Genomic DNA, 56673 nt, shown 5'->3' with positions numbered 1-56673 from the left:
CCCCTCAGCCAGCCCAGACGCCATGAAATCGCCGACCACCAGAACGACGCGTGCATCCGGCGCCTTCTCGGCCACTGGGCTTGTCGGCTCGGCCGGCGGCGGCCGGCGAACTGACCGGGGCTTTCTCAGCTTGGGCCTAGGCTTTGTTCTCTGGAATTCTCTCTGGAATTCGGGCGGCGGCTGCTCAAACCGCTCGCTTCTGCGCGGAAACAACAGGTCGCGCAGCGACCAGCCACGACTTTCCGGCTCCTGCGCCATGGCCGAGGTATGAAAGGCACTGGCGGCGCCGACTGCCAGAACAGCGATCGCCAGAACCAGAATCGGCACGCGACGAACGATTAACCGGATGCCCGCAGCCGAAACCAATCACCCTCTCCATCCCGTAACTGGCTCTAGTTCTGCCTGAGCCATTTGAGCACTTCCTTGCTCGGATACCCGTCCTGGGTCAAGCCGGCCTTTGCCTGGAAGGCCATGATGGCGGTTTTCGATCCGTCACCGATCTTGCCGTCGAACTTGCCGTCGTAAAAGCCGTGCTCGGAAAGTCGCTTCTGAAGCTCCTGCCTTTCCTCGAAGGAGAGCTTGGTAAACGGTCGCTTCCAGTCCTGCACAAGCCCGCCATAGCCGGCGATTTCGTCGGCAAGAAGGCCCACGGCGAGCGCATATTTGTCGGCATTGTTGTAACGCTTGATGACCGAGAAATTCGTGATCATCAGGAAAGCCGGCCCACCGCGGCCGCCGGGCAGCTTCAACGTCGCCTTGTCGGCACCGTTCTTGAACGGCTTGCCGTTGGCACGGGTGACGCCCAGCGCCTGCCATTGCGACAGCGACTTCGAGCCTCCGGGCAGCTTCTTGCCGTCCGGAAGGCTGACTTCATAGCCCCAGGTCTTGCCTGCCTGCCAGCCGTTCTTCCGCAGCAAATTGGCGGCTGTCGCCAGTGCGTCGGGAATCGAATTCCAGATGTCGCGCTTGCCGTTGCCGTCCATATCGACCGCATAGGACAGGTAGCTGGTAGGGATGAACTGGGTATGGCCCATCGCGCCGGCCCATGAGCCGCTGAGATGGCTTTCGTCGATGTCGCCGGTCTGCAGGATCTTCAGCGCCGCGATCAGCTGGGTGCGGGCAAATTTCGCTCGCTTGGGGTCCGCATAACCAAGCGTCGCCAGCGAGCGCACGACATTGCGCATGATATCATCGCGCTTGAGGGTTTCGCCGTAGTTCGATTCCATCGACCAGATGGCCAGCAGGATGTAGCGGTCGACGCCGTATCTTGCCTCGATCCTGTCCAGCCAAGGCTTCCATTTCCTTGCCATTTGCTGGCCGACGGCGACCGACTGGTCATGGACGCGGTTGTCGAAATAATCCCAGGCGGGTGCGGTGAATTCGGGCTGAGTACGAGCCTTTTCCAGCACCACCGGGTCAGCATCGTTGATGCCCTTGAATGCCTGGTCGTAGACGGAGCCGGAAACGCCGCTCGCCACGGCGGTAGCACGGAAGCTGGCGACCCATTGGCGGAAGCCGGCATCGGCAAAAGCCGGCCCGCTGGGCATGAGCAAAGCAAGCGAGAGGCTGGCGGCCGTCAGGACGCTGGTGAAGCGCCTTGCGGCGTTGCGAACGGACATCTTTTCCTCCTTCTTCATCTCAGGAAGACTATTCATCGCCGAACCCGGTTAGCATTTGGTTTACCATAGGTGCCGTGCGGGGTGAAAAGATGCGTCAATGCTTTATCAGCTGAGATTTATGACCCGCATCAGCTGAGATTTATGACCCGCCGTTCAGTAATCCTCGATTTCGGCATGAAAATGTCTCGAATCGGGATTGCCGAACAGGCATGCAAATGGATAATTGGCACATGAAGAGAGTTCGCAAGGCAGTGTTCCCGGTTGCCGGTCTCGGCACGCGCTTTCTCCCTGCTACCAAGGCCATTCCCAAGGAAATGCTGACGGTCGTCGACAGGCCGGTCATCCAGTATGTGGTCGATGAGGCGCGCGATGCCGGAATCGAGCATTTCATCTTCGTGACCGGCCGCAACAAGGCGGTCATCGAGGATCACTTCGATGTCCAGTTCGAGCTCTACGACACGCTTGCGCAGCGCGGCAAGGACGACCAGCTCGCCCGCCTGCAGCGGCTGCAGCCGGCGCCGGGGCAGACCAGCTTCACCCGCCAGCAGGTACCGCTCGGCCTTGGTCACGCCGTCTGGTGCGCGCGCGAGCTTGTCGGCGACGAGCCCTTTGCGCTGCTGTTACCCGACATGATCATGCAGTCGGAAAAAAGCTGCATGAAGGATATGGTCGAGCTTTACGCCGAGACCGGCAACAACATCGTCGCCGTGCAGGAATGCGATCCGGCCGAGGCGCACAAATACGGCATTGTCGGCCGCGGCGATGACGCACATCACGGTTTCCGCATCACCGGCATGGTGGAAAAGCCGAAGACCGGCACGGCGCCGTCGAACCTCTACATCAACGGACGCTACATCCTGCAGCCTGAGATATTCAAGATACTCGAAGGCCAGGAAAAAGGCGCCGGCAACGAGATCCAGCTCACCGATGCAATGCTGAAACTGCAGAAACAACAGCCCTTCTACGGCTATCATTATCGCGGGCGCACGTTCGACTGCGGCTCGCCCGAAGGCTTCGTCGAGGCCAACGTTGCCTTCGCGCTGTGGCGCAGCGACATGAATGGAAGCATGGCAGGTGTCATTCGCACACTTCTCGACGAACTCGCGCCGTCAGAGCGCCGCGGCCTAGCCTTATAGTGTCAGCACCGGTTGCCGCGCTGGTCGGCGAAAGCGCGCCGCGTTCGACGGGCCTCATGCGACGCACCTAGGTTCTTGTTTTTATGCAAGTCGTTATCGCAAAACCGCTGCACACTTTTGCGCGATATGCATTTAGCGCTGCAACTTCAAGCCAACGAAGATACTGTTGGCCGTGTAGTCGCGCCCAACCAGGTTGCTGGTCAGTTTTTCAGTCCTGGCGCGGGTGGTGAGCCCGGTGTAGCGGTTCAGCCACCACGTCAGCCCTGCCTCGGCGCTCAGCGTCAAATCATGATCGTCGGAGCCGGTATAGTCGCGCCATTCAAGGCCGAGCGCGGCATTTCCGGTCAGGTTGGCGCGGATCTGCCGCTCGCCCGTGAGGCTGCCGGAATAGAGCATGGAGCCGCTTTCGCCCGCATTCGTCGTGTTCTCGGCGGTCGTCTGTGCGGTGAGCCCGATCGTGGTGCCGCGTTCCGGCGACCATTTGAGATCGGCATTGACCGTCGCGCCCGAAATCGCCGGCAGGGCGTCGTCGTCGATAGCTTCGCGCAGCCAGCCGACCGAGAACTCGCCGGTAAGCTTCTCGCGGAGATCGAGCTCGACGCCGGCCCGTGCGCCAAGCCTTGTCGAGGAGCGCTGGAAGCCGTTTGGATCGACGCGCAAATCATAAGCGCGCCGGCCGATCTCGATTTCGGTGAACGGCGTGATGGCAGGCGAGATCTCGTAACCAGTGCGCAAAATGGCCGTGTAGAGCGTCGAGTCGCGGCCCTTCTGCGACAGTGATCCGCCCGACGAAAGCTTAGCGTCGCCAAAGATGTCGTGCTCGACCGCGCCGGTCAGCGCGAAGCGCATCTTGCCGGCATCCTTCTCGACGGCGAGACTGCCGTTCACTGTCTGGCGCACCGGCTGGCCAACGGCGCCGACGACTGCGTCCGGCGCCGAGGCCGATTCGGGCACGGCCTCATAGCCCAGCTTGGCGATAGCGCGCAGATCATTGTCGAGATCGATGTTGAGTGTGCTGTCGATGTGGCCTTGCGCTTCGTGAATGTCATAGCCGGACAAGGTCTCGCGGAAGATGCCATAGCCCTCAACCGTCGCCGAATTCTCCCGCCAATCGGAGACGGCGTTGAAGCGCAGCGTCGTTTCCGACAGCAGGGCCGGCTTGCCGAGGCTGCTCGAATCAGCGTTTGTCGAAGACGTCAGGCCTTGCTCGAGCGTCGGCCGGATCACGAACGAGCCGAGCTTGATGCCGGTGGCGGCGAACGGGTCGTCCTCATTCTTTTTGCTCTGGCCTTCGATGGCTTCGGTGCGCTCGGCGCCGGGGTCGAGCCTGAGCCTTTCGGCGGAATCGATGGTCACCGCACGGCGGTTGGCCGTATCCTGCTCGTCTATGGCGGCGGTATAGGTGTCCTTGGTCGTCGCTGCAGTCGCGGTTCTCTTGCTCGTATGGCTGTCCGTGGTCTCGGCTTCGGCGTTGGCCGCGTTGGCGGCGCGCGTTGCGCTGGGCCGCCGTCGCGGCGGCGGAGCAGGGTTGTCGGGAAATGGGTCGCCGCTGGCCGCCGGCGGATCGAAAGTGCCGCCGGTTGCGGCCGCTTCGCCCGTGCCGTCGTCAGGCAACGCCCCCTGGCTGGCCGGACGATAGGTAGGCAGCGGCGTATTGTCGTTGGGGATTGCAGCCGCCTGGGCGGCTTGGGTTCCAGCCATGCTCGTTTGCCTGATCTTGTACTGCTGGTCGTCCAGGATTGGCGAATCCGAAACCTCGCCGCGCAGCTCGGTTTCCTGGGCGCAAAGCGGTGTCGGGCGCGACAACGCAAAGACAGTGGTTACCAGCAGCAATGCGCGAACCGCCTTGCCCTTTCGTCCCATTTTGTTTTGAGGCTGAAACCCGGACATCGGCACCACTGCTTGCGCGGCGCACGCGCGCCATACTTACGAAACCGTAAATGGGGATGGTTAACGGAGCGTTGAGGGATGGCCCGCCAGGGCGTCCGGGGCGGCAATTCCGTTGGACAGGCGCGCGCCGAAGCGCTAATCGCATCGTCCATGGACGTGAAATCCCCAGACAGGAAGCGGCACGACGGGCAGGCCGCGATTGCCTCGGCGCTGAGAACGGTGGCGACAGAGCAGGCCGGCGTCGCGGCATTGGCCGACGCGCTCGAAAACGGGCTGGCCGAGCCGTTCGCACGGGCCGTCGACATGGTGTCGCAGATCGATGGCCGCGTCATCGTCACCGGGGTCGGCAAAAGCGGCCATATCGGCTCGAAGATTGCCGCAACGCTCGCCTCGACCGGCACGCCGGCCTTCTTCGTTCACCCTGCCGAAGCCAATCACGGCGACCTCGGCATGATCGCCAGGAACGACGCCATCATCGCGCTGTCGTGGTCGGGGGAAAGCCTCGAGCTCAAGGGCATCATCGCCTATTCGAGGCGCTTCTCGATCCCGCTGGTTGCGGTCACTGCGGGCGAAAAATCGGCACTGGCGCGTGCGGCCGACGTGGTGCTTCTGCTGCCGCGAGCACCGGAAGCCTGCCCGCACGGGCTTGCGCCGACGACCTCGACGCTGCTGCAAATGGTGATGGGCGATGCGCTGGCCATCGCGCTGCTCGAGGCACGCGGCTTCACCCCGGACCATTTCCGCACGTTCCATCCCGGCGGCCAGCTCGGAGCCAACCTGACGCAGATCCGCGAGATCATGCATGTCGGCGACAGGCTGCCGCTGGTGTCGTCCGGCACCGGCATGCGCGAGGCAATCCTCGAATTGTCGCGCAAGGGGTTTGGCTGCGTGGCGGTCACTGCCGCGGACGGCAAGCTGATCGGCATCATCACCGATGGTGACATCAGGCGCCATATCGGCAGCGATCTCTTGGCCATGAGCGTCGATCAGGTGATGACCAGAGAGCCAAAAATGGCCGCGCCCGACACGCTGGTGGCGACGGCGCTGCAGACGATCAACGACTCGGCCATTACCAGCCTGATGGTGGTCGAAGGCAGGCGGCCGATCGGGCTCGTCCATCTGCACGACCTGCTGCGTATCGGTGCTGCCTAGTCTGGCGAGTTTTCTAGACCGCCTCGACCGTCAGTTCCAGATCGGTATCAGCGGCACCCGTCACGCGCACCTGCGTGCCGGCCGGGAGGTCGGGGCCGGAGACACGCCACAAGGTGTCGCCCAGCTTGATGCGGCCGCGCCCGTCCTTGATCGGCTCGGCAAGGGTCGCCGTCCGGCCGACCATCTGTGCGCCGCGGCGGTTGAGCAGGGGCTGGTCGGTCTCATCGTGGCGTCCGCCCACCACCCGCTTGCCGACATAGGCCGAGACCAGCGACAGCACGAGGAAGGCGACGACCTGGACCTGCCAGGTCCAGACACCGGCGTCCCAGATGAGCAGCGAGACGACGCCGATCAACAGCGCGGCAATGCCGATCCACAGCATGAAAATGCCGGGCGCGATGACCTCCATCACCAGCAGGATGAGGCCGAGGACCATCCAGCTCCACGGGCCGAGTTCGGAAACAATGCGGTCGAACATGGCCTCAGGTCTCGCTGGGACGAACCACGGGCGGGCGGGCCTGTCGTGCTGGACCGGCGGTGCCTTCGCCCTTGAAAACTTCCCTGGCGATTTCGCCAATGCCGCCAAGCGTGCCGATCAGTGAGGAAGCCTCTATCGGCATCAGCACAAGTTTACTGTTTGTCGCGGAGCCGATCCTGGTCAGCGCTTCGGTGTATTTCAGCGCGACGAAGTAGTTGAGCGCCTGCACGTCACCCTTGGAAATCGCCTCCGACACCACCTGCGTGGCGCGTGCTTCAGCCTCGGCCGATCGCTCGCGCGCCTCGGCGTCGCGGAAGGCGGCTTCCTTGCGCCCCTCGGCCTCCAGAATCTGCGACTGCTTGAGGCCCTCGGCGGCGAGGATCTGGGCGCGCTTATTGCGCTCGGCCATCATCTGGCGGCCCATCGATTCGACGAGATTGGCCGGCGGGTTGATGTCCTTGATCTCGACACGGGTGATCTTGATGCCCCAGGGATGCGCCGCCTCGTCGACGACGCGCAGCAGGCGCTCGTTGATGGCGTCGCGGTTCGACAACAGCTCGTCGAGGTCCATCGAGCCCATGACGGTGCGGATGTTGGTCATCGTCAAATTGAGGATAGCGTTCTGCAGGCCGGCGACCTGGTAGGCGGCCTGCGCCGCGTTGAGCACCTGATAAAAGGCGACGCCGTCGACGGCAACGGTGGCGTTGTCGCGCGTGATGATCTCCTGCGTCGGGACGTCGAGCACCTGCTCCATCATGTTCATCTTGGCGCCGATACGATCGACGAAGGGCATGATGAGGTTGAGGCCCGGGCTCAATGTCTTGGTGTAACGGCCGAAGCGTTCGACGGTATAATTATAGCCTTGCGGAATTGTCCGGATGCCTTTGAAAAGCACCAGCACGACAAGGGCGACAAGAACAAGAAGCGCGATATCGAAACCACTGAAACCCATTTGGCTCTCCCCTCAAAGGCCGGCCACGCCGGACAGTTCCACGCGGCCGGCTTGATCAAACACTTAAGTGTGTTTCAGCAACGTTACAATCAGGTGATCATGGATTGCCGGTGAATAGACGGGTGATCTGTTCAGGCCCAGCCGGACAGCTCGCGCCGCACCATTGCCTCGATCACCGCCATGCCCTCGGTACTGTCGTTGAGGCAAGGGATGTGTGCGAACTTTTCGCCGCCGGCATGATGGAAGGTCTCGGCCGCTTCCCTGCCGATCTCGTCCAGCGTCTCGATGCAGTCGACGGAAAAGCCGGGGTTGACGATGGCGATCGATTTCACGCCTTCGCGCCCTAGTCTTTCGACCGTCTTGTCGGTGTAGGGCTGCAGCCATTCCTGCGCGCCGAAGCGCGACTGAAAGGTGGTGATCAGCTTGTTTTCATCCCAGCCGAGCTTTTCGCGCAGCAGCCGCGTCGTCTCGAGGCAATGGGCTTGGTAGGGATCGCCCTTGTCGGAATAGGGTTTCGGAATGCCGTGATAGGAAGCGATGACAATTTCCGGTTCGAAGTCGAGGTTCGCCAGATGCTTTTCGATCGAACGGGCGAGCGCCTTGATATAGGCCGGCTCGTTGTAATAGGGCGGCACGCTGCGAATGGCCGGGGCGCGGCGCATCTTCATCAGCGCGCGAAACAGCTGGTCGTTGGCAGTCGCAGTCGTCGTCGCCGAATATTGCGGATAGAGCGGGAAAGACAGGATGCGGTCGCAGCCTTGCTCGACCAGTCTCTCGGCCACGCTCGCGGTCGAAGGGTTGCCGTAGCGCATCGCCCAGTCGACAACGACATTGGGGAGGTCGCCGAGCGCGAGCCCGAGCTTCTCGGCCTGGCCGCGGGTGTAGGTGCGCAGCGGCGACTCGTTGCGCTCCCGGTTCCATATCCTGGCATAGTTGGCGCCCGACTTCCTCGGCCGGGTGGTGAGGACCAGGCCGTAGAGGATCGGATACCAGATCGCCTTGTTTAGCTCGATGACGCGTGGATCGGACAGGAACTCCCGGAGGTAGCGCCACATCGGCTTGAAGCCGGTGCCGTCGGGGGTGCCGAGATTGATCAGCATGACACCGACCTTGCCGGTCCTGACCGAAGGGCGCCCTGCCGACGGCGAGGCGGCGGTCTTCTCGGCTTTGATTTCAGCAGGGTTGGCAAGCGTCATGAGGTTCTCCAACACCGCGAACCAACGGTGCCGCGGCGAAAGTAGCGATGCCGCGCCGGTTTTCAAATGCTGCGTCTGGCCGCACCTTATCCCAGAAATGCAACACCCGCCCGGTCTGCCGGGCGGGTGCATTGCGTTCCTGAGGCCGGATTACTTCGACGCCGCCGGGATCGTCAAGGTCGCGCCGACCGGCAGCCGGCGTGGCTCGTAGGCTTTGTTGGCATCGGAGATTATCTTCCATTTGGTGCCGTCGCCATAGGCCTTCACCGCGAGATCCCAATAGGTATCGCCGGCGACGATTACATGGCTGCTTTCGGCCGGTGCCGGCTCAGCCGGCTCGGCAGGTTTTGCCGGCTCGGTTGGCGCCGGTTCACTTGGGGCCGGCTGATTCGGGGCAGGCGCTGTCTCGGCGGGCTTGGCCGGAGCAGGGGTCGCCGGAGCCGGTGTGACGGGAGCCGCAGGTGCCGCCGGCGCGGTTTCCGCCGGGACGGCCGGCGGCGTCTTGGAAATGTCGCCTGAGCCGGCCGGCATTTCGGGCATTGCCGGTTCAGCAGGCTTTACCGGCGCAGCCTCAGCAGGTTTTGGCGGTTCGGCAGGCTTGGCCGGTTCCGCGGCCGGAGCCACGGTCGCGGCGATCTCGGTGATGCGGCCGTCGAGCTTGGGCGTGTAGGGCCGGTGCGCGCCGAGGTAATCGGCGACGACCTGTTCCAGCCCCGGGCCGTAATCATAGGCGTTCTTGGCCTTCTCGGCGAACACCTTATAGCCGTCGCCGCCCTGGCGGACATAGTTGTTGGTGGCGACGAGGTAATCCTTGTCCGGCTTGATCGGCGTCCAGACGCCGCCTTCCATGACCTCGACCGATTTGACGCGTCCGTTAGGCGGCGCCGATTTGTCGAACGCATATTTCATGCCGGCAACCTGCGGAAAGCGCCCGGCGCCGTCCTCGACCTGGCTGAGGCCGCTTTCGAGGCCGGCAACCAGATCCTTGCCGGAGATCTGGAAGGTCGCCAGCGTGTTCTGAAACGGCAGAACGGTGAGAATCTCACCCATGGTGACGGTGCCCTGGTCGATCGAGGCGCGCAAGCCGCCGCCATTCGAGATGACGATCTCGACACCCTGGCCCTTGACCCGGTCGAGGACGGCGTCGGAGACCAGATTGCCCATCTCGCATTCGCGGGCGCGGCAGTTTTCCCGGCTGCCGTCGATCGCCTTGGTGGTCTCGGCGACTTCCTTGTTCTTCAAAGCCTCGATCGGCGCGCCGAGTTCCTTGATGCGGGCAAGCACGGCGGGGTCGGGCGTGATCGATTTGTCGAGATGGATGGGATCGCCGCTGGCCTCTTTGACAACGCCGTTGTCGTCGAACACGACCTTGAGCTCGCCGAGATATTTCGAATAGGACGCCGCCTGGACGACTGGCACTTTGTAGCCGTCCGGATTGTCGACCATCGTCGGATAAGGGCCTTCCGCCTTGGGGTCGGTGTTGGAGAGCAGCGAATGGCTGTGGCCGCCGACCACCACGTCGACGCCCGGGATCTTGGCGATCACGTCGCGCTCGCGCTTGTAGCCGATATGGGTGACCGCGATGATTTTGTTGACGCCCTCTCCCTTCAGTTTCTCGACCTCGGCGGTGATCGACTTGACGTCGTCTTCGATGGCGATGTTCGGGCCAGGCGAGGCAAGCTCCGGCGTGTCGTTGGTGACCGCGCCGACGATGCCGATCTTCTGGCCGCCGACCTCGACCACGATCGATGGCTTGACGCGGTCGCCGAGCTTGGATTGCGCATTGGCCTTCACGTTGGCGCCGAGCACCGGAAACTGGATCATGTCGAGAAACGGCGCCAGCGCCGACTCGCCATCGTCGAACTCATGGTTGCCGAGAGCCTCGGCATCGAACTTCATCTGGTTGAGGAATTCGCCTTCTGTCTTGCCCTTGTAGGTCGTGTAGAAGAGTGAGCCCTGGAAATTGTCGCCGGCGCTGAGCAGCAGCACGTTCTGGCCTTCCAGCTTCTTGCGCTCCTGCGCGATCGCTGTGACGAGGCGGGCGGCGCCGCCGACGCATTCACCCTTGGTCTCCTCCTCGGCCGAGCAGGTCGATTCGTACTTGTTGTTGCTCTCGATGCGGCTGTGCCAGTCGTTGATGTGCAGGATGTTCAGCGTGTAGTCGGCAAAGGATGCCCCTGCCGACAGGCCAAGCGCCGATGCCGACAGCGCGGCGATGGCAGCGATCTTCTTCATTCTCGTCTCCCGGATGACTCGAGTACAGCGCCGCGCGTCATTTGGGACGCGCAAAGGACGCGGTACCATTGTTATTTTGCGCATGATCCTTTCCGAAAATCGACTCCGATTTTCCGGGTCATGCGCAGACGCGTTTAACGCTCTTGTTTGACTTGGATGTAACAGCCCTCTCGGGCCATGTTCACATCGCGTTTCAGTCGATGCAAGCGGAAATCGGCATCAGCTTTGCCGGCGCAAGAAAACGGCGGCTTGAAGCCGCCGCCTTGTGCAAAGTCAATTCGGAATCGAACTTCAGGTGCGCCTGGTCAGCACAAAATTTTGTCCGCTCGCGCTGGTGCAATTGAGTTGGCTGGTCGAGACCATCAAGCAGTTGAAGCTGATCGGCGTCTGGCGGATCAGCGAAGTGCCATGGATCTCGACCGAGGTGCCGCCGGTCATGGTGTAGCTGCCATCGGCAAGCTTCTGGCCGGTGTCGGTGGCGACGGTCGCGAAGCTGCCGCCCTTGAAGGTGGACAAGCCGGTGCCCTGCGCGTCGATCCAGGAGCCTTCGACCCCTTTGGCGGTGATCACCGGTGGCTCGCCCGGGCCGGTGGTGGTGCAGGCCGCCAACGTGACGGCAGCGGCCGCTGCAATGCCAGCCGAAAGCAGTCTTTGCGCAATCGTCATCATCAAGATCCTCTCCTCTCGCATCGGCTCGAAAATCGATCCGATTTTCGGAAAGCACGATGCGCACATTCAAAGTGCTGGAGCGTACTTTGTGCGTCCAAATGGACGCACGTCGCTCTAGGCCGCCCCTCTTCAATCGCCCGATTTCCGGGCGATTGCAAGCTGGCGGAGTGTCGAGGCAACGCTGCTATCGAACGAGGATGTTGCGGAATTGCCACGGGTCTTTGCTGTCGAGGTCCTCGGGAAACAGACCAGGCCGATTGTCGAGCGGTGTCCAGTCCGTATAATAGCTCCTGACCGGCCCGAGATAGGGGTTCTGCACGTCGAGGCAGCGCTTGTAATCCATCTCGTCGGCTTCGACGATGCCGGCCTCCGGATTTTCCAGCGCCCAGACCATGCCCGCCAGCACCGCCGACGTGACCTGCATGCCGGTGGCGTTCTGATAGGGCGCCAGCTTGCGCGCCTCGGCCAGCGACAGCTGCGAGCCGTACCAGTAGGCGTTCTTGGCGTGGCCGTAGAGCAGCACGCCGAGTTCGTCGATGCCATCGGCCAATTCGTTTTCGTCGAGTACGTGATGCACGGGCTGAGCCTTGCCGGCGGCACCGAACATCTCGTGCAGCGACAGAACGGCGTCGTTGCAGGGATGATAGGCGTAATGGCAGGTCGGCCGGTACTGCACCTTGCCCTTCTTGCCATGCAAGGTGAAGAAATCGGCAATCGAAATCGCCTCATTATGTGTCACCAGGAAGCCGTATTGCGGACCGGCCGTCGGGCACCATGTGCGCACGCGCGTGTTGGCGCCGGGCTGCTCCAGAAAGATAGCGGCCTTCGAGCCGTTCTTGTGCTTTTTGGCGTTCTTCGGCATCCACGCCTCGTGCGTGCCCCAACCGAGCTCGGCCGGCTGCAAGCCTTCCGAAATGAAGCCTTCGACCGACCAGGTGTTCCAGAACACGTTCATCGGCTTGGGTTTCTTGGTGCGCTGGGTGTCGCGCTCGGCGATATGGATGCCCTTGACGCCGGCCTTCTTCATCAGCTTGGCCCAGCCTTCGCGATCGTGCTGCGCGGGTTCCGCGAAGTCGAGGCCAAGATCTGTGGCGAGGTTGACCAGTGCCTGCTTGACGAACCACGAGACCATGCCGGGATTGGCGCCGCAGCATGAGATCGCCGTGGTGCCGCCCGGGTTCTTCGCGATTTCGGTACGCACCGTTTCGCGCAGCGCATAATTGGTGCGTGAGGCGTTGTCGGCCTTTTCGTCGAAATAAAAGCCGAGCCAGGGCTCGACCACGGTGTCGATATAGAGGACGCCAAGCTTGCGGCAGAGCTTCATCAACTCAAGCGAGGAAGTGTCGACCGACAGGTTGACACAGAAGCCCTGGCCGCCGCCATTGGTCAAAAGCGGCGTCAGCAGCTTCTTGTAGTTCTTTTTGGTCACTGCATCCTGCATGAAGGTGATGCCGCGCTCGTCGAGCAATTTGCGGTCGGCGTCGCGCGGGTCGATGACCGTCATGCGCGACTTGTCGAATTTGAAATGGCGCTCGATCAGCGGCAGCGTTCCCCGTCCGATCGAGCCGAAGCCGATCATCACGACAGGGCCGGTGATCTCACCGTAAACGGGCCAGTTTTCATTCGCCATTTATCGATTACTCCCTCAAAAAACGCTTCGGAACAGCGGCTTGGCCGCGGCGCGACAAACCATAGATCATTGTCACAATAAAGCGAAAAGCGGACGGCCGGCCTCACGCCGCGCCATCCCGGCTACGGCTCGACCAGTCTTGCGAATTCAGGCTTGAAGAGGGCACGTGCCTCGGAGACCGGCAGTTCCAGCAGATCGTCGGCGCAGGCCTGGATGGCATGCGGTAGGGTCTGGAGCCCGAACACCAGAACCTGCTTGTCGCCCTCACGCCAGAGGCTGACCGCCAGATATTCGCCGATGAGATCGTCCATGCCGCATTCGGCTTCGTGATCGATGTCGGTCTGATCGGTCGGTTTCTTGCGCCGCTGCTTGACCAAGGAGGCGAGGGAAGGACCTGGCTTGCCATCCACCGTATCCGAGAAAATGTCCTGGAGGCCAAGCAGGACGCCGCGCCGCACATCCATGATGTAGGCGTCCGAATAGTTGGTCGGATGCGCTCCGCCGCAGAAGATGCTGCCGGATTCCCGCCAGCTTATCAGCCGCGGCGTCAGCGAGCTCACTTCGAATGTGCTGTCCGCATAGCCGCCGAGCGTGCCGTCGTTCACACCGTCAATCGGCCCGCCTTCGTTGAAACCGGCATATTGCGCCGCCACGCAGCCCAGTGCGCCGATGTTTGCGCGCCAGTGCCTGTCTTGCAGCAGAGCATTCGCGGCCTCGACCGAAACGTTGCCGGACAGTTCGACGATGCGCGGCGTGGCGAATTTGGTGCGGGGGTCGACGACATAGCGGTAGGTTGCGTCCGGCCAGCCAGTCGCCTTGCCGTTATCGAGCCGAGTGTCCATCCGCAGATAGTCATAGGGGGACGTTTCCATGGTGATCGGCGTGTCATTGCCGAAGAACTTCATGAAGCTGAAATCGTAGAGATCGAGAGGGCTGCCGGGCTCGTTCCCGGTCACCTGCCGACTTGCGACCCGCTCCAATCTGAGCGGCAGCGCCCTCTTTCCGTTCCAACTGCCTTCAAGGGTCTTGCCGTTACTGGACGAGGCCAGGCGCCACACGGCGGCAATCGGCGCGGCCTTTCCGTCATCGCAATTGTCGGCGCCGCATGCCTCCTCCTCGGCTAGTTCGAACCTGCTGCCCTTTTGGGACCGGGCCTGCAGCGGGATGTCGATGCCCTTCGAGCGGTAGAAATAGCGGCCGGCCAGCGGGCTGCCGGGCGCCGCGGGGTCGCCGGTGAATTCGACGACGATATCGCATTTTCCAAGCTTGCCGGCATAAGTCACCGGCTCCGCCTCGGCTGCTGTCGACAGTACCAGGATCGCGGCCACGAACGTGACCGGCCTGCCAAGATGCTGGATCATTCTTCCCCAAGCCACAAGTTACAGTTGTCTGCCGCCGGCAGTCACGGTCGGCTGTCAGGCACTTATAGTCAAGTTGTGCCTCGTTCAGTGCCAGACGCTGCTCAGCGAAAAGACGCTGCGAGCGCCGCCCCTTGGTGCGGATGGCACGTCCGCCCGTTTCAGCGGATTTTTGCCCTCGGCGCGGCTGTGGAGGCTCGAACCACCAGTTCTACCGGCAGAACGACCTGGCGGGGGGCTTCATTGTCAAGAACCATTCGGGCGGCAAGCCTGCCTTTTCCGATCACGTCTTGCGCGACAGTGGTCATCGGAGGCGTGGTGCGTGCGGATTCAGCGGTGCCATCGAAGCCGACGACCGATACGTGGCCCGGCACGTTTATGCCGCGGCGAACCGCCTCGTCCAATATCGTGATTGCCTGCCAGTCCGACATGGTCAGGATCGCGGTTGCTTCAGGCGCCCTGTCGAACACTACTGCTCCGGCAGACGGCTCGCCTGGGATCGTCTCGATGATCGGGACATTATCGATTGACAAATTCGCCTCCGCCAAACCCTGTTTGAAACCGTCGAGCCTTTCATCGTCGAGCGGGAAGCCGACCAGAAGCCGGCGCGTTGCCTGGCTTGGCATGTGGACAATCGGCGGGCCGGGAGTCCGGCGCACCGAAAGGATGGCAAAATGCCGGTGCCCCAGCCCGGTCAAATGCCGGACGGCAGCTACCGCGCCGCTCCGGCCGTCGATCTTTATCGAGTTGATATCGGGACCTGCGTCGCTTTCGAGAATGACGAAGGGCAGACGCCGTCTCTGCGCCGAAATTATGAGACCAATGTCGGCGCTGTGACCAAGGATAAAGCCGTCAACCAGGGCATCGCGGATGCTAGCGAAACGCGTGTCATCGGTGCCGTTTACAAGGCTGAGCGTCGTTCCAGCCTCGTCGCAGGCGAGCGAAACGCCGAGCACCAGCTCGCGGCCGTATGGACTTCTCATCACTTCGGAGATGGCATAGGCGCCAGGCGGCATGAACCCGATGGCATTGAACTTGCCGTCCCGCAGCAATCGTCCTTTCGGATCGGGGCCGCCAAACCCGAGCGCTCGCGCGGCCGCTTCGACGCGCTCGCGCAATTCAGGCCTGACCAGCTCCGGCCGGTTGAAGACGTTGGAGACAGTCCCCCGGGAAACTCCGGCAGCCTTGCCGACATCGGCTAGGGTGGGCATTGGCGATTCACTCGTTTTCCCTGAGGTAGACCATTTTTTGGAGCGCTCCAAGAATTTTATTGACTCAAAATCGGTATTGGCGGATCGTGTCTCTTGGAGCGCTCCAAGAACATTTATTCTGAGGATTTTTGCGACTAGACATTGAAGATCGTCAAATGGCTGGCCGCAGCGGCCATGCCCAAGGAGAGGATGATGGCAGAAACCGATGTTTTTCCAGCCTCGCTCGTCGGCAAGACTTTCGACTGCGTTTTCGGCCCCTTCGTACCGCGGTTGACGTTTCTCTCGCCTCAGGAATTGCATATCCAGGCGTCGATCGGGACCACCGAAATCGATGAGGTGGTCAACGTCGGCCTGATCAGCGTGCGCCCGAATCTCGTGCTCGCGAGCTGGACGGAGCAGAGCGGCAACTTCATTGTGCAGTTGCAGGACCACGAGGAGGGGATCGTTCATAATTATGCGCGGCTGGCCGATGGGCAGCTCTTCTGTGCCCAGGGCGCCATTCAAGTCGTTCCTGCATAAGGGAGGAAAATGCGATGGAACTCGCTTACGACAGTCATCTGCTTGCTCGAATTCTGCTGAGCGTCGCGACCGTGGGCTACGGTGTGGCGACGATCAAAGCCGACTTGAACGCCACCCACGCCACCAATCCGCTCTGGACTCCCCACGCCCGGTTTCACGTCGTCTGGCAGGTGTTGAGCTATACCGGAGTGGCGCTGATTGCGCTCGGACTTATCTGGATCAAGGGGCAACTCGAAGCCGAGCGGCTCTATCTCGCGGGCGGATTGGCCGCGGCCATGTATGGAGCATTCTTCGCGGCCATGCTCTCGCGGCCGATCTACGGCGGCGTGCTGTATGACGAGAACGGCTATCTGCCGTTCCGGCCGCCGTTTGGACCGGCGGGCTGGCGGTGGGATGTCAACGTCACCGTCTTTACCGCGATGTCCGCGATCCTGCTGCTGGGCGTGGCTGCGATTTAGGGAATCCGAGGAAAAGTGTGAAACGGTTTTCCGTCCGGAATTGCGCAAGAACAAGCAAGGACAAAGAGATAGAGCGGTTCGGCGCTTCCGTGAAACGACGAACTGCTCTAGCAACTGTAGTACTAGGACAGCGCCAGCGCCCCGAGCCGCTCGACCAACCTGTCACGGTCGGCGGTCATCCCCTTGTAGTCGAGCTGTGCCTCGTCCAGCGCCAGAAGTTGTTCGGCAAAGGACGCTGCGAGCGCCGCGCGGTCGCGGTGGCGCTCCAGCACGGCGAGCGGGTCGAGATGAATGCGGATGGTGAAGAGTATGTCGCCCGAGACCGGGAGCTTTCTCAGCGTCTGACGCTCGACGCGTATGAAAGCATGAGCGTCGATGTCGCCGTCCGGGAATCTCGACGGGCGATTGCTGGCGCGGTCGATGCGTTCGATGTTGGAGAGCGGATGGTAGAGTGCGTCGCCCGCCTGGATCGACCAGTTGTAGCGCTCGACGGCTTGGCCCTGGAGGCCATCGAACATGCGGTCGATGAGATCGGCCGGGCGTGTGCCTGGACCGAAACCCGGTACCGGCGCGTGGATCTGCTGCAGCGGCTTGCCGAATTTTTCGATCAGCGACCATGACGACGGGAAGCAGAGCGAGCCGGCCGCCAGACGCCAGCCGCTCTCGTCACGGCGCATCAGGATCAAATCCTCCTGGACGAGCAACGAGGCCGCGACAAGCGGCGCATCGCTGAAAGAAGCTGAGGTGCCTGAACCCTCGAGATTGTCGATGCCGTCGATCACCTCGATCGCATTGTCGGTACGCCTGTGGGTCTCAGGAAAGTTCGCCGCCAGATGCACACCGAGCAGATCGAGCACTTCGCGCTGGGCGTCGCGCGTTGCTTGCTCCTCGACAAAAACCTTGTCTGGAATTTCCGTGTAAAGCCGGCGTTTCTCGGCAAGATAGGGCAGCAGATATTCGTCGACCTCGATCCAGCTATCGAGATTGAGCGGCTTCAGCCCGATGGTGAACAGTTTCGACGAGCCGTCATAGGGTGTGTGGGTCGGTGGGCGGAAACTCATGCTTCTTTGTAGACTTCCAGTGCGGCGGCGGCCATTCTCGCCGTGAATTCGGTGATTTCGTAGTCGGCGGCACCTGCCTTGGCGAAGGGATCGTCCGCCAGTCTGGCATCGAGCACTTCGCGTGGACCGCGCGCGATGATGATGCCGCCGGTCCTTGGCCGCTTTGGCCCGGAGGCGACAAAGATACCTTGCGTATAGCAGGCCTTCAGCCACTCGGCATGCGCTTGCTGCAGACGGTCGATCTCGGTCAGCGGCACCTTGTAGTTCAGCGAAACCACGAACATTGTTGTCTCCCGATGCTTCAGCCCAGCCGCGCCGGGATCAATCCGCGCAGCGAGTTGCCGACGAACAGCGCCTTGGCCGATTTCAGTTCGTTCCACGTGTAGACCGCTTCACCGGCGCGGCCTTGATCCAGCAGTTCGCCGCGCAGGACGCCAGCCAGCAGGCCGCAATCGAGCCGCGGCGTGGCCAGCACGCCGCCGCCGAAATCGGCAAAGACGTTGGTGATCGTGCCCTCGCAGATTTCGCCGCGCTCATTGGCGAGCAGCACCTCGTCGGCCCGGCCGGCCAGATATTCGGCGCGGGCGCGCGTATAGGTTTGTCGGCGGCTGGTCTTGTGACGCAGCAGCGTGTCGCTCGAATCAAGCCGCACCCGTGCCAGCTGCAGGGTCCAGACCTTGTCTGCGGCGAGCGGCTCGTAGGGCTGCACCGAAACCGCTGCTTCGCCATTGCGCGACAGGACGAGGCGGGTGCGCAACGCGATGTGCTGGCGGCCGACCGCATTCATCAGCGCTTCGCCGACCCGTTGCGGATCGCAGGCGAAGCCGAGTTCGTTTGCCGAGCCGTAGAGCCGCGCGAGATGGCGGTCTAAACGGAGGAAACCCGAGCCGGGTTCCCAGCGCATTGTTTCGATCAGTTCGAAATCGGCAGTGTTCCCGTCGCGAAACGGGCTTTCAGCAGACACTCCTGGTACTCCTCTTCGGCTGTCGAATCGAAGACGACGCCACCGCCGACATTGTAGACCGCCTCGCCATCGGCAAAGAGCGAGATGGTGCGGATCGCCACCGAAAAGCGCATCCGGCCGCCGGGCGCGATCCAGCCTATGGCGCCGCAGTAGACATCGCGCGGGCCAGCTTCCAGCTCGCGCAGGATCTCCATGGCGCGGATCTTCGGCGCGCCGGTGATCGAACCGCAGGGGAACAGCGCGGCGAAAATCTGGCGGATGGTAAGGCCGGGCAAGAGTTTCGCCCGCACGCGGCTCACCATCTGGTGGACGGTCGGGTAGCTCTCGATGCGGAAAAGCTCCGGCACATCGAGCGTGCCAACCTCGCTGATCAGTGAGATGTCGTTGCGCAGGAGATCGACAATCATCCGGTTCTCGGCCTGGTTCTTCTCGTCGTTGCGCAAGAACGCTTTCAGGCGATCGTCCTCGGCTTTTGTTGCGCCGCGCGGCGCGGTGCCCTTCATCGGATGCGTCTCGATCATGCCTTCCGCGTCGACCTCGAAGAACAGTTCGGGCGAACGCGACAAGACGATCGGATCGCCGAGCGCGACCAGCGCCCCATACTTCACCGGCTGGCGTTCAGTCAGCGCGTTGAAGGCGACCAGTGGATCGCCCGACCATTGTGTGTGGACCGGAAAGGTCAGATTGCCCTGGTAGCAGTCGCCCTTGCGGATATGGTCATGCAGGCTGGCAAAGCGTTTGGCGTAGTCATCCGAAGACCAGGCTGCCTTGGCGTCGAAGATTGGGCCGTTGCTGGCCGGCAGATCGCCTGGCGCGATCGTCTCTTCGGCTGGCGCATCGAACACGCCGAGGCAGAAAAGCGGGGCGCGGCGGCCGGCCGGCAGCAGCGGAACGAGCTTGGGTTCGAGCAGGTAACCGGCCTCATAGGAGAAATAGCCGGCCAGCCATTTGCCGCCGTCATGTGCTGCCTGCGCTGCTTCCAGGGCCGGCAAAAAGTCCGCCTCGCCATGCGCTGCGATTATCTCGGCCGGCCGGTCGAAAACGAGCTGACGCGCGGTCTCGTCGTTCCGGAAAATTGCAAAGGGCAGGGGCATAAGGCTCGAATGCTGCGGTCACCAGCGATCGATCTATATGGGGGCTCGACCGTGTGCAATCGAGGGAGCGGCGTCTCAAGACGCAAAGGCGCGGGGCAAAAACAAATGCGGCGCCAGTGGGCGCCGCCTTGTTCCAAAATGCCACCTCGCGATGGGTCAGGTGTTGCTGGCTTCCCCCGCGGTCGGGAAGCGGCGCGCAAATTCCTTCTCGTCACCGGCGGCAAGCAGTTTCGCCTGCTCGATCCAGCGTTCACGTTCGATGCGGCCGTCGAAATTCAACGTCGCCTCGATCCGCTTGACATCGTCGGGCGTCCAGGCGGCGATCTGGGCATAGGTCGTGACGCCAAGCCCTTTGAGCAGCCGCTCGTTGGTGGGGCCGATGCCGATCAGGCGACGCAGATCGTTGGCTTTGCCTGCCGCGGTGGCTGTTGCCTTGCCGGTCGCGGCTTTCTTTGCAATTGGCGCAGCCTTGCTTGCCGCCGGCGCGGTCCTGGGCGCGGCGCTCGCCTTCGATACAGGCGGTTTCTGCGTTGCCGTTTTCGCGGCACTTGCGCGTGGCGCGGTGGCGGCCTTGGCCGTTGCAGATTTCTTCGGCGCCGGTTTGGCTGGTGCGGATGTCGACATCAGCGTTGACGGCGCCTGCATCGCCGCCTTGGTCGCGCCGGTCTTGGCGGCTGGCGCCTTGGCTGTTGCCGCCTTCGCGGTTGGCGCCTGCTCGCCCAGCCGGCGTTCGAGATCGGCGCGGGCGCGGCCGCATGCATCCAACTCGCCGGTCAGACGGTCGCTATCGGCCCGCAATCTGTCACGTTCGCTGCGCGTGCGGTCTAGATCGCCGCGCAAACTGTCGAGCTCGCCACGCAGGCGTCCCCAAATGAACCAGCCAACCAACACACCTACCAGGAACGCCAGGAGCATGTAGAAAAAAGTGCCCATTGTCTTTCTCTCTCCAGTCCGATCTGTCCGCCCTGGCCTGTAGAGCCATGACCTCGGCGAAGGACCATTCGATGGTGGTTCCGCAATTTGCAGAACAGCCGGCTTCGATCGAGCTGTCGGCGACCGGTTTGCCCCTGGCCAACAGCCATTGTCGCATCCGCCGACACGCCATGACTAGGTCGGGGCTTTCCGACCAGACCCATTTGTGCCCGGCTGAGCTTGAGGGCGGACGCTATCATACAGCTTACGGGAATCTAACGGAAAACTTCCATGGAAAGTTATTTAAGAACAAATAACCAAGACAAGAATAGAACCACCGCCAATATGCATTGCAGCTAAACTGTTCTGGAAACCCGGTCATCCGGTGTTGCGCATCACCCAGTGTTGCGCATCAATTGTCCAGTGCTTCCAGCTCGTCGATCAGTCCGCTGATCACGCCAAGCCCGATTTGCCAGAAGGCAGGGTCGGCCGCGTCGAGGCCGAACGGCGCCAGAAGCTCGGAATGATGCTTGGTGCCGCCGGCGCGCAGCATGGCAAAATATTTCTCCTGAAAGCCGCGCTCGGCGTTCTGGTAGACCGCGTAGAGCGAGTTCACCAGGCAATCGCCGAATGCATAGGCATAGACGTAGAAAGGCGAGTGGATGAAATGCGGAATATAGGTCCAGAAAACCTCGTACCCGTCGCGCAGCTTGATCGCCGGCCCGAGGCTTTCCGCCTGCACTTCCAGCCAGAACTGGCCGAGCTTGTCGGAGGTCAATTCGCCGCTCTTGCGCTCGGCATGCACCTTGCGCTCGAACTCGTAGAAGGCGATCTGGCGCACGACGGTGTTGATCATGTCCTCGACCTTCTGCGCGAGCATGGCCTTGCGTTCGCGCTTGTCGGTGGTCTGCTCGAGCAGCGAGCGGAAGGTCAGCATCTCGCCGAACACCGATGCCGTTTCGGCCAGCGTCAGCGGCGTCGACGCCATCAAGGCGCCCTGGCCGCCGGCCAGCACCTGGTGCACGCCGTGGCCGAGCTCGTGCGCCAGCGTCATCACGTCGCGCGGCTTGCCCATGTAGTTGAGCAGCACATAGGGATGCGCCGAAGGCACGGTCGGATGCGCGAAGGCGCCAGGCGACTTGCCGGGTCTCACCGGTGCATCGATCCAGTTGCGGTCGAAGAAAGTTCTGGCGATCTCCGCCATGTCGGGCGAAAAGCGCTGGTAGGCGGAAAGCACGGTGTTCTTGGCCTCGTCCCAGCCGATGACCGCCTGCGGGGTCTCCGGCAGGGGCGCATTGCGGTCCCAGTGGTTCATCACCTCCATGCCGAGCCAGCGCGCCTTCATCGCATAATAGCGATGCGACAGGCGCGGATAGGCGTCGCGAACCGCGGCGGCGAGTGCATCCACCACGCTGCGTTCGACGCGGTTGGCGAGATGGCGGGAATCGGCAATATCCTCGAAGCCGCGCCAGCGGTCAGAAATCTCCTTGTCCTTGGCCAGCGTGTTGGTGACCAGCGTAAAGACGCGCAAATTCTTGCGGAAGGTCGTGGCCAGCGCCTCGGACGCCCGGCGGCGCACCTCGCTGTCTGCGTCCTGCAGGCGATTGAGCGCCGGCTCCAGCGTCAGCTCCTCGCCGTCGACGTCGAAGCGCAAATCGGTCATCGTCTCGTCGAACAGGCGGTTCCAGGCGCCGCGCCCGGTGATCGATTTTTCATGGAAGAGCTGCTCGATGCGGTCTTCGAGCTGATAGGGCTTGTCCTTGCGCAGATCGAGCACCCAGGGCCGGTAGTGGGCGAAGGCCGGATCGGCGGCGAGTGCGTTTTCGATCGCGCCATCGTCGATGAGGTTCAGCTCGAGCGCGAAAAACAGCAGGTGGGCGCTGGCATCGGTCATCTTTTCCTGGATGTCGCCATAGAGCTTGGCGCGCTGCGGATCCGACGTGTTGCCGGCATAGACAAGCCCGGCATAGGAGACGATGCGGCCGATCAGCTCCTCCAGCGCTTCATAGGCCTGAAGCGCCTCGCCAAGCCTGCCGGCGCTGCCACGCCCGGCCTCGGCGGCGAGCGTGCCTTTCCAACGACTCTCGAAGGCGATGGCATCGGCGGCGGCCTTGGCGATGTCGCGCTTCAACTCGGGCGCTTCCATGCCCGAATAGAGATCGGCCAGATTCCATTCCGGCAGATCGCCAAGCTCCGCCACGCCCTGACCGGGCGCCGCCGCCAGCTTTCGAGCAAAAACCATGCGCATTGCCGATCCTTCCAGACACAAAAATTCGAGGAAACGAGAAGCCGGTCAAATCCTAAGGAATTCGTTCACCGGGTTTTTTGAAAGCTTATTTAGAACCCTGTGCCAAGATGATCCATAGGGCGCATTCTCGGGCGGGCACGGTCGGATCAGTCATGGCAGCTTCCATACTCATAGTCGATGACGATCCCGTGCAGCGCCGGCTGCTCGAGGCGGCGGTGACGAAATTCGGCCACACCGCGATCGTCGCCGATGGCGGCGAGGCGGGTCTCGAGTTTGTCGACGGACCCAATGCGCGCGACGTGTCGGTGGTCATCCTCGACCTTATGATGCCTGGGCTCGACGGCATCGGCGTGCTGAAGGCGATGCGCGAGCGCGGCATCCACATCCCCGTCATCGTGCAGACCGCGCAGGGCGGCATCGAAACCGTCGTTTCGGCAATGCGTCACGGCGCCTTCGACTTCGTCGTCAAGCCGGCCTCCCCCGACAGGCTGCAGGCGTCGATCGGCAACGCCCTCAAGGTCGAAGCGCTCGAAGGCGAAGTGAAGCGCTCGTCCCGACAGCGCGGCGGCCATCTGACGTTCAAGGACATGATCACCCACAGTCCGGCGATGGATCGGGTGATTCGGCTCGGCCGCAAGGCGGCGGCGTCCAACATTCCGATCCTGATCGAAGGTGAATCCGGCGTCGGCAAGGAACTGGTGGCGCGCGCCATCCAGGGCAGCGGCGACCGCCGCTCGAAACCCTTCGTCACCGTCAATTGCGGCGCCATCCCCGACAATCTGGTCGAATCGATTCTGTTCGGGCACGAGAGGGGCTCGTTCACCGGCGCCACCGAAAAACATACCGGCAAGTTCGTCGAAGCGCACACCGGCACGCTGTTCCTTGACGAAATCGGCGACCTGCCGCTCGACGTGCAGGTCAAGCTGTTGCGCGCGGTACAAGACGGCGAGGTCGATCCGGTTGGCGGGCGCTCGACCGTCAGGGTCGACATCAGGCTGATCTCGGCAACCCATCGCAACCTGCTGCAGCAGGTCAAGGACGGCAAGTTCCGCGAGGACCTGTTCTATCGGCTGAACGTCTATCCGATCTTCGTGCCGCCATTGCGCGACCGTCGCGACGACATCCCCTATCTGGTGGAGCACTTCATGGAGAAGGTGGCGCCCGCCAATCCGCGCCACCGTCTGCGAGGCATCTCGGCTGCGGCGCTTGCCATGCTGCAGGCCTATGACTGGCCGGGCAACATAAGGCAGCTCGAAAACGCCGTCTTCCGGGCCTCGGTGCTCGCCGACGGCGACATGCTGACCGAAGAGGAATTCCCGCAGATCCGGGCGCAGGTCGAGGGCACGGTCAATCTCGATTCGGGTATCGCCTTGCCCAATTCAGTGGGGCCAGCTTCAGGGTGGCCAGTTTCCGGGTTGGCTTCGGGAAGCCTGCCGCGTGATAACATATCGGCCGCTGGCGGCATCGCAGCCGCCGACGCCGATGCACCGGCCAAGCCTCGTTTCGGCACGCTGCGGGCGCTCGACGAGCGCGGCAATGTGCGTGCGCTGGCCGACGTCGAACTCGAAATGATCAAGCTCGCCATCGATCACTACAACGGCCAGATGAGCGAAGTCGCCCGCCGCCTCGGCATCGGTCGGTCGACGCTCTACCGCAAGCTCAAGGAATACGGCATCGACCCGGAAACCGGCCGCGTCGAACGGCTCGCTTCGTGAGTTACAGGGCCAAGCCGGTTCGCATCCGGACATCATTCCACGCAACTGCGCCTCGAAATGATGTGTTCGCCACAGTGTTCACGTATTAAGGCGGACGGTAACAGATCGTGTTTCGAGCTGGCGCCAAAACATGATCTAAACCAGCGGTTTACCAAGATATCCGGCGCAATATTTTTGGCGGGATATCGCCACCGTGTTACCGCATTTCGGCTTCAATAAGCGATGATTAACCATTAGGATCGATATTCGGATGCACACACCACGCATCCGTTTGGTCAAATCCGGGGACAAAACGGCAGCCTGCAAGGCCTTTTGATTTGAACAGAATCGAACGACACGAAAACGGGCGGCATTATCACATGAGCGTCTGGCCGAGATGGCTGGCAGCGGTGATTGTTGCCGTCGGGTTCCTTGCAGCGGCGGCAACCGGCGCCAGCGCCGAGACACGTTCGCTGAAGCTCTATCATCTCCACACGCATGAAAAGGCGGAGATCGTCTACAAGCGCAACGGCCGCTACGACCAGGCGGGCTTGCGAAAGATCAACATCATCCTGCGCGACTGGCGTCGCAACGAGCCGACCAAGATGGATCCGCGTCTGCTGGACCTGGTCTGGGAAGCGTACCGGGAGAGCGGCGCCACCGATTACATCCAGGTCGTCTGCGGCTATCGTTCGCCGGCCACGAATTCGATGCTGCGCAGCCGCAGCAGGGGCGTCGCCGAGAAGAGCCAGCACATGCTCGGCAGGGCGATGGATTTCTACATTCCCGGCGTCCCATTGAAGAAGCTGCGTGATATCGGCCTCAGGATGCAGGGCGGCGGCGTCGGCTACTATCCCAGCTCCGGCTCGCCCTTCGTGCATATGGATGTCGGCAATGTGCGCCACTGGCCGGGCATCAGCCGCCAGGAACTGGCGCGCGTGTTCCCCAACGGCAAGACGCTGCATGTGCCGAGCGACGGCAAGCCGCTGCCTGGTTATCAACAGGCGCTCGCCTCCTACAAAGCCCGCAAGGGCGCCGGCGCGCCGGCCATTGAACTGGCCAGCGCAAGCGGCGGCAAAAAATCCCACGGGTTCCTGGCAGCCTTGTTCGGCGGTGGCGAGGACGAGGCGGACGACAGCGCCGATGTGGCGATGGCCGAGCCGGCGCCAAAGCCCCGTAACGTGAAGCCGGCGCCGTCCGCCAAGAGCAGCAACCTGCCTGGTATTGCCATCGTGGCGCCTCAGGATGCCAAGCGCGCCGAGATTCCGGAAGTCGCCGATGCTCCGGCGCCTGAACCGGAGAACGACACGCCGGAGACGATCATCGCGGCATTGCCGGCGCGCAGCATTCCGCTGCCGGATTTTGCTCCGCGTCCGAAGACCGACGTCGGCGCTCAGCCGCCTGAAAACGTTCCGTTCGGCGTGGCGGATGCGGCTGGATCGACTGAACAGGCGGTGGCGACCGCGCAAACGCCGGCAAGCGTGGCGCCGGCAAATGTTCCGTTCGGCATGGCAGACGCGTCTGCTGCGGCCGGCCCGGTGCAGGTCGCGGCAAACAACATTCCCGTGCCGAGCTGGCGGCCCGATCATTCGCTGCCGGCCGACCTGTCGCCGGCGGGTCTTGCGCCGCAGGACAAGCAAGTGTTGCTGGCGCTGGCGAGTGCGACAGAGCGGAGCAACACCGCCACCGACGCATTCTCGGTATTGCCGTCGGCGCGGCCCGACACTTCCCAGCCCGACGAGGTCAAGGCCGTTCTGGAAAGGGTCAGCGCGACCGACGAATACAAGGTCGCGTCGCTTTCCGAGCAAGCATCGGTGTTCGAGGAACCGGCTAGCGACGACCGGGAATCGAACGACGGGGCATCGCCGCGCGAGGCCATCGTTGCCCGCCCGGCCGGCTCCGATCCGGCTGCCGTCATCGGTGCAGGCGTGAAGACCACACGCAAGGAACCCAGGGCAACCGCCCGCGACCTGAAACCCGGCCCCAAGCCGGTGGTGGTCGCCGCCGCGCCGCAGGCCGCCCGATGGGCGCTGCACAGCGGTGAGTATGTAGCAACCGTTTCAGATGCGACAACGGCGCCGCGCTACGCCTACGACTTCGTCCGTACGGCGCCGAGCGAGGTCTATACGGTAGGCTTCCGGCCGGGCAACGAGATGGCCGACGCCAACCGGTTCACCGGCAAGGCCGTCAAGTTCATGTCGGTGGCACGCTTCAAGACCGAGTAGGCCGCACTGGGCACCTCGCGCGGCTGCCTCCACACCGGCACTGGATTCCTTCATCCCGGGATGCTAACCAGCGGTCAGCATTCTCCCGCTTCGTCTAATGGTAGGACAGCGCCCTTTGAAGGCGTGAATCGTGGTTCGAGCCCATGAGCGGGAACCAGCCGGCGAACCAGATCGGCGGCGACTTTGATGCAGATGATGCTAGCGCCCGAGCTTGCTTGCCGCGCGTGCCAAGGCTTCGATCTCGTCCCATTTGCCGGCCTTGACCAGATCGTCCGGCGCCACCCAGGAACCGCCGACGCAGATGACGTTGGGCAGGCTGAGATAGTCGGCGGCGTTCTTGCCGGTGATACCGCCGGTCGGGCAGAATTTCACGTCGGCAAGCGGCGAGGCAAAAGCCTTGAGCGAGGCAATGCCGCCCGACTGTTCGGCCGGGAAGAATTTCAGAAAGCGCAGGCCGGCTTCGCGCGCGGCCATGACCTCTCCCGGCGTGATGGCGCCGGGCAGCAACGGCACGTCGCTGTCCTTGGCTGCCGCGAGAAGCTCGCGGGTGATGCCGGGGCTGACGATGAATTTCGAACCGGCGGCCGCCGCCTCGCCGAACTGGCGGGCGTCCAGGATGGTGCCCGCGCCGACGACGGCGTTTTCAACCTCACCCGCCACCCGGCGGATCGCCTCCAGCGCGTCGGCGGTGCGCAGCGTGATCTCGATCGCCGCCAGGCCGCCGCGGGCCAGCGCCCGGGCCAGCGGCACCGCGTCGGCGGGATTGGCGATCTTCAGCACCGGTATGACCGGCTGGCCGTTGAGGAGCGACAGGAGCTTTTCGGTCGTGCTGGGCATTCGTCTTCATCTCCTCTGTTAATCAAGTCGACCGGTTAGCAGAAGGCGATTTTTCTGTCCACGAAACGCGGCGTGTCGCGATGTCACGCGTGGTGTTCGAAACCTCCGCGGTCAGACCACTCCCGGCTCCGCCTTGATCCGGCTGTCGTGAGCGTTTAGTGGCATGGTGATGACACTGCCCAGCCAAGCCTTCCGGGTTGCCGCGCTTTACCGCTTCGCCCGGCTCGACACGTTCGAGGTGCTGCGCGCGCCGCTTGCTGCCTTCTGCTGCGCGCGGGGCATCAAAGGCACGCTGCTGTTGGCGCGTGAGGGCATCAACGGCACGGTCGCCGGCAGTGAAACGGCAATCGCCGCGCTCATCGATCATCTCGAATCCATCGACGGTCTCGCCGGCCTCGAGATCAAATTCAGCAGCGCCGCAACGATGCCGTTCCACCGCATGAAGGTGCGGTTGAAGCGCGAGATCGTCACCATGGGCGTGGACAATATCGATCCGGCGGCAGGTGCAGGCACCTATGTCGCGCCGGCCGACTGGAACGCACTGATCTCGGATACGGACACCATCGTCATTGACACGCGTAACGCTTACGAGGTGTCGCTCGGCACCTTCAAGGGCGCTGTCGATCCCGCCACCACCAGCTTCCGCGAATTCCCGACCTGGGTCGAGCAGCATCGGCATGAACTCGACGGGCGCAAGGTCGCCATGTTCTGCACCGGCGGCATACGCTGCGAGAAGGCGACGGCCTATGTGAAGTCGCTCGGTTTGGAGCATGTGTTCCACCTCAAGGGCGGCATTCTGAAATATCTCGAGGATGTGCCCGCAGAACAGAGCCTCTGGCAAGGCGAATGCTTCGTCTTCGACGAGCGCGTTTCGGTATCGCACGGGCTGGTCGAAGGCGAGGCCGAACTCTGCCGCGCCTGTCGGCATCCGCTAGCCGCGGAAGACCGGCTGTCGCCGAGATATGCTACCGGCGTTTCATGCCCGCATTGCTTCGATGCCCGCTCGGACGAAGATCGCGCCCGTTACGCCGAGCGCCAGCGCCAGGTCGAGTTGGCGCAAGCACGCGGCGCCCGCCACATCGGAAGTTAGCTCACGTGAAGCAACTTCACGTCAAGCAACAGAGAAGCGATCGATGACCCACAGCCATGTCCCGTCGTTCTGCTGGCGCGCGACCTCGGTGGTGATCGTGCCGTCGGGAAGCCGGGTCGAGGTGAGCGCCAGGTCGCCATTGACGACAGCCGGACGCTGATCTCCGGATTGAAATTTTCGGCCGGTTGCGGTGATCTCCGCGAACAGCGCCCGGATGGCTTCGCGGCCGAACGTCAGCTGTCCGCCACCGCTGTCGATGACTGCATGCGGCTCGAAAAGCGCGGCCATGCCGTCAATGTCTCCGATCCATTGCCGTGAAATCAGCAGGCGCTCCAGTTCCTGGGGGTCGCGTGCCGGCTGGCGGTCTGTCTCATCGGTCATGCCAGGCTCCTTCCAAGCGACATGCCGCGACACTACCCGAAGTCGAGGGCGGTTTCGACACATCCCATGTCCCCAGCGCCGCGTGTTTTTTTGGGCGCGGCAGGAGGCTGCAGCACTTTGAGTTCCGCGTGAAATCCCAGCAGATGTCGGTGCGGGGTCATGCGTGGCAGCGGGTAAAAGGATGCACCCGTCATTGTAATGTCAAACTGCGGGACCTAGGTCTTCGACGTCCAAACCTGCCCGCGCACCTTCGGCCGGGCCAATTCTGGAGGCATAGATGTTCGATCCCAAGAAGCTCCTCGACGATCTGCTCGGCTCGCAAATTCCTGGCACCGGATCGACCGTCCGCGACAAGGCCGGGCAGGCGGTGCAGATGGCCAAGGACAATCCGCTTGCAGCCGGTGCGCTGGCCGCGGTGCTGCTCGGAACCGGCCCAGGCCGTCAGGTCACCGGTGCGGCGGTGAAGCTTGGTGGGTTGGCTGCGATCGGCGGCCTCGCCTACAAGGCCTACCAGAACTACAAGAACGGCAACGCGCCGGCCGAGACGCAAGCTGCAGGCGAACCGGAATTGCTGCCGCCGCCGGCCGATACCGCCTTCCATCCGTCGCAAGCGCCGCAGGGCGAAGACGAATTCACGCTGACCCTGGTCAGGGCGATGATCTCGGCGGCGAAGGCCGACGGCCACGTCGATGACGAAGAGCGGCAGAAGATCGCCGGCAAGCTCAGCCTCGCCGGCGTCGGCGCCGAAGCGGAGAAATTCCTGATGTCGGAACTGGAGGCGCCGCTCGATCTGGATGTGCTGATCGCAGGGGCCAAGACCGATGCGCAAAAGCTGGAACTCTACACCGCCTCGCGTCTTGCCATCGATCCGGACACGCGGGCCGAACGCGGTTATCTCGACCTGCTTGCCGGCCGTCTCGGCCTGCCGGATGCGCTGGTCGACCATGTCGAGGCGACGGTGACGGCGGCGAAGGTGCCGGCAGCGGGCAGCACAGCCAAGCCGGTCGCAGGCTCGCGCTGGTAGCTCGAAGAGGAAGCCTTGGAACTCGGCGCCGTTGGCGTTAGCTTCTCGTTAACCGAGGAAGCGCATGATTTCAGGCAGTCGGATCGGCTTTCCTCCTCCCAGGCCCGGTTCGGATCAGGGGCGGTCGCCAACGGCCGCCCTTTTTGTGAGCACAGGCTTTGGGCCGGCTTGCCATGGTTCCCGTCATTTGCGATGCCTCATCCCTTTCAGGGAGTACAGCCATGACCGACTATAAAACCGCCATCGTCACCGGCGCCGGCACGGGCATCGGCAAGAGCGTCGCCACAGCGCTGCTCAAGGCCGGCTGGAATACGGTCTTCTGCGGTCGCCGCAAGCCGGTGCTGGAGGATGCGATCGCCGCGGCCGGGCCGACGCGGGCCAAGGCATTGGCCTTCGCCTGCGACATCAGCAAGGCCGATCAGGTCGACGATCTGTTCGAGACGGTGGCAGCGGCTTTCGGGCGCGTCGACCTGCTCTTCAACAATGCCGGCACGAGCTACAAATCGACATTGATCGACGACATCCCGGTCGAAGTGTGGAACGACATCGTCGGGGTCAATCTCACCGGCTCGTTCCTGTGTGCTCGCGCCGCGTTCGGCGCCATGCGCAGGCAGCAGCCGATGGGCGGCCGCATCATCAACAACGGCTCGGTATCGGCCTATGCGCCACGGCCGGGCTCGGTGCCCTATACGGCGACCAAGCACGCCATCACCGGGCTGACCAAGACGCTGGCGCTGGACGGCAGGCCCTTCGACATTGCTTGCGGTCAGATCGACATCGGCAACGCGCTGACCGACATGGCGCAAGCGATGACGGTCGGCGTGCCGCAAGCCAACGGCACCATTGCCGCCGAAGCGGTGATGGATGTCGAGCGCGTCGCCGATGCGGTCCTCCATATGGCCAGCCTGCCGCTCGACGCCAACGTGCTGTTCATGACCGTGATGGCGACGAAGATGCCATTTGTCGGGCGAGGCTAAGTTAGTCTCAACCGGTCCTAAATCAGGGCCGGGTGACCGGAAGCGGCACGCCGGGTAAATATAGCGAAATCGGGCGGATTTCGTAGACGGCGGTCGGATTGACGCGGCGAAGGTCGCGCGCAATGTCGATAGCGGCGTCACGGTTGGCACAGTCGACAACATAGAGTCCCAGCAATTGTTCCTTGGTCTCGGCGAAGGGGCCGTCGATAACCATTCCGGGGCCTGGCCCGCGCAAGGTGCAGGCGTCTTGTGTCGCGCCGAGCCGGGCCGCAGGCCCAAGGGTGCCTTGACGGTAGAGCCGATCGTTGATCTGGAGAAGATCGGTCATCAGCGCCGCATCCTGCTCAGCCGTCAGCGCCGTGATCGCTTCTTCCTCGTGATAGGCAAGAATGGCATAGAACATCTGGCGTCTCCTTTCGTCGTCCTCACTTCGCCAGGAACGCCTCGATCCGCTCCAGCGCGCGCAGGATGTTCTCTTCGGAATTCGCGTAGGACAGCCTGACATAGCCTTCGCCGAGAATGCCGAAGTCGGGGCCGCCGATCAGCGCCACGCCGGCATCATCGAGCAGCGCCGAGGCGAGCTTCTTGGCCTTCCAGCCGGTCTTGGAAACATTGGGGAAGGCATAGAAGGCGCCTTTCGGCGTGATGCATGAAACGCCCGGCAAGGCATTCAACCCCTCAACCACGACCTTCCTGCGGCGGTCGAAGGCGCGCATCATCTTGTCGACGTCGTCCTGCGGGCCGTCGATGGCGGCTATGCCGGCATACTGGCTCGGCGCGTTGACGCAGGACCAGCAATTGACCGCCAACTTGCGCACCTTGTCATAGAGATGCGCGCCCTTGTCGCCGTTCGGCCAGATCGACCAGCCCATGCGCCAGCCGGTCATCGCCCAGGTCTTCGACCAGCCGTTGAGGACGATCAGCCGATTACGGATTTCGGGGAAGGTGAGCAGCGAACAGTGCGTCTCGCGGTCATAGGTCATCACGTCGTAGATCTCGTCGGAGAGGATGGCGACGTCCGGGTGTGCTTCCAGGCCCCTGACCAGCTTCTCGATCTCGGCTCGGGGGGTGACGCCGCCGGTCGGGTTGGCGGGCGAGTTGAGGATCAGCAGCCTGGTCTTCGGGGTGATCAGCGCCAGTGTCTCCGCAGCCGAAAAGGCAAAGCCGTTCTCCTCGCGCATCGGCACCGGGATGGGGGCAGCGCCAGTGAACTCGATCATCGAGCGGTAGATCGGAAAGCCGGGATCGGGATAGAGAATTTCGGCGCCCGGCTCGCCGAACATCAGGATCGCCGCGAACATGGTCGGCTTGCCGCCGGGCAGGATCATCACCGCTTCCGGCGAGACTTCGACGCCGGTGGTGGCCAGTGTGCGGCGTACCACCGCTTCGCGCGTCGCCAGCAGGCCGTTGGCCGGCGTATAGCCGTGATGGCCGTCGCGCAGCGCCTTGATCGCCGCCTCGACGATATGCTGCGGCGTCTTGAAGTCGGGCTGGCCGATGCCGAGATTGACGATGTCGCGGCCTTGATGGGCCAATAATGTCGCCCGCGCGAGCACCGCGAACGCATTTTCCTCGCCGAGGCGGTCGAAGGCCGAAATCGTGTGGAGCATTTTTCCCGTCCGTGTGGTTCTTTCAGCGAGCGTGCGTTTTTGTGAGCGTCCGCCCGAAAAAGTCAACGGATCGGAGCTTCGCGTGTCGGAAAATCTCAAGAATTGGCAACCGCGCCCGCGGCCGGAACGCAAGGTGCTGGAGGGACGAACTGTCAGGCTTGAGCCGCTTAACGCTGAAAAGCACGGCGACGGCTTGTTTGAAGCATCTTCGGTGCCCGACATAGATGGCCGCTTCGCCTGGCTGCCCGACTACCCGCCGCAGACCCGTGCCGCCTTCCAGCCCTGGCTGGACAAAGCCGAAGCCAGCGAGGACCCGCTGTTCTTCACAGTCATCGACAAGGCCAGCGGCAAGGTTGCCGGGCGCCAGACGCTGATGCGCATCGACGCCGCCTACGGCGTCATCGAGATCGGCAACATCTATTGGGGCCCGTTGATCTCGCGAAAGCCGGCGGCGACGGAAGCGCAGTTCCTGTTCATGAAGTATGTCTTCGACGAGCTTGGCTATCGCCGCTACGAATGGAAATGCAACAATCGCAACGAGCCGTCGAAGCGCGCGGCGGAACGTTTCGGCTTCAAGTTCGAGGGCATTTTCCGTCAGCATCTTGTGGTCAAGGGCGAAAACCGCGATACCGCGTGGTACTCGATCATCGACAAGGAGTGGCCGGCATTGCGCAGAGCCTATGAGGCATGGCTCGATCCGGCCAATTTCGAGGGCGACGGCCAGCAGAAGCGGCGGCTCGAGGATTTTCGCGCTGAGTTCGGCGCCTGACCATGACCCCGAAAAGTGGACGCCGGTTTTCGGATAAGATCATGGTCAAACATGAAGACAGAGCCTTCCCGAGTCTGCCGGGATGGATCAGGCTCTAGCGGGAGATCAAAGATGGCCCATACCCACGACCATGCTGCGCAGGGCCACGACCACAGCCATGGCGCAGGTCATGTGCACGGCTCGACCGACAAGAAGCGCGTGCTGATCGCTGCTTGCTTGACCGCCGGCTTCATGGTTGCGGAGACGCTGGGCGCCATCTTCACCGGCTCATTGGCGCTGCTGGCGGATGCCGGCCATATGCTTGCCGATTGCGTCGCGCTCGGCCTTGCCTGGTATGCCTTTCATCTTGCGAGCCGGCCGGCGACCGTGCGCCTCACCTACGGTTTCGGCCGGGTCAAGACGCTGGTCGCCTACACCAACGGCATCGCCATCTTCGCCATTGCGCTGTGGATCGTCTACGAGGCTTGGGGCCGCTTGCTAGCGCCGGCTCCGGTGCTCGGCGGGCCGATGCTGGTCGTCGCGATCGCCGGCCTGCTGGTCAATCTCGGCTCGTTCTACGTGCTGCACGGCGGCGACCGCGGCAGCCTGAATATGCGCGGCGCCATTTTGCATGTGCTGGGCGATCTGCTCGGCTCGGCGGCGGCGATCGTCGCGGCGCTGGTGATCCTGGCGACGGGCTGGACACCTATCGATCCGATCCTGTCGGTCCTGGTCTCGCTGCTGATCCTGTCCACGGCCTGGTCGCTGATGCGCGAGGCTGCCCACGTCCTGCTCGAAGGCGTGCCTGCAAGCCTCGACCGCGACCTGATCGCGAGGGACATCGAAGGTTCGATCAAGGGCGTGCGCGAGGTACATCACATGCATGTCTGGTCGCTCGACGGCTCCAGCAACATGGCGACGTTGCATGCCTGCCTCAATGACGGCGTCGACGCGCATATGGCGGTAAGCGCGATCAAGAAGCGGCTTGCGGCGGAACATGGCATAGCCCATGCCACGGTCGAACCGGAATTCGGTCAATGTGCAGACAGACATGAGTATGATGACGAGCACGAGCATGCGCATGACACGGCAGCGCACCGCGGCCATTATCACTGACTTCGGGAGTTCTGGGCATTGGCAACGATCGACATGAACTCTCGCCGCCCTGGTGCCGCGTGATGGACCGCGACACTCGCAATGCGGCGATCGGCGCCGCCTGGGTTTTGCTGCTGTTCGGCATCGCAGCCTATAATCTTCCAACAGTGATGCTGGCGGTCGGCAAGATCTCGACGGTTCTTGCCGGCGTCGTCGCGGCGATCTTCATGGTGGCAATCTTCGTCGTGTTCTGGCTGCGTAGCCGCAGCCAGCGCAAAAAGGGAAAGTGACATGCGCATTCTGATTACCGGCGCGGCAGGCATGGTCGGCCGCAAACTCATCGCCAGGTTGGCCAAGGACGGGGCGCTCGGCGGCCGCAAGATCGCCGCGCTCGATCTTCACGATATCGTGCCGCCGCAAGCACCGGTGCTCGAAGGTGTCAGCATTACCCCCCACACCGGCGACCTTGCCGCGCCGGGCGCGACGACAAATCTGGTCGCGCTGCGCCCCGACGTGATCTTTCATCTCGCCGGCGTGGTGTCGGGCGAGGCGGAGGCCAATTTCGATCTCGGCTACCGCGTCAATCTCGACGGCACAAGGGCGCTGTTCGATGCCATAAGGCTGGCGGGGTTTGCGCCGCGCGTCGTCTTCACCTCGTCGATCGCCGTGTTCGGCGCACCGTTTCCCGACGTCATTCCGGACGAGTTCCACCCGACGCCGCTGACCTCCTACGGCACGCAGAAGCTGATCGGCGAGGCGCTGCTTGCCGACTATACGCGCCGCGGTTTCTTCGACGGCATCGGCATCAGGCTGCCGACCATCTGCGTCAGGCCGGGAAAGCCGAACAAGGCGGCCTCGGGCTTCTTCTCCGGCATCATCCGCGAGCCGCTGAGCGGCCATGAAGCGATCCTGCCGGTGCCGCGCTCGGTCATCCATACACACGCCAGCCCGCGTTCGGCGGTGAATTTCCTGATCCATGCGGCTCAGATCGACGGTGCCGCCGTCGGACCGCGCCGCAACCTGACGATGCCGGGCGTCGCCGTCAGCGTCGGCGAGCAGATCGAAGCGCTGGAGCGTGTCGCCGGCGCCAAGGCGGTGAAACTGATCCGCGAGGAGCCCGACGAGACGATCTGGGCTATCGTCAAGGGCTGGCCGACACGCTTCGAGGCGCAGCGCTCGAGGGACCTTGGCTTTGCCGCCGAGACGAGCTTCGACGAGATCATACGCGTCCATATCGAGGACGAGTTGGGCGGCAATATCCCTAGTTAAAGCGCTCCGATCGGACGCAACGAGGTCAGGCGCCGGTCAGGCTGGCCGAGAGCAGCAGCAGGCCGAACAGGAAGACGAAGGCGGCGCCGCCGATCTCGACGAAGGAATGGATGCGGTTGCCCATGCGGCCGTCGCCGGCGAAATACACCGCCCAGTTCTTGGCGGTCACCGCAAGCGTTGCCAGGGCCGAGACGGTGATTGCGGTGCCGAGGGCCATGGCCAGCACCGACAGGATGCCGCCGAACCATAGCCCGTTCAGCAAGGCGAAGCTCAGCACGATCAGCGCGCCGGAGCAGGGGCGGATGCCGACGGCAGCGACAGCCGACCAGGCCGTGCGCCAATCGAAGCGATCGCCGGAAAGCAGCGCCGGGTCGGGCGCATGCGAGTGGCCGCAGGTCTCGCAGACCTCGCCCGCCGCATGGCTGTGGTGATCGTGCGCAGCATGGGCGTGGTCGTGTGCGCCGTGGTCATGATGGTCGTGCGCATGGTCGTGATCGTCATGCGCATGAAGCGCGTGGGAATGTGCCGCATGGGCATGCGCGGAATGTGAATGGCCGGCATGTGAATGGCCGGCATGGGCAGCCGAGAGGCTGTAGCCGGGGCTTGCGCCGAACAGGCGAAGGATGGCCGGGCCGGCCTTGCGCCAAAGCAGCCAGGCGCCGAACAGGGTGACGAAGACATAGCTCATGATTTCGAGGAACCATGCGGCGTCGGTCATCGATATCGCGGTGCCGCGCAACACGAAATAGGCGAGCAGCATCACCACGATCGCGGTCAGCGCCTGCAGCAGGGCCGAGACGAAGGACAGCATGATGCCGCGCTTGAGCGCCACCTCATTGGCCACCATGTAGGACGAGATCACCGCCTTGCCGTGACCGGGGCCGGCGGCGTGGAAAATGCCATAGGCAAAGGACAGGCCGATGAGCAGCCACAGCCTGCTGCCATCCTGGCGCATCGCCTTCATCGCGCCGGCAAGCGCATGATAGAATTCCTGCTGGCGCAGATTGATCCACATCAGGATGTGGGCGAACGGGCCGGTGGCGGTTGGAGCCATGCCGTCATTGGTGCCGATGCCCAGCGAACTCTGGGCGTGGGCGGAGCCGAGAAAGTGCGTCATCACAAAGGCGGCGGCCAGAAGACCGAATGCCAAACGCAGGGACGGTTTCGCCACTGGATCTATCCTTCCGGCTGACAGGTCAGTTCGAGCTTGGTGGCAAAGATCTTGCTCATGTCGGTACCTGTCGGATCGTTGAAGAAGGCCTCGGTCAGGGTCTTCTGGTTTTCGGCGATCGCCTCGTCCGGGTTGGGGCGGACAACCTTGCTGGTGCAGGCCGGCGGCAAGCCATCGACCTGCAGATTGGCATCCTCGGTGAAATCGATCGCGGTGTAGAAGGTCGGATCGTAGACGCCGATATCGATCTTGCCGCTAAGTTTGATCGGCACCTTCGGTTCGGATTCAAACAGGATGATCAGCTGGTCATTATCGAAATTGGCCATCAGATGCGGCGGCGGGGTCATTGCCACGTCCTTGCCGTCGACGGTGACGAGCTGGAAGTAGTTGAATTCGGCAAGCGAGGCATGGACGGTGTCGGCAACATCCTTCAGCTCCTTGTCGTCGAGCTTCAGGTCGGAATTCTTGTCGAACTCCATCATCACCGTGCTCGAAAACAAATCGTCGAACCGCCAGACATGGCGCAATGCCTTCACAGTTTGGTGATCCGGGCCCAGGACCACTTCGAGGCGGGCTTCGGCGAAGACGTGGGGATGCACCTCAGCCGGTCCGACGGCGGCAAACGTCGCGGTCAAGGCCGAAGCCAGCATGATGGCTTGCTGTTTCAGGTGCATTCTCGGTCGCGATTCAATCGGCTTCGGTGAATTGCCGACAGTTACCAGAAAGGGGGCGAAAATGGGACCGCAAGGCGGCTGAAAGCTCATGCGTTGTCCAGCGCCTTGAACCACTGCACCAGGAAGTCGACGAAAACGCGAACTTTCGCAGGCAGATAGCGCCGGTGCGGATAGACGGCGAAAATGCCGCCACCAGGCAGGATGCGGTCATCCAGCGCAGTCACCAGCTTGCCGCTTTCGATGTCGGGCGCGGCGATGAAATCCGGCAGGATGGAAAACCCCAAGCCCGCCACGGCCGCCGCCCTTGCCGTCATCGGGCTGTTGACCTCCATCGGGCCGGAGACCGAAACGCTCACCGTATCGCCACTGTCGCCCTTGAAAGGCCAGTTGGTCAGCCAGCGGCCATTGGTGTCGATAATGCAAGGCACACGCGCAAGATCCTGCGGCCTGACCGGCATGCCGTGCTTGGCGATCAGCTCGGGAGACGCGCAAAGCCGCACCGAAAACGGCGCCAGGCGCCTGGCGATCAACGAGGAATTTTCCAGCCGCGAAATGCGCACCGCCAGATCGAAGCCCTCCTCGACCAGATCGACGAAACGGTCGTCGAGTTGAACGTCGAGTACGATATCGGGATGCTGCTTGGCGAAGTCGATCAGCGACTGGCCGATCGGCGCGTCGGCGAAAGTGCGCGGCGCCGATAGCTTGATCCTGCCGCGCACGTCGCCGGAGGATTCGCGCACCGCATCGGCAAGGCTGTCGACCTCGCGCACGATCTCCGAGGCGCGCCGGTAATAGGTGTGGCCCGCCTCGGTCAGGGAGAACTGCCTGGTGGTCCGGTTGAGCAGCAGCGCGCCGAGTTCGTCCTCCAGTTCGCGCACATATTTCGACAGCAGCGCCTTCGAGCGGCCGATCTTGCGCGCCGCCGCCGAAAAGCCTTCGGCCTCGACCACGTCGATGAAGGCGCGCATGCGGGTCAGCGTATCCATGTCATGCGCCTCCTTGGTGGGCTGAAAGGATGCGGGCGGCCAGCGCAATCAACTGCCGGTCGCTGTTCTTCGGACCGAGCAGCGAAAGCCCGAACGGCGCCCCGCCGACCTTGCCGAGCGGCAGCGTGATCTGCGGAAAGCCGGACAGGCCGGAAAGACACAGCAATCTCAGCGCGCGCTCGCGATAGGCCTGCAAATCGTCGAATGACGCGGCCTTGAGCGGCGCGGCACCCGGCGCGGTCGGCAGCACAAGAACGCCGTCATCGCCAAGCAGGCCGGCAAGCGCGAGGCGAAACGAAACGCGACGTTCCGTTTCACGTTGTGCGGTTGCCGCGTCGATGGTCGCGCCGTGCTCGAAACGCTCCTTGACACCGGGTCCCAGCATGCGGTCGCCGCCGGCGATCCAGGCGCCGTGACTTTGCCAGGCTTCATAGCCTTGCAGCTTGCGGAAGCACCAATAGAGATCGTCGGTGGAATGCGACAGCGGGCCGACGGTGCGCGGTGCGCCCAGTACGGACGCGACACTGCGGATCATCGAGCGATATTCCGCGGCCTCCAGCGTGCCGAGCACGAGGCCGTCTAGTGCATCGAGAGCGATGGGGCGCCTCAGTTCGTGGCGATGCGGATCGTCGCCGAGCAGCAGCGTGCCGACTTTTTCGTAGATGACGATGTCGCTTGCGAACCAGCCGAACGTGTCCAGCGAAGGCGCCAGCGGCATGGCGCCGTCGAGCGAGATGCGGCCATGCGTCGTCCTGAGGCCGATCAGGCCGCAGAAGCTTGCCGGCGCACGGATCGAGCCGCCGGTGTCCGATCCGGTTGCAATGTCGGCAAGCCTGCCGGCAACTGCCGCGGCAGAACCGGAGGACGAGCCGCCGGTGACGCGGTCGGGTGCTGCCGGGTTGACCGGCGACGGGAAATGCGCGTTCAGCCCAAGCAGGGAAAATGCGAGTTCGTCGGTCTGCGTCTTGCCGACGAAGCGCGCGCCCGAATCAAGCAGCGCCTGGACGGCCGGCGCGGTCGCCATGGCCGGTGAAGCGTCCCGGTACTTCTGCGGGTTGCCGCAGCCGGTGCGGTAGCCGGCGACGTCGAAGATGTCCTTGACGGCCAGCCGCAAGCCGGCAAGCGGGCCGGATTGCGCATTGGCTACAGGGATTGGATCAAGGTCGAGAAAAGCGTTCAGCGGGCCGCGAGTGCCTGTCATGCGTTCGATATCCGGAATGTGCTTGCCGCAGCATTTTTCTTCTGGTTGCCGCAGCATTGTTCGATGCCACAAATTTTACAACCTGCCATACGATTTTTATTGATTGTGAAATCTTTCGATCTTATATCGCGCTTGCCCAAAGTCGCACGTGCCTGTGGGTGTCCGCCGATCCTCGAATGGTGAGGGCAATCGGTAAGGTAACTGGAGCCAACCCCTCCAGTCGGTTTAGCGGCCAACCGCCAACCGAGGACACCTTGAAGCAACGACGGTGCGGGCCTTTCTGGTGTTCTGCCGGTCGTCCAAAGACCGGGGTTACTGAAGAGGCACACCTTCATTGCCGGCAGTGCGGACGGGTCTCCCATCCAAGCCAAGGCAGACAAAGCGAACCGAGGCCGGGCAAGGCCAAGGTTCACCGCCGCGAGACGGCGCTTCATGGTTCCGGGGTCTCCACCGGCTGGTTCCATGGATTTGACGTCCCGCCTTTGTCCACCGCGTGTTCGCGAGGCCGAGGGCCCGCGTCCGCAAGCCTTTGTGCGCGCCGAAAGGCGCTGATGGAGAGACCCGATGGCTACCCAGCGCATCCTTGACTTTCTCGCCACCCGACGTCCGAACGGCCCGTGCCTCGTCGTCGACCTCGATGTCGTGCGCGACAATTTCCGCGCCTTCGAGAAGGCGCTTCCCGATTCCAAAATCTACTATGCGGTGAAAGCAAATCCGGCGCCGGAAATCCTGCGCCTGCTTGCTGCGATGGGCTCGTCCTTCGACACCGCTTCCGTTGCCGAAGTCGAGATGGCGATGGACGCCGGTGCGCCGGCGGACCGCATCTCCTTCGGCAACACCATCAAGAAGGAGCGCGATATCCAGCGCGCCTACCAGCTCGGCATCCGGCTGTTTGCGGTGGACTGCGTCGAGGAAGTCGAGAAGATCGCACGTGCTGCTCCCGGCGCCCGTGTGTTCTGCCGCGTCCTGACCGACGGCGAGGGCGCCGAATGGCCGCTGTCGCGCAAGTTCGGCTGTGTGCCGGCGATGGCGGTCGACGTGCTGCGCCATGCCAAGGCGCTCGGCCTCGACGCCCATGGCGTGTCGTTCCATGTCGGCTCGCAGCAGACCGACCTGACTGCCTGGGATCGCGCGCTGGCCGATGCCAAGAAGGTGTTCGCGACGCTGGCCGACGAAGGCATCGTGCTGAAGATGGTCAATATGGGCGGCGGCTTCCCGACCCGCTATCTCAGGGATGTGCCGGTGGCGCAGGCCTATGGCCAGGCGATCTTCTCGGCGCTCAGGAAGCATTTCGGCAACGCCATCCCCGAGACGATCATCGAGCCGGGCCGCGGCATGGTCGGCAATGCCGGAGTGATCAAATCGGAGGTAGTGCTGATCTCGAAGAAGGCCGACAACGACAATGTGCGCTGGGTGTTCCTCGACATCGGCAAGTTCGGCGGTCTCGCCGAGACGATGGACGAGGCGATCCGCTATCCGATCGTCACCGCGCATGACGGCAGCGAGACCGCGCCTTGCGTGCTCGCCGGCCCGACCTGCGATTCGGCCGACGTGATGTATGAAAAGACGCCGTATCCGCTGCCCTTGTCGCTGACCATCGGCGACGAGGTGCTGATCGAGGGCACCGGCGCCTACACGACGACCTACGCCTCGGTCGCCTTCAACGGCTTCGAGCCTCTCCGATCCTACGTGATCTGAAGGCTTCGGCCCTCAGATCACCCCGAGGTGGGCGCCTGTCGCCCGCCCCGGGTTCGCCTGTGGAACAGATCTCCGCTCGTGAAGGATCGCGGAAATGGACATTGTAGATTTCATTGTTGAAGGCGCCGCGGGAATCTCCCCCCTTGAGCGGGAGATGGCCACGAAGTGGCCAGAGGGGGTCGCCGCGCGTGAAGCGCCGACGTTCTTCGTCCACGATAGGGTGTCGCGTCAGGACGTGCCGACCCCCTCTGTCGCTTGCGGCGACATCTCCCCCTCAAGGGGGGAGATAACCGGCGCTTTTGCGATCGTCGCCGAAACTGCGGCAGATATTGCATCGCGCGAGGCTTTGCTCGATCGCGCCATGGGGCCGAAGCGCCGGAAGAAGTCGTCGGAAAAGCTGCGGCGCGGCCGCCGGCCGTCGGAGGGCCTGGCCTTTGTCGCGCGCGACGCGTCGGGCACTGTTGCCGGCACGGTACGGCTGTGGGACGTGGTGCTGGGCGAAGGCGGCAAGGCAGCGTTGCTGCTCGGCCCGCTTGCGGTCGACCCGGCGCTGAAAAATGCCGGCATTGGCTCGGCGCTGATGCACCACGCGGTCGCTGAGGCCGCGCGCCTTGGCCATGCGGCGATCCTGTTGGTCGGCGACGCGCCCTACTACGAGCGCTTCGGGTTCTCGGCCGAAAAGACCGGCTCGCTGGCCATGCCTGGACCTTACGAACGGCACCGCTTGCTGGCGCTGGAACTGGTGGAAGGCGCGCTCGACGGCGCGCAAGGCACGCTGAAGGCGGCCGGGCGCAAGCTGAAGGCACAGCGGCTGCCGCTCGCTGCGTGACGGATCAGAAACAAGCCGCCCATTGCACGGCGGCTTGTTTTCATTCCGGACCGGAGTGGATCAGCCGATCAGCTGGCTGAGCGCCATGGCGACGCTCATGTCGCCTTCGACCTTTATCTTACCGGACATGAAAGCCATGGTCGGGTTGAGATCGCCTGAGATCAGCGAGTCCAAATCGTCGAGCGACAGCTTTATCGTGCAATCGGCCGGCGCATCGGTGGTCGAGACATCGGCGCCGTCGATGACGATGACGCCGTCGCTGCCGGTGTCGAATTTCACGGAACGGTCGAACCCGGCGCTCGCCACGCGCGCGCTGATCTTGTCGGCAATCTCCTGAACGCCCATGGCGGTTCTCCTCGTCTCGTTGCGTTTGTCGCACATTGGCACTTCGATCCGGGACACTTCGATCTGGCCGAAGTCGCCGTCTTGCGCATTTCGCGATCACGGTCGCCGGCGCATATAGCTTCGGGTTGACGTTTACGTCAACGCGGCTCCCCGAGATGAAGATGGGGTTTATCGCCGCAGCATCACGCGGGCATGACACCTTGGGGGCGCTCATGTTGTCATGCGATGCCGCCGGGCGTATCAGGCACCACTCCCCCTTGGATATCGGCGAGCCGCCCGGTGCTTTCCAGAAACGAACCGCCCAGAAACGAACCGCAAGTCTATGCCCGCCGGTTGCGCGCGGTGCTGATCAGATCTATCCCGCTGCTCGAGGCACGTGGCATTGCCGTGGTCATTCTGGCGGCCCTGGTCGGGATGATGGCGGGTGCGCTGGTCACCGGCATGAGCGGACTGGTGCAGGTCCTGCATGGGCTCATGTTCGGCGTTCAGCCCGGCGGTCGGCTTTCGGCGATGTTTTCGCTGCAAAGGCCGGAGCAGGCGCTGATACCGGCGATCGGCGGCATCCTGCTCGGGCTGACGGTGATCTGGCTGAGAAAGCGGAAGTTCCGCACGCCGGTCGATCCGATCGAAGCCAATGCACTTTACGGCGGCCGCATGTCGCTGACCGACACTTTCATCATCGCCGGGCAGACGATGATCTCGAGCGGCTTCGGCGCTTCGGTCGGGCTCGAGGCCGGCTATACGCAGGTGGGTTCGGGCCTGGCGTCGCGGCTGGCGCGCTTGTTCAGGCTGCGCCGCAACGATGTTCGCATCCTGGTCGGCTGCGGTGCCGCCGGCGCGATCGCCGCCGCTTTCGACGCGCCGCTGACCGGCGCCTTCTACGGGTTCGAGCTGGTCATCGGCATCTACTCGGTCGCCAATGTCGCACCGGTAATGGCCGCCGCGATCTCAGCCTCGCTGACCGCCGAGGTGTTCGGCGGCGTGCCATTTCCGCTGGAACTCGCCGGTCTGCCGGCGCTCACCGTCAGCCAGTATTTGCCGTTCATGCTGCTCGGGCTTCTGGGCGGCGGCGCTTCCATCGCCATCATGCATCTGGTGAGCATGATCGAGCGCGTCTTTGCGCGGCTGTCGATCGACGCCTCGCTGCGCCCAGCCATCGGCGGCGTGATGGTCGGGCTGCTGGGGCTGGTCACGCCACAGGTCCTGTCCAGCGGCCATGGCGCGCTGCACCGCGAATTCGCGATGAATTACGGGCTGGCCGTGGTGGCCAGCGTCTTCGTGCTGAAGCTGGCGGCGTCGGCGATCTCGCTCGGCTCCGGCTTCCGCGGCGGCCTGTTCTTTGCCTCGCTGTTCCTCGGCGCGCTGCTCGGCAAGATGTTTGCCGGCGCTATGGCATTCGTCTCGCCGGCGACCGGCATCGACCCGGCCGTCGCCGCCGTCGTCGGCATGACCTCGCTCGCCGTAGGCGTCGTCGGCGGCCCGTTGACGATGACCTTCCTGGCGCTGGAATCGACCCGTGACCTGACGCTGACCGGCGTGGTGCTGGCGTCCTCGCTCATGGCGGCGATCCTGGTGCGCGAAACTTTCGGCTATTCCTTCTCGACATGGCGTTTTCATCTGCGCGGCGAAACCATCCGCAGCGCGCATGATGTCGGCTGGATGCGCAGCCTGACTGTCGGCTCGATGATGCGAAAGGATGTCCGCACCATCGACGCCTCGACGACGCTTGCGGAATTCCGCAAGCAGGTGCCGCTCGGTGCCTCGCAGCGCGTCATCGCGGTCGACGCCGACCTGCATTATGTCGGTGTGCTGATCGTCGCCGAATTGCACAGCCATTTGTCGGACGACGAGATGCCGGTGCTGTCCTTCGTCAAGTTCAAGGACGCGGTGCTGGTGCCGAGCATGAACGTGCAATCGGCCGCCGAGACTTTTCAGCGCGCCGGCGCCGAGGAATTGGCGGTGGTCGAGGATTTCACCGACCGCAAGGTGGTCGGGCTGCTGACCGAAGGCCATCTGATGCGGCGCTATGCCGAGGAACTCGACAAGGCGCGGCGCGATCTGTCGGGCGAGGGGTAGCGAACGTGACAGGCCAAGTCTTGGTCATCGATGGTAGTGAGACGGATGTCCCGGTTATCCCCCTGTAAGAGGCGGCATCAACGCAGCCTCGACAAGGTCGACCTTCCATGCTTCGGGTCTGCCGGTTATCATCGAAGGAGAGCATCAAGGTGAACGAAGACGCCGTCAGTCCAAGGCCGCTTTCGGAAATTGTCAGCTATCACGCGCACATCTACTATGACGGGCAGGCCGAGCGGCAGCATGCCGAATGGCTGCGCCTGCGCATCGGCGAGCGTTTCCGCGTGCGCCTGGGCAACTGGCGCGACGAGCCGGTCGGCCCGCATCAGCAGGCCATGTACCAGGTCTCCTTCGCCACCGGGATTTTCGCTACGCTGGTTCCATGGCTGATGCTGAACCATGGCGGCTTGAGCATCCTCATCCACCCCAACACCACCAACCCCAAGCGCGACCATCTGGTCGACCCGATCTGGATAGGGCGGCCGTTGGGGGTGAAGGGCGAGGTGCTTGGCGAGGAGGATGAGGCGGAGGAGGCGCTGGAGGTGAATACGCAGCCGACGGTGGGGGTGTAGCAGGGCAATCGCATAGGGCAACCAAGGTCTTCGCTCTACGAGTACCCCCACCCCTAACCCCTCCCCACAAGGGGGAGGGAAACTTCTGTTGGCGCTGACCTCGGCAAATTGCATGCCCTTTCAATGCCAAGGAGGACGTAAAGGTGCGCGGCAGCGTTCCCTCCCCCTTGTGGGGAGGGTTAGGGTGGGGTCCTCCTCGCAAGAATCTCATATGCGGTTGTCGGGGCGGGCGAAGAGTGCGGTAACTTTGGGCCGGTGTCTGCTTGACGAAGATCGGTGCTCTGTTTGAGAACGGGAGCTGCATGGGGAGACAAGCAAGCGGTGGGCAAATTGTGAGGCGCGTTCTTCGAATACTGGCCGCGCTGACCATGGCGTTCGGGGTGGCCGGCTGCACAAGCATTTCCTACTACGCGCAGTCGCTGGAGGGTCATGTTCGGATCATGGCGGCGCGCAAGAATGTTGGAAGACTGATCCGCGATCCTTCGACACCTGAGGCATTGCGCAGCAAGCTGACGTCGGCGAGCGCCATAAGACAATTCGCGACAGATGAACTGGCCCTGCCTGACAACAGCAGCTACCGCAGCTACGTCGACATCCACCGGGACGCTGTGACCTGGGCCGTTTTTGCAGCGCCGCAATTCTCGCTCGCGCCGAAAACATGGTGCTTTCCGGTTTTCGGCTGCGTTCCCTACCGGGGTTACTTCTCCCGGAAATCCGCGACGGACAGCGCTGTCGCGCTTCAGAGACAGGGACTGGACGTCTACGTCACAGGCATCACCGCCTATTCCACGCTGGGCTGGTCCAGCGACCCGCTGCTCAGCACCATGCTTCGTCAGGATGACACCTATCTTGCAAGCCTTGTCTTTCATGAACTGGCCCATCAGCGCCTCTATGTGGAGGGCGATTCCGCGTTCAACGAGGCTTTCGCGGTTGCCGTCGAAACCACCGGCACAAGGAAATGGCTCCGCGCCGCCGGCGATCGGGCCGGATTGCGCCGCTACGAAGTCGCTCGCAAGCGCAACGCCGATTTTCTCAAACTGGTGGCGAAAACGCGCGACGAGCTGGCCCAGATCTATGGAAGTCCCCGTACGCCGCAGCAGATGGCGGCCGCCAAGGCAACGGCGATCGACACGCTGCGGACGCGCTACCGGCACATGCGCGACAGGCGCTGGGCCGGATACCGGGGATACGACCGCTGGTTCGATACGCCGATCAACAACGCAAAGCTCGCCGCGACGTCCGTCTACGGCGAACAGGTTCCGGCATTTCTCCACTTGTTCGACCTGTGTGGCGGGGACTATCCAAGGTTCTACGCGTCTGTTCGACGCATCGCGGACAAACCGTCCCGTGCCGAAGCACTGAAGGCGGTGAATAGCTGTGAGTGACTTGAACAAGCAGCGGGCCGAAACATTCTCATCCACCTCAACACCACCAACCCCAAGCGCGACCGTCTGGTCGACCCGATCTGGATCGGGCCGGCCGCCGGGGTGAACGGCGAGGGTCTCGGCGAGGACGATGAGGCGGAAGAGGCGCTGGAGGTGAATACGGAGCCGACGCTGGGGCGTAGGGGGGCTGGGTAGCCCTTCGGTATGTGAGGTTCGGCGTCGGAAATCGCGTGTGCCTGCAGTGCAGTTCAGGCTGGCATGACCGGCCGCTTTGCGCCCAATACCAGTCACTACGACAGCGCCGTTCCTTCGCCAAAAGCGGCCATCACGAAATTCACAGGCCAAGCAACTTTACTCCCAAAGCAGAGGTCATCATCAGTGAAAGAAGTTTCGTTGACGATTGCTACCTCAGCGTAGCCAGAAGGTGCTCGGCAGCCATAACATCCGCAGTCTCCTGGCCCTCAACGAAATGCTCCACGACTGGTTGCAAGAGCTCGCGAGCGCTATCCGCCTCCCTTCGCCCGGCCATCAGCGTTGCCATGTCGATTGCGGTTCGCAACTCCCATGCCCGTGCGCGCTGACTTCGGCTCAACTCCAGTGCCTGCATGAGGTAGGCGGCAGCTTCATCACGGTTGCGCTCCGACTGGAGAAGGAGGCTTCCCTTCATCCGCAGCAACTCCGGGAGGTACAATTGATCGCCGTTCTTTTCGACTTGACCAAGCGACTCGTCGATCAACGCAATGGCTTCATCAACCTGACCAATCGCGGACAGTCCCCTAACTAGCGAGAGATTGAGCGGCGTCGTGAGCAATTCATAAGGCGCCGCGTGGAGCTTCTGAAGAGATGTCTGCAGGCCCTCGACGCCGCTTTTTGCATCGCCGTGACGGATCGCGACTTCGCTTTTGAAACCCCGACCGACCAGCAGGTAAGGAGTCATGGAATGGGATTCCGCGCGGGCGATGAGCATATCTATGTACGCCTCGGCGCTATTCAGGTCGCCGGTCCAAAGGAAGACCGATATCGCCCAGATCAACGCGATCGCCAACGTTAGAGAATGATCCATGGCGGCAGCCTCTTCGACGGCCTGTCGGGCGTGTGCCATGGCTTGATCCGGATGGCCTTGTAGCCAAAGGTTCCTCGCCAGGATGGCCCTGGCCAGGATTTTGCCTTCGAAGCCCAGATAGATCGTCGTGGTCCGCTGGGAGCGCGGCCCACGGTCGAGCGCCGCCTCCAGCTCTGCGCGGGCCTGCGCAAGGTCGCCTCGCAGGTGGAGCGAGATGCCCAGGATCGAGTGTGCCAGCGCGCTGGCGACCGAGTCGTCCAAGGTCGCGGCTGTGGCCGAACAACGCCTTGCAAACTCAAGGGCGGTTGCGAAATTGCCCGTCCGCAGATGGAACATGTTGAGCGGACCCAGCAGACGCACCCGGTCCAGCGGATCGCCGCGCTCCTCGGCGATCGCCAGGCTCCTCTCCAGAGCTACGCGCGCCCTGTCGCGTCCTCCCCGCATGAACATGAAGGACACGCCGAGGGCTGCCTGAAGATGCATCTCGTCAAGTCCGCCGCGGGCGGCATCGTCGAAAGCGAATATTGCTCTTTCAGACCAGCGATGACACTCCGGCAACAAGGACATTGCCAGGAAAACCGGCGCGACAGCGGTGGCGAGTCCGACGCCGATGTCGGCGTTTCCGCTGTCGCCGAAGCACCATTCCAAGGCAGCCCGGACATTATTGATGGCGGCGAAGTGAGGCGCCCGCTCCTCACCGGTCGCCAGGCTTGGCCACTCGATCCCGGTCTGCTCCAGCCATCTCCGATAGTAGGCGGCGTGGCGCACTGCCAGATCGGCAGCCTCGGCGTCATCGATCGGGATGTCGAGAACGTAGGCGCGCGTCGTATCGAGGAGCCTGTAGCGCATCATTGCTCCGACCGGACGCGTCGCCACGATCGATTTGGCGACAAGACTGTCCATGGCGCCAAGGACGGTCGATCGGTCGAGGGTCGCGCTCGTCACCACCTCCAGTGCGGCATCGAGCGTGAAATGACCGACGAATACAGCGAGCCTGCGAAGCACCACGCGCTCAAGGTCGGTCAGGAGGCCCAAGCTCCAGTCTAGTGTCGCCTGCAGGGTTTGCTGACGCGGCGGCGCGGTCCGCGAACCGAGCCACAGCAGTGTCAGGCGTTGATCAAGAAGCGCGGCGGTCTGTTGCAGCCCATAGGATTCGACGCGCCTGGCCGCCAGTTCGATGGAGAGCGCCACGCCGTCAAGCTTTCGACAGATGCTTGCGATGAGCAGGGCTTCCGCATCGCTGACGTCCAAACGAGCGCCGCCTGCCACCGCTCGTTCGAGGAACAGTTGGGTGGCCGGGAAGGTCTGGACAATGGCCGCCGTTAGTCCAGGTTCGTCGGGCGGATAGGCAAGCGCATCCAATCGATAGATATGCTCGCCCTCAACCCGAAGCACCTCGCGGCTCGTTGCCAGAATGTGGACCTGTGACGTCGCATCGACGATGCTTGCTGCCAAAGGCGCCACCGCATCCAAGAGATGCTCACAGGTATCGAGGATCAAGAGAATCCGCTTGTTGCGCAAGTAAGCGATTAGGTTTGGCGTGGCATCTTCTGTTTGAACGGACAGCCCAAGCATCGAGGCGACGGCTGTCGTCACCAGACCGGGATCACCGATCATTCCCAGATCGACGAACAGAACTGCCCCATAAAATGCGTCGATCAGATGATGCCCGACTGCGATCGCGACGGTGGTTTTACCGACACCGCCGGCGCCAACGATGGTGACGAACCGCGAAGCATTCAGCTGCGCCGAAAGCTTGAGAACGTCCTCATCCCGCCCGACCATTCTGCCCAAGCGGTTTGGAAGATTCGCATGCGGAAACCCAGCGGCGATCAATGGGGCTTCGTCGTGTGTGCTTGATCGCGAGACCGGTGCAACGAAGCAATAGCCGCGCCCCGGAAGCGTCGCGATGTAACGCGCGCCATCCTTTCCATCGCCCAGCGCCTTGCGCAGCCCGGTCATATGGAACCGCAGGCTGCCTTCCTCGACAACCACATCGGGCCAGACCCGCGACATCAGATCCTTCTTGCTGACGACTTCATTCGGCGCGGAAGTCAGGACGATGAGAATTTCAAGGGCGCGCGAGCCCAGCTCTACGGGAGCGCCCTCTCTTGTCAGGAGCCTTTCACCCGCAGCCAAGCAGAAAGGGCCAAACGACAATCTGTCTTTGGCCTGACTTGCCGTTATCGTCATGGCGTCTCTTCTTTTGGGAGCCGCCTGCACCCAGCGCCTCAGTTTAAGTCAAGGAACGCTCCCGCACCATAGGGAGTCTCCACTGTCTGGCCCCTCCTATCTGCTCAAAAAAGCGGCTGGCGGGCAGCGACTAACAAGAGCTCACGACGCATAACGGGCTAATCCCATCTCCCGGGGGTACGTCAAGCAGTGCAGATCGCATCCATCAACCCCAGGAGAGTCCCATGGACACGACCAGAACCTCCGAAACAATCGACCAGGATCGCCGGCGACTCTTGGGCACTGCCGCGGTCGGCATCGCCGCCGCAGGCGCCGCGAGCCTGCTCCCGTCACAAAAGGCCGCCGCATCAACCAGCGATGGCATCCGCCCCTTCACCGTTAGCTTCCCGCAGGAGGAGCTCACCGAGCTTCGCCGGCGCATCGTCGCTACGCGCTGGCCCGAGCGCGAGCTCGTATCCGACGAGGCCTCCCGGCGGATCTGGTCGACCCCTGCGACGGTAGGGCCAACGCAGGGCGTGCAACTCGCCACGATGCAGAAGCTCATGCAGTATTGGGGAACGGAATATGATTGGAGCAAATGCGAGGCGCGGTTGAAGGCGCTGCCGAATTTCGTCACCGAGATCGACGGCCTCGACATCCACTTCATCCACGTGAAATCCAAACATCGGGGCGCACTGCCTGTCATCATCACGCATGGCTGGCCCGGTTCGGTCATCGAACTCCTGAAGATCATCGATCCGTTCACCAATCCCACTGCGCACGGCGGTACCGCGGCCGACGCGTTCGACGTGGTGATCCCGTCGATGCCGGGCTACGGCTTTTCCGGCAAGCCCACCGAAACCGGTTGGGATCCGGGGCGCATCGCGCGGGCGTGGATCGTGCTGATGAAACGCCTCGGCTACGACCGCTACGTCGCGCAGGGCGGCGATTGGGGAGCACTCATCACGGAACAGATGGCCCTGATCGCACCTCCCGAGCTGGTCGCCATCCACACGAATATGCCGGGGACCATTCCGCCGGAGATCGTGAAGGCGCTAGCCTCCGGCGGTCCGCCCCCCGCTGATCTTGGCCCCGACGAGAAGCGTGCCTACGAGCAGGTAGCGTTCTTCTACAAAAACGGCCTGGGCTACGCCAACGAGATGGCTCTTCGTCCGCAAACTCTCTACGGGATCGTCGATTCACCGGCCGGCCTGGCGGCGTGGATCCTCGATCACGATGCGGACAGTTATGCGCTGATCGCCCGTTCCTTCGATGGAGAGCCGGAGGGCCTTACCCGCGACGACATCCTCGACAACATCACGTTCTACTGGCTGACGAACACGGCGATCTCGTCGGCGCGTCTCTATTGGGAACATACGCAAACGGCGAAGGCTGGCTTCTTCGACGCCAAGGGCATCACAATTCCCGTCGGTGCGACTGCGAACCCCAGCGAAATCTACACCGCACCGAAGAGTTGGACCGAACGCGCGTTCCCGAAGCTTCTGCACTATGGCCGCACGGACAAGGGCTGCCATTTCGCCGCCTGGGAGCAGCCGAAGAGTTTCACCGATGAGGTGCGCGCAACATTCAAGACGTTGCAGACATGACGTGTTGGCGGGGGATGGCGCGCCGGACGCGCGTCATCTTCCGCCCAGCGATAGCTGCGTAGCGAACCTCCGAAGGGAGCGACTGCAATGAACCCTCTCATCAAGACGCTCGCCGCACTCGCGGCTTGCACCGTGCTCGCCACGGGCGCGTTTGCCCAGAGTACAGTCGTTCCCATCGACAACGAGCCCGCACCCAAGCTGATCGTGGAGCCGCCGCTTCCGGGTCCGCTGGCCGGCGGCGTCGTGTTCATCCCGTACCGGGTGGAGAACTTGCGCATCCTGCCTGTGGGCGGGGCGGCCGCGCGCAACGTGTCTCCGCGGGTCGGGCATCTGCACGTCACCGTCGACGACCTGCCTTGGGCGTGGGCGGACTACGGTCAGAGCAACACCATCATCTTGGTGGGAATGCCAAGCGGCCAGCACATGGTGCTGATCGAGGTGGTGGATCCAGAAGGCAAAGTCTTCACCAAACAAACGGTGACGTTCCACACTCCGGACAAGACGGTGCAGCCATGAGGCTCGACCAACTGGCGGCCGTGCTGGCATTCGGGCTTTGCGTCCTTTCCGCGCCCGCCTCCGCCAACCCGGTTGAGGATCGCTCGATCCGGCCCTTCAAAGTCTATGTGCCGCAAGCGCCGCTCGATGATCTTCGCAGTCGCATTGCGCAGACACGGTGGCCCGACCGGGAGACGGTCGATGACCAGTCGCAGGGCATACAGCTCGCGAAGATCAGGCCGCTCGTCGAGTATTGGGGCACGGCCTACGACTGGCGGACAGCGGAAGCGAAGCTGAATTCCCTGCCCCAGTTCATGACCACGATCGACGGCGTGGAAATCCACTTCATTTACGTTCGCTCGAAACATCCCAATGCCCTGCCGCTGATCATGACGCATGGCTGGCCCGGCTCGGTGCTCGAACTGCTCAAGACCGTCGGCCCGCTCACCGATCCCACGGCGCATGGCGGTAGCCCGGAAGACGCGTTCGACCTCGTACTGCCGTCGTTGCCGGGTTTCGGCTTCTCCGGCAAACCCACAGATACTGGCTGGGGTACAGACCGCATTGCACGAGCCTGGGCAGAGCTGATGAAGCGCCTTGGCTACACAGATTACGTCGCCCAGGGCGGCGACTGGGGCTCTCCCGTTTCGAATGCAATGGGACGTCTGGCCCCGGCAGGCCTGCTCGGCATTCATGTCAACCTGCCGGCTGTCGTACCGCCAGAGATTGCCGCGGTGCTCGCCGCCGGCGGACCGGCGCCGTCGGGGCTCACGGACAAGGAGCGCGCGGCGTTCGATGCGCTCAGCATGGCCGCCAAGATGGGGAACAGATCCTACGCCACGATGATGGGCACCCGGCCCCAGACGATCGGTTACGCCATCAATGACTCCCCCGCAGGGCTCGCCGCTTGGATGCTCGGACATCCGGGCTTTTCGGGCTGGACCTACGACAAAAGCGACCCTGAAAAGTCGCCTGACGAAGTGCTGGACGATATCACGCTGTACTGGCTGACGAACACCGCCACCTCGTCCGGGCGAATTTACTGGGAGTACGGCGGCGGGCGCAGTCCCGTTTTTGCCGGCGCTGAAAAGACCAGCGAAGTCTCGCTGCCGGTGGCCATCACGGTCTTTCCGGGCGAAGGCTATCGGGCCCCCGAGACCTGGGCCCGGCGCGCCTACCCCAACCTGATCTACTTCCATGAGGTCGACAAAGGCGGCCACTTCGCCGCGTGGGAGCAGCCGGAGCTCTTTTCTGCCGAGTTGCGCGCCGCGTTCAGGCCGCTGCGGCAAACCAACAACCACCTCACTCGAAAGGAACGACAAATGTCTCAAACCATGAAAACGCCCCATGACGAAAAGCGCGAAACTGCGACCGGGACCCTCAAAAAGCAGGCGCTCGACATGAAGCTCGAGGTCGTGGTCATCCCCGTCTCGGACGTCGATCGCGCCAAGAGCTTTTATAGCGGCCTGGGCTGGCGGCTCGACGGCGATTTCGTCGTCGGCGATACGTTCCGGGGTGTGCAGTTCACACCTCCGGGCTCGCCTGCCTCGATCCACTTCGGCACGGGGATCACGACGGCGGCGCCCGGCTCGGCAAGCGGACTTTATCTTGTCGTGTCGGACATCGAGGCGGCGCGCGTCGAGCTCATTGGCCACGGCGCCGAGGTCAGCGAGGCGTTTCACCGCACAGGTCCCGGCAGGCCGGCGGTCAAGGGGCGCGATCCCGAGCGGCGCAGCTACTCCTCGTTCGCGACGTTCAAGGACCCGGACGGCAACGAATGGCTGCTGCAGGAAATCACCACCCGCTTTCCCGGCCGGATCGACTCCAATGTCACGACCTACGCTTCCGGAGCGGATCTTGCTGCCGCGCTGCGACGCGCGTCGGAGGCCCACGGCGAGCACGAGAAGCGCAACGGCGGCCAGCGCGATGAGAACTGGCCGGACTGGTACGCGGAATACATGGTGGCTGAGCAGGCCGGCAAAGAGCTTCCGCTTTGAAGGATTCAGCGCGCAGCGCGCCGCCGAATCGTCTGCGCGGCGATATCGATCGAAACTGAAAAGGCGTCGTCGATGAAAGCAACCAAGCTGCTCGTCGCCGTGGCGCTCGCACTGGCAATCGGGGCTCCGATTGCCAGTTTTCTGGGAGACACGAATGTGGCTCAGCCGATAGCCTCCGCACCGATGAGGGTTCCGTTTCTTCACGGACTTTTCTCCCTCCAGTTTGAGGGTCAATCCGAGCTTGCTTCGCTTGGCGTGGCGAACGAGTGGATAAATTCGCCGCCGCTGACGCCGTCGGCTTTGCATGGCAAGGTCGTCCTCATCGATTTCTGGACCTACACCTGCATCAACTGGCTGCGCACGCTTCCCTACGTTCAGACCTGGGACGAGAAATACCGGAAGCATGGTTTGGTGGTGATCGGAATCCACGCGCCGGAGTTCGCGTTCGAAAAAGACCTGAACAACGTGCACCGGGCGGTGAAAGACCTGGGGATCGATTACCCGATCGCCGTCGACAATGACCATCTCATATGGCGGGCTTTCAGCAACCAGTACTGGCCGGCACTCTATTTCGTCGATTCGCGAGGACGCGTCCGGTATCACCACTTTGGCGAGGGCTCATACCAACAGTCGGAAATGGTCATCCAGGAATTGCTGACTGAGGCTGGCGCCGGCGGATTCGACCGTGAGCCTGTGTTGGTGGATGCCCGCGGCATCGAAGCCGCGGCCGATTGGGAGACCCTCAAGTCTCTGGAAAATTATCTCGGCTACGAACGCACCCAGAATTTTGCCTCCGCCGATGAAGCGGTCTTGGACGCGCCGCACATCTACGACGTGCCGGCGCGACTACGCCTGAATGAGTGGGGGCTGTCTGGCAGTTGGACGGTAAGGAAAGAAACCGCCGTACTGAACAAGTCCGATGGCCGCATCGCGTACCGTTTTCACGCGCGCGACCTTCATCTGGTCATGGGTCCGGCAGCGCCGGGAACGTCTGTGAGATTTCGCGTGCTGATCGACGGACAGCCGCCAGGCACGGCTCACGGCATCGACGTCAATGAAAAGGGCGAAGGCGCAGTGACAGAGCAGCGCCTGTACCAACTGATCCGACAATCGAAACCCATCATCGATCGGCAGTTCGAGATCGAGTTTCTCGACTCAGGCGTGGAGGTCTTTGCATTCACGTTCGGCTGATCGCCCGCGCAAGGATAGAGGTTCCCAAATGCATTCGCTCAATATTCCGGATGAGATCGACCAAGATCGCCGTCGGTTCTTTGGCGCCGCCGCGATGGCTGTCGCCGCCACTCAGTTCGGCCTGATCGGCCCGGCACAAGCGCAACAGACGACTGGCGAGCCTGCGGCGTCCTTTGGGCCCTTGAAGCGGATCGAGGCCGGCGTGCTGAGCGTCGGCTATGCGGAACTTGGACCGACCGACGGCCCGCCCGTCATCCTGCTACATGGCTGGCCGTATGACATCCACACCTATGCCGATGTCGCTCCCCTGCTTGCCGCAAAGGGGTACCGCGTGATTGTGCCCTACCTGCGCGGCTACGGCACTACGCGCTTCCTGTCGAACGAGACGATGCGCAACGGTCAGCAGTCTGCGATTGCCGCGGACATTGTCGCCCTGATGGACGCACTGGCCATCGAAAAGGCGACGATTGGCGGCTGCGACTGGGGCGCCCGCACCGCGAACATCATTGCTGCACTATGGCCTGAACGCTGCAAGGCGATGGTCTCGGTGAGCGGCTACCTCATCGGCAACCAGCAAGCCGGCAAGCTGCCGCTGCCACCCAAGGCCGAGCTGCAATGGTGGTATCAATATTACTTCGCCACCGATCGCGGCCGCGCCGGCTACGAGAAATACACAAGGGATTTCGCCAGGCTGATCTGGCAACTCGCGTCGCCGCAGTGGAATTTCGACGATGCCACATTCGAGCGCAGCGCCGCAGCCTTCGACAATCCCGATCACGTGGCCATTGTGATCCACAATTATCGCTGGCGGCTCGGACTCGCCGACGGCGAGCAGCAATACGACGCGTTCGAGGAGCGACTCGCGCAGGCACCGGTCATCGGCGTGCCGACGATCACCCTCGAAGGTGACGCCAATGGCGCGCCGCATCCGGACGCCAGCGTGTACGCCACGATGTTCCCGGCCAGATACGCGCATCGGGTCGTCACCGGCGGCATCGGGCACAACCTGCCCCAGGAAGCGCCGCAGGCCTTTGCCGATGCAGTTGTCGAAGCCGACGCCTGATGGAGTTCGCGGCAACCGCCCAAGCGGCGGTTACCGCTACCAGCAAAAGAATGCCAATGAGCCACATCGCAAGGGTTGTCTATACGGCCAGGACCGCAACCACGGGCAGCCGCGAAAATGGCGCCTCGCGCAGTTCCGACGGCCTTCTGGACATCTGGCTATCGACGCCTGGATCGGCGCGCATCGGCACCAATCCGGAGCAGTTGCTCGCGGCCGGCTGGTCGGCCAGCTTCGCAAGCGCAATCGCATCTGCGGCCCACGAACGAAAAATCGCGCTGCCTGCAGGGATGAGCATCGAGGCCGAGGTGAATCTGAACTACGGAGAAAACGGCCACTTTCTTAGCATCCAACTGGATATTGCCGTGCCGAGTCTGGAGCGCGATGTGGTACAAATTCTGGTGGATGAAGCGCACGAGATT

The 56673-nt window shown here is 63.0% G+C and carries 51 protein-coding genes, 1 tRNA gene and 1 pseudogene (2 of these 53 running past the window's edge); 26 read left to right on the top strand and 27 right to left on the bottom strand.

From position 1 onward, the window contains the following. Together NKH50_RS07875 and NKH50_RS07870 are read right to left on the bottom strand one after the other, a co-directional pair. On the bottom strand, positions 1-366 hold the beginning of the coding sequence (locus NKH50_RS07875) for an SGNH/GDSL hydrolase family protein (protein WP_352877767.1). 882 nt of this gene lie to the left of the window's left edge; the window shows 366 of its 1248 coding nt (coding positions 1-366); it begins with the start codon at positions 364-366; its stop codon lies beyond the left edge, outside the window. Between the two features lie 26 nt (positions 367-392). Next, a complete protein-coding gene (locus NKH50_RS07870; RefSeq protein ID WP_254816924.1) occupies positions 393-1619 on the bottom strand; it encodes a lytic murein transglycosylase in 1227 nt (408 codons plus the stop codon). A 230-nt stretch (positions 1620-1849) separates the two neighbouring features. Between NKH50_RS07870 and galU the strand changes: the two genes are divergently transcribed. Next, positions 1850-2755: a UTP--glucose-1-phosphate uridylyltransferase GalU gene (gene galU, locus NKH50_RS07865; protein ID WP_352736997.1), complete on the top strand. Its 906-nt coding sequence runs from the start codon at positions 1850-1852 to the stop codon at positions 2753-2755. Between the two features lie 132 nt (positions 2756-2887). On the opposite strand, the gene NKH50_RS07860 is transcribed toward galU, so the two are convergent. Further along, positions 2888-4645: an outer membrane beta-barrel protein gene (locus tag NKH50_RS07860; RefSeq protein WP_352877763.1), complete on the bottom strand. Its 1758-nt coding sequence runs from the start codon at positions 4643-4645 to the stop codon at positions 2888-2890. Between the two features lie 150 nt (positions 4646-4795). On the opposite strand from NKH50_RS07860, the gene NKH50_RS07855 reads away from it, so the two are divergent. Continuing rightward, entirely contained in the window at positions 4796-5797 is a 1002-nt protein-coding gene (locus NKH50_RS07855) for a KpsF/GutQ family sugar-phosphate isomerase (protein WP_254817072.1), read from the top strand. A gap of 13 nt (positions 5798-5810) precedes the next feature. On the opposite strand, the gene NKH50_RS07850 is transcribed toward NKH50_RS07855, so the two are convergent. From NKH50_RS07850 to NKH50_RS07815, 8 genes are all read right to left on the bottom strand, one after another. Beyond that, positions 5811-6275 (bottom strand): NfeD family protein, encoded by a 465-nt coding sequence (locus NKH50_RS07850; RefSeq protein ID WP_352877760.1) that lies wholly within the window; start codon positions 6273-6275, stop codon positions 5811-5813. Positions 6276-6279: 4 nt separating this feature from the next. Beyond that, positions 6280-7227, bottom strand: a complete 948-nt coding sequence (locus tag NKH50_RS07845) for an SPFH domain-containing protein (protein ID WP_254816928.1) — start codon at positions 7225-7227, stop codon at positions 6280-6282. Positions 7228-7358: 131 nt separating this feature from the next. Continuing rightward, positions 7359-8423, bottom strand: coding sequence for a ferrochelatase (hemH, locus tag NKH50_RS07840; protein ID WP_352877757.1), 1065 nt, complete (start codon positions 8421-8423; stop codon positions 7359-7361). Positions 8424-8573: 150 nt separating this feature from the next. Next, complete coding sequence (locus NKH50_RS07835) at positions 8574-10658, bottom strand: 5'-nucleotidase C-terminal domain-containing protein (RefSeq protein WP_352877754.1); 2085 nt, start codon at positions 10656-10658, stop codon at positions 8574-8576. 291 nt (positions 10659-10949) lie between these two features. Continuing rightward, positions 10950-11324, bottom strand: coding sequence for an outer membrane lipoprotein Omp10 (omp10, locus tag NKH50_RS07830; protein WP_254817073.1), 375 nt, complete (start codon positions 11322-11324; stop codon positions 10950-10952). 187 nt (positions 11325-11511) lie between these two features. Next, on the bottom strand, positions 11512-12957 hold the full coding sequence (locus NKH50_RS07825) for a homospermidine synthase (RefSeq protein ID WP_352877752.1): 1446 nt from the start codon (positions 12955-12957) through the stop codon (positions 11512-11514). Positions 12958-13079: 122 nt separating this feature from the next. Further along, a complete protein-coding gene (locus tag NKH50_RS07820; RefSeq protein WP_352877750.1) occupies positions 13080-14318 on the bottom strand; it encodes a hypothetical protein in 1239 nt (412 codons plus the stop codon). 158 nt (positions 14319-14476) lie between these two features. Next, positions 14477-15526: a LacI family DNA-binding transcriptional regulator gene (locus NKH50_RS07815; RefSeq protein WP_352877748.1), complete on the bottom strand. Its 1050-nt coding sequence runs from the start codon at positions 15524-15526 to the stop codon at positions 14477-14479. Between the two features lie 141 nt (positions 15527-15667). Between NKH50_RS07815 and NKH50_RS07810 the strand changes: the two genes are divergently transcribed. Together NKH50_RS07810 and NKH50_RS07805 are read left to right on the top strand one after the other, a co-directional pair. Continuing rightward, positions 15668-16045, top strand: coding sequence for a MoaF-related domain-containing protein (locus tag NKH50_RS07810; RefSeq protein ID WP_352877746.1), 378 nt, complete (start codon positions 15668-15670; stop codon positions 16043-16045). Positions 16046-16059: 14 nt separating this feature from the next. Next, on the top strand, positions 16060-16503 hold the full coding sequence (locus NKH50_RS07805; RefSeq protein WP_352877744.1) for a DUF6640 family protein: 444 nt from the start codon (positions 16060-16062) through the stop codon (positions 16501-16503). A 122-nt stretch (positions 16504-16625) separates the two neighbouring features. Here NKH50_RS07805 and NKH50_RS07800 read toward each other — a convergent pair whose 3' ends face one another. The 6 genes from NKH50_RS07800 to NKH50_RS07775 form a co-directional block, all read right to left on the bottom strand. Further along, positions 16626-17564: a heme-dependent oxidative N-demethylase family protein gene (locus NKH50_RS07800; RefSeq protein WP_352877742.1), complete on the bottom strand. Its 939-nt coding sequence runs from the start codon at positions 17562-17564 to the stop codon at positions 16626-16628. After that, positions 17561-17848 carry a YciI family protein gene (locus tag NKH50_RS07795; RefSeq protein ID WP_352877740.1) on the bottom strand — a complete coding sequence of 96 codons (288 nt, stop codon included), beginning with the start codon at positions 17846-17848 and terminating at the stop codon, positions 17561-17563. Before NKH50_RS07795 ends, NKH50_RS07800 begins: the two co-directional genes overlap by 4 nt. Before the next feature lie 17 nt (positions 17849-17865). Beyond that, the gene (locus NKH50_RS07790) at positions 17866-18528 is read right to left on the bottom strand and encodes an aminotransferase class IV family protein (protein WP_352688048.1); all 663 of its coding nucleotides are present in this window, start codon (positions 18526-18528) and stop codon (positions 17866-17868) included. Beyond that, complete coding sequence (locus NKH50_RS07785; protein WP_352877738.1) at positions 18477-19622, bottom strand: aminodeoxychorismate synthase component I; 1146 nt, start codon at positions 19620-19622, stop codon at positions 18477-18479. Before NKH50_RS07785 ends, NKH50_RS07790 begins: the two co-directional genes overlap by 52 nt. A 156-nt stretch (positions 19623-19778) precedes the next feature. Further along, positions 19779-20555 carry a helix-hairpin-helix domain-containing protein gene (locus NKH50_RS07780; RefSeq protein ID WP_352877736.1) on the bottom strand — a complete coding sequence of 259 codons (777 nt, stop codon included), beginning with the start codon at positions 20553-20555 and terminating at the stop codon, positions 19779-19781. Positions 20556-20946: 391 nt separating this feature from the next. Next, complete coding sequence (locus NKH50_RS07775) at positions 20947-22782, bottom strand: M3 family oligoendopeptidase (RefSeq protein WP_352877734.1); 1836 nt, start codon at positions 22780-22782, stop codon at positions 20947-20949. Between the two features lie 152 nt (positions 22783-22934). Between NKH50_RS07775 and NKH50_RS07770 the strand changes: the two genes are divergently transcribed. The 3 genes from NKH50_RS07770 (at position 22935) to NKH50_RS07760 (ending at position 26858) form a co-directional block, all read left to right on the top strand. Then, on the top strand, positions 22935-24497 hold the full coding sequence (locus tag NKH50_RS07770; protein WP_352736986.1) for a sigma-54-dependent transcriptional regulator: 1563 nt from the start codon (positions 22935-22937) through the stop codon (positions 24495-24497). A gap of 359 nt (positions 24498-24856) precedes the next feature. Further along, entirely contained in the window at positions 24857-26701 is a 1845-nt protein-coding gene (gene mepK / locus NKH50_RS07765; protein ID WP_352877731.1) for a peptidoglycan L,D-endopeptidase MepK, read from the top strand. Between the two features lie 83 nt (positions 26702-26784). After that, positions 26785-26858, top strand: a tRNA-Gln gene (locus NKH50_RS07760). Between the two features lie 41 nt (positions 26859-26899). Here the strand turns inward: NKH50_RS07760 and NKH50_RS07755 are convergent. Beyond that, entirely contained in the window at positions 26900-27538 is a 639-nt protein-coding gene (locus NKH50_RS07755) for a 2-dehydro-3-deoxy-phosphogluconate aldolase (RefSeq protein ID WP_352799984.1), read from the bottom strand. Positions 27539-27701: 163 nt separating this feature from the next. On the opposite strand from NKH50_RS07755, the gene trhO reads away from it, so the two are divergent. Continuing rightward, a complete protein-coding gene (trhO, locus tag NKH50_RS07750) occupies positions 27702-28628 on the top strand; it encodes an oxygen-dependent tRNA uridine(34) hydroxylase TrhO (protein ID WP_352647580.1) in 927 nt (308 codons plus the stop codon). Positions 28629-28649: 21 nt separating this feature from the next. Here the strand turns inward: trhO and NKH50_RS07745 are convergent, their stop codons facing one another. Continuing rightward, complete coding sequence (locus NKH50_RS07745) at positions 28650-29009, bottom strand: YybH family protein (RefSeq protein WP_352506320.1); 360 nt, start codon at positions 29007-29009, stop codon at positions 28650-28652. Between the two features lie 277 nt (positions 29010-29286). Between NKH50_RS07745 and NKH50_RS07740 the strand changes: the two genes are divergently transcribed. Together NKH50_RS07740 and NKH50_RS07735 are read left to right on the top strand one after the other, a co-directional pair. Continuing rightward, a complete protein-coding gene (locus NKH50_RS07740; RefSeq protein WP_352469546.1) occupies positions 29287-30033 on the top strand; it encodes a tellurite resistance TerB family protein in 747 nt (248 codons plus the stop codon). Positions 30034-30254: 221 nt separating this feature from the next. Continuing rightward, positions 30255-31010, top strand: coding sequence for an SDR family oxidoreductase (locus NKH50_RS07735; RefSeq protein WP_352688061.1), 756 nt, complete (start codon positions 30255-30257; stop codon positions 31008-31010). Positions 31011-31032: 22 nt separating this feature from the next. On the opposite strand, the gene NKH50_RS07730 is transcribed toward NKH50_RS07735, so the two are convergent. Then, entirely contained in the window at positions 31033-31413 is a 381-nt protein-coding gene (locus tag NKH50_RS07730) for a YciI family protein (RefSeq protein WP_352702808.1), read from the bottom strand. Between the two features lie 22 nt (positions 31414-31435). Then, entirely contained in the window at positions 31436-32620 is a 1185-nt protein-coding gene (locus NKH50_RS07725; protein ID WP_352702810.1) for a pyridoxal phosphate-dependent aminotransferase, read from the bottom strand. Between the two features lie 82 nt (positions 32621-32702). Here NKH50_RS07725 and NKH50_RS07720 point away from each other — a divergent pair, with 82 nt between their 5' ends. From NKH50_RS07720 to denD, 4 genes are all read left to right on the top strand, one after another. After that, entirely contained in the window at positions 32703-33389 is a 687-nt protein-coding gene (locus NKH50_RS07720) for a GNAT family N-acetyltransferase (protein ID WP_352702812.1), read from the top strand. A gap of 111 nt (positions 33390-33500) precedes the next feature. Continuing rightward, positions 33501-34484 (top strand): cation diffusion facilitator family transporter, encoded by a 984-nt coding sequence (locus tag NKH50_RS07715; RefSeq protein WP_352702813.1) that lies wholly within the window; start codon positions 33501-33503, stop codon positions 34482-34484. Between the two features lie 62 nt (positions 34485-34546). Beyond that, the gene (locus NKH50_RS07710; protein ID WP_254816978.1) at positions 34547-34753 is read left to right on the top strand and encodes a hypothetical protein; all 207 of its coding nucleotides are present in this window, start codon (positions 34547-34549) and stop codon (positions 34751-34753) included. A 1-nt stretch (position 34754) separates the two neighbouring features. Further along, positions 34755-35732 carry a D-erythronate dehydrogenase gene (denD, locus tag NKH50_RS07705; RefSeq protein ID WP_352702815.1) on the top strand — a complete coding sequence of 326 codons (978 nt, stop codon included), beginning with the start codon at positions 34755-34757 and terminating at the stop codon, positions 35730-35732. A gap of 25 nt (positions 35733-35757) precedes the next feature. Here denD and NKH50_RS07700 read toward each other — a convergent pair whose 3' ends face one another. The 4 genes from NKH50_RS07700 to NKH50_RS07685 form a co-directional block, all read right to left on the bottom strand. Further along, positions 35758-36912: a nickel/cobalt transporter gene (locus tag NKH50_RS07700; RefSeq protein WP_352506400.1), complete on the bottom strand. Its 1155-nt coding sequence runs from the start codon at positions 36910-36912 to the stop codon at positions 35758-35760. Next, positions 36909-37577, bottom strand: a complete 669-nt coding sequence (locus tag NKH50_RS07695; RefSeq protein ID WP_254816980.1) for a DUF1007 family protein — start codon at positions 37575-37577, stop codon at positions 36909-36911. The genes NKH50_RS07700 and NKH50_RS07695 overlap by 4 nt, the downstream gene beginning before the upstream one ends. 86 nt (positions 37578-37663) lie before the next feature. Beyond that, on the bottom strand, positions 37664-38563 hold the full coding sequence (locus tag NKH50_RS07690; protein ID WP_352688077.1) for a LysR family transcriptional regulator: 900 nt from the start codon (positions 38561-38563) through the stop codon (positions 37664-37666). Position 38564: 1 nt separating this feature from the next. Then, positions 38565-39764 (bottom strand): amidase, encoded by a 1200-nt coding sequence (locus NKH50_RS07685; protein WP_352506313.1) that lies wholly within the window; start codon positions 39762-39764, stop codon positions 38565-38567. A 564-nt stretch (positions 39765-40328) separates the two neighbouring features. Between NKH50_RS07685 and odc2 the strand changes: the two genes are divergently transcribed. Together odc2 and NKH50_RS07675 are read left to right on the top strand one after the other, a co-directional pair. Beyond that, positions 40329-41462: an ornithine/lysine decarboxylase gene (gene odc2, locus NKH50_RS07680; protein WP_352506312.1), complete on the top strand. Its 1134-nt coding sequence runs from the start codon at positions 40329-40331 to the stop codon at positions 41460-41462. 265 nt (positions 41463-41727) lie between these two features. Beyond that, positions 41728-42291 (top strand): GNAT family N-acetyltransferase, encoded by a 564-nt coding sequence (locus NKH50_RS07675; protein WP_352702960.1) that lies wholly within the window; start codon positions 41728-41730, stop codon positions 42289-42291. 60 nt (positions 42292-42351) lie between these two features. Here the strand turns inward: NKH50_RS07675 and NKH50_RS07670 are convergent, their stop codons facing one another. Beyond that, positions 42352-42636 carry an SCP2 sterol-binding domain-containing protein gene (locus NKH50_RS07670; protein WP_352478267.1) on the bottom strand — a complete coding sequence of 95 codons (285 nt, stop codon included), beginning with the start codon at positions 42634-42636 and terminating at the stop codon, positions 42352-42354. A 333-nt stretch (positions 42637-42969) separates the two neighbouring features. Here NKH50_RS07670 and NKH50_RS07665 point away from each other — a divergent pair, with 333 nt between their 5' ends. From NKH50_RS07665 to NKH50_RS07655, 3 genes are all read left to right on the top strand, one after another. Next, a complete protein-coding gene (locus NKH50_RS07665) occupies positions 42970-44712 on the top strand; it encodes a chloride channel protein (protein WP_502906844.1) in 1743 nt (580 codons plus the stop codon). Positions 44713-44861: 149 nt separating this feature from the next. Further along, on the top strand, positions 44862-45281 hold the full coding sequence (locus tag NKH50_RS07660) for a DOPA 4,5-dioxygenase family protein (protein WP_352702823.1): 420 nt from the start codon (positions 44862-44864) through the stop codon (positions 45279-45281). A 368-nt stretch (positions 45282-45649) separates the two neighbouring features. After that, complete coding sequence (locus NKH50_RS07655) at positions 45650-46666, top strand: aminopeptidase (RefSeq protein WP_352702963.1); 1017 nt, start codon at positions 45650-45652, stop codon at positions 46664-46666. A gap of 403 nt (positions 46667-47069) precedes the next feature. Here the strand turns inward: NKH50_RS07655 and NKH50_RS07650 are convergent, their stop codons facing one another. Then, positions 47070-49922 carry an ATP-binding protein gene (locus NKH50_RS07650; RefSeq protein ID WP_352877717.1) on the bottom strand — a complete coding sequence of 951 codons (2853 nt, stop codon included), beginning with the start codon at positions 49920-49922 and terminating at the stop codon, positions 47070-47072. A gap of 224 nt (positions 49923-50146) precedes the next feature. Between NKH50_RS07650 and NKH50_RS07645 the strand changes: the two genes are divergently transcribed. The 7 genes and pseudogenes from NKH50_RS07645 to NKH50_RS07615 form a co-directional block, all read left to right on the top strand. Then, positions 50147-51508: an epoxide hydrolase family protein gene (locus NKH50_RS07645; protein WP_352877714.1), complete on the top strand. Its 1362-nt coding sequence runs from the start codon at positions 50147-50149 to the stop codon at positions 51506-51508. Between the two features lie 87 nt (positions 51509-51595). Then, a complete protein-coding gene (locus NKH50_RS07640; RefSeq protein WP_352647557.1) occupies positions 51596-52024 on the top strand; it encodes a DUF6130 family protein in 429 nt (142 codons plus the stop codon). Further along, a pseudogene (locus tag NKH50_RS07635) lies at positions 52021-53292 on the top strand (epoxide hydrolase family protein); the annotation flags it as partial. The gene NKH50_RS07640 and the pseudogene NKH50_RS07635, both read left to right, overlap by 4 nt. 33 nt (positions 53293-53325) lie before the next feature. Next, positions 53326-54000 (top strand): VOC family protein, encoded by a 675-nt coding sequence (locus tag NKH50_RS07630; protein WP_352878103.1) that lies wholly within the window; start codon positions 53326-53328, stop codon positions 53998-54000. Positions 54001-54072: 72 nt separating this feature from the next. Further along, positions 54073-55191, top strand: coding sequence for a redoxin family protein (locus tag NKH50_RS07625; RefSeq protein ID WP_352877711.1), 1119 nt, complete (start codon positions 54073-54075; stop codon positions 55189-55191). A 43-nt stretch (positions 55192-55234) separates the two neighbouring features. Then, positions 55235-56254: an alpha/beta fold hydrolase gene (locus tag NKH50_RS07620; RefSeq protein ID WP_352878100.1), complete on the top strand. Its 1020-nt coding sequence runs from the start codon at positions 55235-55237 to the stop codon at positions 56252-56254. Between the two features lie 56 nt (positions 56255-56310). Then, positions 56311-56673 carry the 5' portion of an Ohr family peroxiredoxin gene (locus NKH50_RS07615; protein WP_352877709.1) on the top strand. Its footprint extends 57 nt past the window's final position, so only the first 363 of its 420 coding nucleotides appear in the window; it begins with the start codon at positions 56311-56313; the stop codon falls past the right edge of the window.

The sequence above is a fragment of the Mesorhizobium sp. M1027 genome, assembly GCF_040318745.1.
Taxonomy (GTDB): domain Bacteria; phylum Pseudomonadota; class Alphaproteobacteria; order Rhizobiales; family Rhizobiaceae; genus Mesorhizobium.
This window is presented reverse-complemented; position numbering and strand designations above follow the sequence as displayed.

Excerpts from the sequence above, each read along its gene's own strand:
- NKH50_RS07870 (WP_254816924.1), bottom strand. The coding sequence starts at position 1,619 with ATGTCCGTTCGCAACGCCGCAAGGCGCTTCACCAGCGTCCTGACGGCC.
- galU (WP_352736997.1), top strand. The coding sequence starts at position 1,850 with ATGAAGAGAGTTCGCAAGGCAGTGTTCCCGGTTGCCGGTCTCGGCACG.
- NKH50_RS07860 (WP_352877763.1), bottom strand. The coding sequence starts at position 4,645 with ATGTCCGGGTTTCAGCCTCAAAACAAAATGGGACGAAAGGGCAAGGCG.
- NKH50_RS07855 (WP_254817072.1), top strand. The coding sequence starts at position 4,796 with ATGGACGTGAAATCCCCAGACAGGAAGCGGCACGACGGGCAGGCCGCG.
- NKH50_RS07850 (WP_352877760.1), bottom strand. The coding sequence starts at position 6,275 with ATGTTCGACCGCATTGTTTCCGAACTCGGCCCGTGGAGCTGGATGGTC.
- NKH50_RS07845 (WP_254816928.1), bottom strand. The coding sequence starts at position 7,227 with ATGGGTTTCAGTGGTTTCGATATCGCGCTTCTTGTTCTTGTCGCCCTT.
- hemH (WP_352877757.1), bottom strand. The coding sequence starts at position 8,423 with ATGACGCTTGCCAACCCTGCTGAAATCAAAGCCGAGAAGACCGCCGCC.
- NKH50_RS07835 (WP_352877754.1), bottom strand. The coding sequence starts at position 10,658 with ATGAAGAAGATCGCTGCCATCGCCGCGCTGTCGGCATCGGCGCTTGGC.
- omp10 (WP_254817073.1), bottom strand. The coding sequence starts at position 11,324 with ATGACGATTGCGCAAAGACTGCTTTCGGCTGGCATTGCAGCGGCCGCT.
- NKH50_RS07825 (WP_352877752.1), bottom strand. The coding sequence starts at position 12,957 with ATGGCGAATGAAAACTGGCCCGTTTACGGTGAGATCACCGGCCCTGTC.
- NKH50_RS07820 (WP_352877750.1), bottom strand. The coding sequence starts at position 14,318 with ATGATCCAGCATCTTGGCAGGCCGGTCACGTTCGTGGCCGCGATCCTG.
- NKH50_RS07815 (WP_352877748.1), bottom strand. The coding sequence starts at position 15,526 with ATGCCCACCCTAGCCGATGTCGGCAAGGCTGCCGGAGTTTCCCGGGGG.
- NKH50_RS07805 (WP_352877744.1), top strand. The coding sequence starts at position 16,060 with ATGGAACTCGCTTACGACAGTCATCTGCTTGCTCGAATTCTGCTGAGC.
- NKH50_RS07800 (WP_352877742.1), bottom strand. The coding sequence starts at position 17,564 with ATGAGTTTCCGCCCACCGACCCACACACCCTATGACGGCTCGTCGAAA.
- NKH50_RS07795 (WP_352877740.1), bottom strand. The coding sequence starts at position 17,848 with ATGTTCGTGGTTTCGCTGAACTACAAGGTGCCGCTGACCGAGATCGAC.
- NKH50_RS07785 (WP_352877738.1), bottom strand. The coding sequence starts at position 19,622 with ATGCCCCTGCCCTTTGCAATTTTCCGGAACGACGAGACCGCGCGTCAG.
- NKH50_RS07780 (WP_352877736.1), bottom strand. The coding sequence starts at position 20,555 with ATGGGCACTTTTTTCTACATGCTCCTGGCGTTCCTGGTAGGTGTGTTG.
- NKH50_RS07775 (WP_352877734.1), bottom strand. The coding sequence starts at position 22,782 with ATGCGCATGGTTTTTGCTCGAAAGCTGGCGGCGGCGCCCGGTCAGGGC.
- NKH50_RS07770 (WP_352736986.1), top strand. The coding sequence starts at position 22,935 with ATGGCAGCTTCCATACTCATAGTCGATGACGATCCCGTGCAGCGCCGG.
- mepK (WP_352877731.1), top strand. The coding sequence starts at position 24,857 with ATGAGCGTCTGGCCGAGATGGCTGGCAGCGGTGATTGTTGCCGTCGGG.
- NKH50_RS07755 (WP_352799984.1), bottom strand. The coding sequence starts at position 27,538 with ATGCCCAGCACGACCGAAAAGCTCCTGTCGCTCCTCAACGGCCAGCCG.
- trhO (WP_352647580.1), top strand. The coding sequence starts at position 27,702 with ATGGTGATGACACTGCCCAGCCAAGCCTTCCGGGTTGCCGCGCTTTAC.
- NKH50_RS07745 (WP_352506320.1), bottom strand. The coding sequence starts at position 29,009 with ATGACCGATGAGACAGACCGCCAGCCGGCACGCGACCCCCAGGAACTG.
- NKH50_RS07740 (WP_352469546.1), top strand. The coding sequence starts at position 29,287 with ATGTTCGATCCCAAGAAGCTCCTCGACGATCTGCTCGGCTCGCAAATT.
- NKH50_RS07735 (WP_352688061.1), top strand. The coding sequence starts at position 30,255 with ATGACCGACTATAAAACCGCCATCGTCACCGGCGCCGGCACGGGCATC.
- NKH50_RS07730 (WP_352702808.1), bottom strand. The coding sequence starts at position 31,413 with ATGTTCTATGCCATTCTTGCCTATCACGAGGAAGAAGCGATCACGGCG.
- NKH50_RS07725 (WP_352702810.1), bottom strand. The coding sequence starts at position 32,620 with ATGCTCCACACGATTTCGGCCTTCGACCGCCTCGGCGAGGAAAATGCG.
- NKH50_RS07715 (WP_352702813.1), top strand. The coding sequence starts at position 33,501 with ATGGCCCATACCCACGACCATGCTGCGCAGGGCCACGACCACAGCCAT.
- NKH50_RS07710 (WP_254816978.1), top strand. The coding sequence starts at position 34,547 with ATGGACCGCGACACTCGCAATGCGGCGATCGGCGCCGCCTGGGTTTTG.
- denD (WP_352702815.1), top strand. The coding sequence starts at position 34,755 with ATGCGCATTCTGATTACCGGCGCGGCAGGCATGGTCGGCCGCAAACTC.
- NKH50_RS07695 (WP_254816980.1), bottom strand. The coding sequence starts at position 37,577 with ATGCACCTGAAACAGCAAGCCATCATGCTGGCTTCGGCCTTGACCGCG.
- NKH50_RS07690 (WP_352688077.1), bottom strand. The coding sequence starts at position 38,563 with ATGGATACGCTGACCCGCATGCGCGCCTTCATCGACGTGGTCGAGGCC.
- NKH50_RS07685 (WP_352506313.1), bottom strand. The coding sequence starts at position 39,764 with ATGACAGGCACTCGCGGCCCGCTGAACGCTTTTCTCGACCTTGATCCA.
- odc2 (WP_352506312.1), top strand. The coding sequence starts at position 40,329 with ATGGCTACCCAGCGCATCCTTGACTTTCTCGCCACCCGACGTCCGAAC.
- NKH50_RS07670 (WP_352478267.1), bottom strand. The coding sequence starts at position 42,636 with ATGGGCGTTCAGGAGATTGCCGACAAGATCAGCGCGCGCGTGGCGAGC.
- NKH50_RS07655 (WP_352702963.1), top strand. The coding sequence starts at position 45,650 with ATGGCGTTCGGGGTGGCCGGCTGCACAAGCATTTCCTACTACGCGCAG.
- NKH50_RS07650 (WP_352877717.1), bottom strand. The coding sequence starts at position 49,922 with ATGACGATAACGGCAAGTCAGGCCAAAGACAGATTGTCGTTTGGCCCT.
- NKH50_RS07645 (WP_352877714.1), top strand. The coding sequence starts at position 50,147 with ATGGACACGACCAGAACCTCCGAAACAATCGACCAGGATCGCCGGCGA.
- NKH50_RS07640 (WP_352647557.1), top strand. The coding sequence starts at position 51,596 with ATGAACCCTCTCATCAAGACGCTCGCCGCACTCGCGGCTTGCACCGTG.
- NKH50_RS07630 (WP_352878103.1), top strand. The coding sequence starts at position 53,326 with ATGTCTCAAACCATGAAAACGCCCCATGACGAAAAGCGCGAAACTGCG.
- NKH50_RS07625 (WP_352877711.1), top strand. The coding sequence starts at position 54,073 with ATGAAAGCAACCAAGCTGCTCGTCGCCGTGGCGCTCGCACTGGCAATC.